Genomic DNA, 57671 nt, shown 5'->3' on the forward strand with positions numbered 1-57671 from the left:
GCGGTAATCGGAGCAGGATTTACAGGTGCTACCGCTGCTTTGATGCTGGCGCAAAAAGAATTGGGTGATGTTGTATTAGTAGATATCCCTTCACAAAGCAATCCAACAAAAGGAAAAGCCCTTGATATGCTTGAAGCAGGTCCGGTTCAAGGTTTTAATTCAAGAATAACGGGAACTTCCGACTATGAAGATATTCAAGACGCTGATCTCGTATTAATTACGGCAGGTCTTCCAAGAAAACCAGGGATGAGCCGTGATGATTTAGTCACAACGAATGAAAAGATCATCAAAGATGTTTCAGAGAATGTAAAAAAATATGCACCAAATAGCTATATTATCGTATTAAGTAATCCAGTGGATGCCATGACCTACGTTTGTTATAAAACGACGGGGTTCCCTAAAAATCGTGTAATGGGTCAATCAGGTGTTTTAGACACAGCCCGATTTAACACGTTTGTGGCAGAGGAATTGAATGTTTCGGTTGAAGATATTTCTGGATTTGTCCTTGGCGGCCATGGAGACGATATGGTGCCATTGGTACGTTATTCCTATGCGGGCGGAATTCCGCTTGAAAAAATCCTTCCGCCAGAAAGAATTGAAGCGATTGTGGAAAGAACACGAAAAGGTGGAGGTGAAATCGTTAATTTACTCGGACAGGGAAGCGCCTATTATGCTCCAGCAGCTTCCATGGTTCAAATGGCAGAGGCGATTTTAAAGGATAAAAAACGGATTCTGCCATCCATCGCCTATCTAGAAGGTGAATATGGGTACCGTGATTTATACCTAGGCGTTCCGACCATCTTAGGCGGGAATGGAATTGAGAGTATCATTGAAATTCCATTGACCGCTGAAGAAAAAGCAGCACTAGATCAATCCGCAAGCTCCGTCAAGAATGTCATGAATATTTTGGAAACTGCAAAAGTGGAAATGTAAAAATAAAGGAATAAAAGTGATGTAAAAAGAAGTAGGGGATTTTTAACGGGTTCCGTTTCCTATCACAAACATTAATAATGTTAAATAAAATAAGTGTCAAATTGTATATGAATTTGACACTTATTTTTTATTGGTGTATAGCGATTTGTATGGAATTCCATCTTCCCCATCTTGTTTTTTTATTCCCCTGATATATTATATTTTCCTCCTAACAACCCCAAACCTTTGAAGTAAAGCCCCTATAGTTAAGAACAATATTTCACAAATTTTTAACAATTAGCTAGTACCTTTACTAAACAGCCCGTTGAAGAAGGGTCCCATATTCCCTAATTGACAGAAGGTTTGTACTTCTTTTTTCAATTGTACAATACTTACGCTTCCACTGAATTCCTTCTTTTTTGCAGAAATCATGTACATGTTTTGAGTATTTTTTTACGATAATTAGAAAATATGAAATTTTTTTTGTCAAATTGTTAAAAATCTTTACCGATAAATAATCACTTATACTATATGATTAATTGTCAATCTATCACTTATAAAATACATATGATGAAGGGAGTTCTATTGCTAGATTTAGACCATTTTAAAGTTATTAATGATAGCCTGGGACATGCAGGGGACCAGTTATTACAAGCCGTTGCTAACAGATTAGCAGGGGTTATTCAAGCTGATAATGTTTTAGCGAGATTTGGCTGGGATGAATTTATAATCTTTATGCCGAAAATTCTATCAGCAGAAGAGGCATTTGAAGTAAGTAAAGAAATATTAAAAGTAATGAAAGAACCATTTTATATTTACGGACAAAAGTTTACGATTTCACCAAGTATCGGCATTAGTTTGCATCCCATTCATGGTGAGAATATGGAAGATCTAATTAAAAACACGGACCTTGCCATGTATCATTCTAAAGAGCAGGGTAAAAACTGCTTTTCTTTGTTTACTCCATTAATGAAGGAAAAAGCAATTCTCCGCATGAATATGCTGACAAAATAAGAAAGAATCGGTACCACTTTATGTGGAATCGATTCTTTCTTTATTACTAAAAAACAAACAAAATAACAAAATAAACGGCCATCGTAATAAGACCAACCGGGACCCCGAAACTTGCCCATTCTTTACTTGTAATGTTGAGTTTTCCTGCTGCAATAATATTAGGGATATTTCCAGGGATTAGCATACCTCCACTGATGATAAGCCCCATCAATACGGCACGAATCGTTTCTTGGTCCATCGCTGGACTAATTTCGGCTGCTGCTAGAGTAGCGTTGTCCAAAATGGCAGAAATCATATTGATCCAATAGAGGAGCATTGGATGAAGCCCAAGAATATACTCATTAATTAAAGGTTCAAATCCATGTCCAAGGAAGGTTAATCCCATAACAAATAAGTAGATTTTGGCCGAACGAATCAAAATCTCTTTATAGCTTTCAACTTTTTGCTCTGCGGTTAGACTATCTTCACTATCTTGTGGTTTAACTAATATAAATGTCAATATACCAAAAATCACCACAGCAGGAATCACTTCAGGACCGATTAATTTCAATAAGTAGAAGAAGTCTTCATTTAACTTACTAATTGTAATCGTTGCTAATGGCTCACCAATTGGTGTTAAGGCTGCACCAAGTCCAATCGAAAAACATGCTAACACAGTAAAGCGAATTTCAGATTTACGGTCTAGTGGAAGCACGTTAATGATAATAACTAGCACAATGGCTGCTATGATCGCAGTAATAATGCTTGAGGCCAGTCCTAAAATAATGACGGTTAATCCAAAGAAAATCCTAGGAGATAGAATTTTGTTCATCCACAGTATAGATTTCTCCAGCTGAACCTGTCCCCATTTACAAACTAATCCTGCAATTAAGACTGCTAGAGTAATCGTAATAGGATCAATCAGAGCTTTTTCAACTAAATGCAGATTCATCATGCCGCTAATCGATGCGGCCGCAAAACCCATCACAAATAAGAAAATTTCCAAATTGTGTTCGACCTTTTTTACTGAAAAAGGCAAAAATAAAACCAAAATTAAAATCACTACTAATCCAATCATTCATACCAAATCCTTTATCTTTTTTTGTCTTATGTATATATCTATTATAAACTTTTTCGTTAAATACTAGGATATTAATAATTTGTATTATCTCTAATTATATTATCTTAAATATTTGCACAAAAGTTTAAAGATTCTTTATTAAGATAGAAACCGTTTTCATATTTAAGGAAATCTATGAGAATGCTAGGGATGATAAGCGGGAACCAGTGCCTTTATCTGAACTAAAGGTTGGTTTAAAATGCGGTGGTTCCGATGGACTCTCGGGTATTACGGCTAATCCGTTATTAGGAAGATTCTCAGATTTCTTAGTATCTCAAGGCGGAACGACGGTGTTGACAGAAGTACCTGAAATGTTTGGCGCGGAAACGATTTTGATGGAACGGGCAGCAGATGGTGAAGTCTTTGAAAAAACCGTTGAATTAATTAATGAATTCAAGGAATACTTCATTCAAAATAAAACAGCCTGTTTATGAAAATCCATCACCAGGGAATAAAGCCGGCGGTATTACTACCCTGGAGGATAAATCACTTGGCTGTACTCAAAAAGCAGGTACATCTGTTGTAACCGATGTCCTTAAATACGGAGAAATGATTAAAGAAAAGGGTCTAAACTTATTAAGTGCCCTAGGAAATGACCTAGTTGCCTCTTCGGCTTTAGCAGCTGCAGGCTGTCAATTGGTTCTGTTTACGACGGGTCGCGGAACACCGTTTGGAGCCTTTGTTCCAACCATGAAGATATCAACCAATACTCCAATTTACGAGGCAAAGCCTCATTGGATTGACTTTAATGCAGGAGTACTCTTGGAAAAAGAATCAGATGTAGTGTTACGAGAATTCATTCATTACATCATCAAGGTTGCAAGCGGTGAACTGGTGAATAACGAAAAAAATGATTTTAGAGAGATTGCTATTTTTAAAACAGGTGTTACTTTATAGCAGGCAGGAGAAACGATAGGGTCACCTATCGTTTTTTGCTGTATGCTAATGAAGAGATAGGCAGTGCCGAAGTGAATTAATTTGTCCGGCGGCTCTGAATTCGTTAAACTAGAGAAAGAGTATAAGAATCATCCAAAAATATATTTGGGAGTGAGCATTGAATGAATAAAAGAGTAGTGATTACAGGTATTGGAGCAGTCACTCCTTTGGGAAATGATGCTCATACATCATGGGAACAGATTAAGAGTGGTGTTTCCGGTATTGGCCCTGCTACCCTTTTTGATGTAGAAATGGTTGACGTCAAGATTGCAGCGGAAGTTAAGGGCTTTGCACCAGAAGAGTTTATGGATAAAAGAGAAGCTAGAAGGATGGGGCGTTATAGCCAATTTGCTATTGCTGCAAGTCAAATGGCTGTTAAGGACGCAGGGATCGAAATTGGAGAGGGAATTCAACCAGAACGGGTCGGCGTTTGGATTGGGTCAGGAATTGGCGGCTTAGCTGAATTCGAGGAACAACATCGGAAGTTTATTGAAAAAGGCCAACGAAGGGTCAATCCGTTTACGATACCGATGTTTATTCCCGATATGGCAGCAGGACAAGTATCGATTTCACTTGGTGCTAAAGGAATCAACAATTGTTCGGTTACAGCCTGTGCGTCCGGTGCCAATTCCATTGGTGATGCATTCCGCGTGATTCAAAAGGGCGATGTGGATGTGATGATTGCCGGCGGAACCGAAGCAACTATTACGGCTATGGCGGTCGCGGGATTTTCGAATATGACTGCACTTTCAAAAAATCCCGACCCGTCCACTGCAAGCAGGCCATTTGATAAGGATCGTGATGGATTTGTCATTGGGGAAGGCGCTGGTATTCTCGTATTAGAAGAATTAGAACACGCATTGGCTCGCGGTGCTGCCATTTACGGAGAATTAATTGGATATGGAGCTACAGGTGATGCCCATCATATTACGACTCCTGCACCAGAGGGTGAAGGGGCAGGAAGAGCAATGAAATTAGCATTAGCAGATGCAGGAATTACTCCTAATCAAGTTGACTATATCAATACTCATGGCACGTCCACCTATTATAATGATTTGTATGAAACATTAGCCATCAAAGAAGTTTTTAAAGAACATGCCTATAGATTATCTGTTAGTTCCACGAAATCAATGACTGGCCACATGTTGGGAGCAACTGGGGCAGTAGAGGCAATTTTTTCTCTTCTAGCAATTAAGGATGGTATCATACCGCCAACCATTAATTATCAAACACCTGATGACCAACTGGATTTAGATTATGTCCCTAACGTGGCAAAGAAGAAGGATGTTCAAGTGGTTTTGTCCAACTCATTAGGGTTTGGCGGCCATAATGCCACTTTGATTTTCAAAAAATTTAACGAATAGCAGCTATTGTTACTATAAGAGCTTTATAGTGACCGAAATCCAGACAAAGTACGGTCACTATAAAGTCTCTGCATCCATTTAAATGGCTATAAACCAAGCTTCTTTAAGAAATCGACCGTTTCCTGATGCTCAGGTTTAATCAGTTTGAATAATTTTTTATCTGTCTTCACAAGGGGGTTTCCGGTTTCATCTGCAATCGCTCTTGTAAATGATGTACTATTTACAACTTTCCACTTCCCGTCTTTAACCTCAAGCTCTAGATCAATAATTCCAAGACGGCTGCCAAAGGCACCTGCCATTACAACAGGTTTTCCTTTGATTTTTCCTTCGTCAATGTTTGCCATAGGTAAATCTTTAAAGGCGGGTCCTGGAAATACGCTATGAGAATGTCCAGCTAAAATTACATCAATTTCTGGAATATCACTAAGGTAATAGACTGCGTTTTCCGTTTCTGGGTGATAAGGTTCACTATCTATTCCTGTATGAGCGAGTGCGATAATCATATCAGCGCCTTCTTCCTTCATGCGAGGCACGAATTCCTTTGCACTTTCAACGATTGGCCGGGCTATCACTTTTCCCTCTAAATTTGCCTTGTCCCATCTCATTATTTGCGGCGGCATAAATCCAATTACCCCAATATTCAATTCATGTTCCATGCCTTGCTTATCAATAACATTTCTCTTTAAAATAACATAAGGTTTGAAATAGGGTTTATTCTTTTTAACCGAATAAACATTTGCATTAACAACAGGCATTTTCAATCCCTTAAGAACTGCGTTTAAAAACTTTAGACCATAATTAAATTCATGATTTCCAATTGTAATCGCATCATATTTTAAATAATTAAAAGCTCGGTATACAGGATGTACTTTTCCTTTTTGAATCCCTCGTATTCTTACTAAGTATTCACCCAGCGGATTACCTTTTAAATGATCACCGTCATCAAACAATAAGGAATTGACTGCTTCACTTCTTGCTTGATGAATAAGGCTTGCCGTTTTTACAAGCCCAATATTATTATCCATTTTAGTCTGATAATAATCATAATTCACTATAGCTGCATGGAGGTCAGTCGTCTCAATTATTCGTAGATCGACTATTCCATGGTTATTCACTGTACTGCTTTCTTCTGCAAACATACTAGATGGAAATTGAGACCAAATAATCGTGCTAATGAAGAGTAAAAGGAATAACTTTTTATTGTTCATATGTCAGCCTCCTCTAAACTTCTTTGTGTTATTATTTGGCAATCCGTTTATATTGATACATAAGAAAAAAACCTTAAAAGTGACAGAAATTTGTCAAAAACATATGAATAAAAAGTGAATTAAAGGGGTTTCAAAAAAATTCTTTAGGGAGATTACTTATAATAAAAGAGACAAAAGGTGGAGGTTTTGGTATATGAATATTACAACAATCATTGAACTGGAAAATATGGAAGTAGAGAAGATTGCCGGGGCAAAATTAGTGTTTTCAGAGGAACAAATTTCCGAGAATATTATTGAAACCTGTGTGGAGTGTTTTCAGGTAGAAGGGTTGAATAAAACCCTTTCGACAGAAGATGGAATGCAGCTCGTATTTTCACAATTAAAGCAAAAGGGTATTATCCCTGCAAAGGTCGAGGATTTCTCATTTGAAATGCCTTCATGTGGACGATTGAAAACAAAAAATGAAGATGAGATAGAAGTTCCTCAAAAAGTTATCATTTCCTTTATGTCATAAAGAAGTTCATTGAACTTCTTTTTTTGTCTAGCTGCAGCGCCTAGGGGTCGCCACCCCTAGGAAAACTGGATGTAACTCTGTAGGGAGGTGCTTGTTCCCGTGGAAACAAGCACTTAATAAAGGGACATTAATGGTTACTGCAAGAGTTAAGTGAATTGGATAACGCTTAGAGTTTAGTTTACTAAATATAGTGAACATGTAGATAGCTTACGCAAGCAATGGATGCGGCCTTCAATTACGGATGTCCGCATTTCTTATTTAAGTAATGAGGAATAAGACAATCTGAAGTAATCATATCATTAGGAAAAATAAAATGGGTGTGATATGTGAATATGAAAAAACAAAATAAAGTTGTTTTCTACACAATTAAAGGGTCAACCATAAAAAAATTTTTAATACTCGATTGTATTACTGGAACAGGTATTTTTTATGCCTTAAAAATCATGTCATCAAGCATCTTAGTTGGATTTTTAGGAAGTCTTATTTGTACCGAGGGCATTAAAAGATTTCCTAGCAGCAAGAAGCGGTAACGATAAATGAAGAGTTTTACAAGAATTTTTCCTGGTACCATATGAAAAAACAATAAACAGTGATGTGCTTCACTTAATTGAAAATCATTTTCAGTTAGAATATACATATAAGATCACTAGGAGGAAATTTAGGATGGAGAAAAATTCAGTAAAAGCCTATATGGAATATAGCGAAGAAAGATTTACAAAACGGATTATTTACAAAAAAGGAGAAACGACAGCATTTGTATTGAATTTCTTACCTAGACAGCAGCTTCCCGTTCATAAGCACCCGGGAACAGAGGTATATCTTTATGTAGTAACCGGAAGCGGTACATTTATTATTGATGGTCAAGAAACTGAGGTATCGGAAGCAGATTTAGTACATGTAGGCGGTGAAGAGGAGCTGGCCTTTAATAATACAGGTAATGAACCTGTAAGCTTATATGTTACATTAAGTAAAGTACCAAACGAGCAATACGCTAAAAATATCTAAGATTGGAAAAGCCAGCCGAGAAATTAGGCCGGCTTCTTTTTGTGTTTTGTTAAACCTTTATTCTTAAATCCAAAGAACCACCAGTTCCAATCTCCAAATAATTTCATTAAAGCGGGAACAAGAACCATCCTGACAATGGTGGCGTCAATAAAAATGGCAATGGCAATTCCGACCCCTAACTGCTTGATCGGCATGACGCCTGTGAAGGCAAAAGCCCCTGTAACAACAATCATAATGGCAGCTGCGGATGTAATAATTTTACTAGTATACGTTAAGCCGGATATTGTTGCCTCTGTATTATCACCTGTTTTCAAATAAAACTCCTGAATTCTCGAAATCAAAAACACTTCGTAATCCATTGAAAGTCCAAAGACGAGGGTAAATACAAAAACCGGTAAAATGAGGGCAATATCTGCAGGCTCTGCTCCTAAATGCCCCTGCTGGAAAATCCAGACGACAATTCCGAACGTACAGCTTAGGCTTAATATATTCATTAAAATTGCCTTTAGTGGTATTAGGATTGAGCGGAAAGCCGCCATCAGAATAAAGAAGGTAGAGATGACAATTAATAACAATCCATAAGGCGCTTTTTCAAAAATCTCATCAAAGATTTCCTGCTCAAACTTAATCGCCCCTCCAAAATGGGCAGTCAAGCCCAAGTCCCTGCTGGACCAATCACGAATCCATTCCCTAGCCTCAGCGGAATGATCATTTGTATTTAAATATATTTCAATCAGCATATTATTGTCTCGAACAAAATAGTCCAGTATAGGCGCAGTCTGATCTTTTTGTCCAAACAGCAGCAGTTGAGATAACATTTCTTCATCTTGAATGCCTGTCGCAGAAAAAGGGGAATCAACGGCGTTAACCAGTTTATCCTTCGAAAGTTGATCAAGAAATCTGCTCACCTTCTTAAGATTACCTGTGTCTAAAATATTTCCTTTTGTTTCAAGCACAACTGATACTTTCTTTTCATTTCGCTTATCCTTAGGAATAAAATTCTCCTCGAAGGCTTCAAATGCTGCTCTTGATGGATATTTTGCCGGAAGTGATTCTGTCCCAGGGATTGACAGTGTCATCTGAGCAACAGGTACAAGACCAGCAAGGAGTATGGCTAGTGCTGCTGCAGCCATAATAACTGGGCGCCTCATTACAAACTTTGCAAATCTATGCCAAATGCTCGTTTTATTATCGGTTACCCGAAGGACGCTGAATTTGTTAATATTAGCTCCAAGAACAGCTAGTAAGGCAGGGAGAAAGGTTAAGGCACAGAAGGCAGAAATAAAAACAACTGCCATACCGCCGAGAGCAACATTCTGAAAAATATCAATCTGAATAAACCATAATGCCGATAAGCCAATAAAAACACAAAGTCCTGAAAAGATAATGGAACGTCCAGCGGTTGCGACGCTAATTTTAACTGCCTCCTCAATAGAGTTGGTTTGTAATTCCTCTTTGTAACGGTTTATTAATAATAAGGCAAAATCAATACTTAGAGCGAGTCCAATCATCGGGACAATATTTAAAATAAAGATGGTCAAATCAGTACCATAACTAAAAAAGAAAACAGTACCCATTGTCGTTAAAATCGATACAACCCCTATGACAATTGGAATGGAGGCAGCAATTAACCCTCCAAAGGCAAGGACCAAGACAATCAATGCAATCGGCAGCCCAATCATTTCAGCTTTCGCTAAATCCTCTTGGCTTGCGATATTAAGGTCTTGAACAATGATAGGTTCACCTGTCATCGTAACTTTTAATCCCTTTTTATTTTTTAGAATCTTGTTCAATTGGTCAATTTCATCACTTAAGTCTTCTGCACTTTTATCAAAGGATAAAAGCCCATATGCATAATCCTCTTTTATCATTCCATCTCGTTCATGAGGCGTGGTGATACTTTTAGCACCATCGAATTCTTTCAGATCCTCGAAGGTGGTTTGAATGAATTGATTCCAATCATCGTCACTCACGCTGCTTTCCCTTTGGAAAACAAGAATAATCGAAGATTTCGCCTGCCCAAAATCTTTTTCAAGCAGTTTTCTTGTTTCATTGTATTCGCCTTTATATTCAAAGCCGTTTCCGCTTAATACAGAAGGTAATTTTAAGGCGAAAACTACTGATATTCCGATTATCAGTATCCAAAGGGCGAGAACCCATTTTCGATAACGGTATATTATGCCTCCGAGTTTCTCCATTTTAAGACCCCCTTTAGGAAATTATTCCCTTACCTAGTATAGCAGAACTCATCAAGAGTATTGGATGACTATTTAGTGGCAAATGAAAAGGATAGATTAAATATGATAAGAATCATTCCCTCAATTAATAACGAAAATACAAACAATAAAGGAAGAGAGTAAGTGTAAACTAATGTTCACCTCGCATTTTACTTATGTAAAAAAGATATGGATTTAGCATCATAACTTGCTATAATAATAAAAAAGTCAGGATAGAAGGTGATGAACCGTGGACCAAGAAAAACTAGGTAAAGTAATCGAAGCGGCAAAATTATATTATTTATTGGATCATAATCAAAACGAAATTGCGAAGATAATGGGCATTTCACGCCCCACAGTGTCCCGTTTATTGCAGCAGGCAAAAGAAAAGGGAATCGTCCAAATAAATATCATGGACCCAACTCAAGACGTTGAAAATCTAGCCGGTCAGCTTGAAAAAAAGTTCAATTTAAAAAGAGCCATCGTTACGCATATCCCACAATTCGAAAATCACATTATCAAAAATTATCTTGGAGAAAAAGCAGCATTGTATCTTAATGAAATTGTAAAGGATCAGGACATTATAGGTGTCACATGGGGAACAACACTTTACCACATTGCAGTCGAGTTAAAACAGAAATTTGTCAAAGATGTCAAGGTTGTTCAGCTAAAAGGCGGTGTCAGTCACGCGGAAACCAATAATTACGCTTCAGAAATCCTGTATCTTTTTGGCAAGGCATACAACACAACACCTCTCAATCTTCCGTTGCCTGCCATTGTAGATCATGTTGTTGTAAAACAGGCAATGGAGGCAGACCGACATATTAAAAAAATTCTTGAATTAGGTAAAAAGGCTAATATCGCACTGTTTACCATCGGATCCATCAAGACGGATTCGTTGTTATTCCAAATGGGATATTTTACCGAAAGTGACCAAAAAGCTTTAAATGAAAAAGCAGTCGGGGATATTTGTTCACGTTTCTTTGATAAAAATGGTGAAGTATGTGATGAGAGCTTAAATGAACGAACATTGGGTGTTAAACTTGAGGACCTGCGAAAAAAGGAATATTCGATACTAGTTGCAGGTGGTCCTAATAAAATTGAGGGGATTTATGGCGCCTTAAAGGGTCGTTATGCCAATGTATTAATAACCGATCAATTCACCGCAAAATTTTTACTGGATAAAAACTCATAGGTTTTTATTAGATAAAACTTATGTGTTTACATTTGTTCAATTATGTATTTACAAATGTTCAATCTATTTGATATAGTTTTATTGGCAATAAAAATGAATTTAATTAATAGCTTTGTAAAACAGGGAGGATATAAACGATGACTCAGAATGTTACTAGAATGATTGATCATACATTATTAAAAGCAAATGCGACCAAGGCTGAAATCGTGAAGTTAGTTGAAGAGGCAAAGAAATATTCTTTCGCTTCTGTATGTGTCAATCCAACTTGGGTAAAAATATCAGCAGATATGCTTAAAGATACCCCAGAAGTAAAAGTATGTACCGTAATTGGTTTTCCTTTAGGAGCATCTACACCAGAAACGAAAGCATTCGAAACAAGAAATGCGATTGAAAATGGTGCAAATGAAATCGATATGGTGATCAACATCGGCGCACTTAAGGATAAACAAGATGATTTAGTCGAAAGAGATATTAAAGCCGTTGTTGAGGCAGCGAAAGGTAAAGCATTAACAAAGGTTATTATTGAGACATGTCTTTTAACAAATGAAGAAAAAGTAAGAGCATGTGAACTTTCCGTTAAGGCCGGAGCAGATTTTGTAAAAACCTCCACAGGGTTCTCAACAGGCGGGGCTACAGTTGAAGATATCCGTTTAATGCGAGAAACTGTTGGACCTGATATTGGTGTAAAAGCTTCTGGAGGCGTTCGCAGCCGTGAAGATGCACTTGCCATGATCGAAGCAGGTGCCACTCGAATCGGTGCCAGTTCAGGAGTGTCTATTAGTAAAGGTGAAATTTCTCAAAGCAATTATTAACTGACGATTTGAGGGACATGAAATGAAAGAAGTAGTATTAGCGTTGGTTGCAGGATTAATTGTAGGAATCATATTTAAATTTATGAGGCTGCCATTACCCGCACCTCCTGTATTTTCCGCAGTAGTAGGCGTCTTTGGTGTTTATTTTGGAGGCGTTATTGCCAGTTGGATGGTTAAATTTTTCCAATAAATAAAGTTGTCTGCGGAGTGTGAATAAGATGGACGAAAAAGGACTTCTAGAAGAAGCTAAAAAAGCGCGTGAGTATGCCTATGTACCGTATTCTAAATTTCAGGTTGGTGCTGCTCTTTTAGCAAAAGATGGGAAAGTATTTCATGGATGTAATATTGAAAATGCCTCATATGGAATGACGAACTGTGCAGAAAGAACTGCGTTATTTAAGGCATACTCTGATGGTGTTACTCAGTTTGATTCACTTGTAGTGGTGGCTGATACCGATGGGCCAATTTCTCCATGTGGTGCCTGCCGGCAGGTAATTTCTGAGCTTTGTGACGCTGAGATGGAGGTTATCCTTACCAATTTAAAGGGGGATATTCTTAGAATTACAGTAAAAGACCTTCTTCCAGGTGCATTTTCACCAGATGATTTAAAATAACAATTAGAGGCAGGATGAGAATCCTGCTTCTTTTTTTTACCTGCCACAACGCATTAATCGACAAAAAACTTCAATTTTCATCATTTTCAGAGTTAATTTTATTGTACCCCGTTATATTTAAGATTAGAATCTATATATCTTTTCATGCTTTTTATTGAAAAGGGCATAATTTAAAAGAATAACAAGCATGAAATTAAAATTTTGGAATGAAGACGAAAGAGGAAAATGAGAGTGGAAACTATTAGGCAGCAAAACAAACAGACACTGTTTATTTCAATTGTTGATAATGATGAAATGATTCAAACCATGCTGGTGAGAATCCTCAATCTTATGAATATTGAACAGTTTGAAATAGATATAAAAACTTATGAAGATGGTATTCAATTTTTTGAATCTAAGCGCTTAGAAGAGTCAGGTGAACATTTACTGATACTGGACGGTATTATGCCAGTTATGGATGGTATCGAGATTTTGCAAAAAGTAAAAAGTAACGACTTCAGCAAACAGGTTTATGTAATAATGCTTTCAGGCCGAAAAAGTCCAACCGAAATAGATAGAGCACTTAGGTTGGGTGCAGATGATTATGTGACGAAACCATTTAGTATCAAGGAGCTTCAGACAAGAGTACAACAAATTATTCAAAGGATGAAGCAATGACCAATCAAGAGATTATGTTTCTTTCTATCATTTCTCTAGCACTTATGTGTTTACTATTTTTATTATTGCTGTATTTGATGATTCGGAAGGTAAAAGATATCAAAAAAAGAAGAGAAATTGACCGCTTTAAAAATAAAATTAACACACAAATTTTTTCGATAATCGCTGATGGCCAATATTTTAGAGGAATAGGCTGCGAAACAGTAATCAAACAAAAGGCAATGGAAGAGCTGCTGAGCAGATATGTGAAAATCCTAGAAGGTGAGGAAGAGAAAAAAAGATTATCGGATTTGGCAGCTCATTGTTTACAGGGATACTATCGGAAACGTCTAAAAAGTATTAGATGGAGCCATCGTATGAATGCTCTTTATCATATCGAAGACTTTCATATGACCAATCTTTTAAACGAAGTCGTTCTTTTGAGTAAAAAGAAGAATATCTCACATCAAGAAACTATCCATGTACTGAGAATCCTAGCATCTTTTCAATTTAACGGTTTACTGGATTTGCTCCCAAATCACTATCACTATTTATCAGAGTATGAATATCGAGGTATATTAATGCGATTAAATCAAGATTTATTCGATCAGTTCGTATTAAGCTTTCACAAAAGTACTCCCCCGCTGCAATACGCCATTCTAGATGTTATTTCATTGAAAAAAGCAATAAAATATCGGGTGTTTACCGAAAATGTATTTTTAACCTATAAAGGTGAAGTGAAGTTGAGGGCTTTAAAGGCTCTAGCTGAAATAGGCTATGTAAGTAAAATAGACCCATGCCTACAATTGCTGTACTCTTCTAGCTGGCAAGAGAGGATGGTGGCGGCAAAACTGATAGGTTCTGTTAAGGAAGAAAAAGGAATTCCAAGATTAATTGAGCTGCTGCATGATCAGATTTGGTGGGTCCGTTCACAGGCTGGCCAATCTATTAGTCAGTTCCCAAATGGGAAGGAAATTTTGCAATCCGTTTTAGAAACATCTAAGGACGCTTTTGCAAGAGACATGGCTTGGGATTGGCTGCATAAAGGAGTTTAGAACATGCTAAATGTGAATTGGCTGGATATTGTATCAGTTTTTGGATGGTTTATTGCTGTATATATGGTAATTGTTATTGTTTTCTATTCTGTTATTTTAATGATTTCAATGTTTCAGCTTCGAAAAGAATATCAATTAGACAGAATACAGGCTTATGAGGATTATATGGATGAATTTTACACAAGACCTGTCTCGATCATTGTTCCTGCATATAACGAGGAAGCGGGGATTATTCAGAGTGTACGATCCCTTTTGAGTGTGAAATATCCCACCTTTGAAATTATAGTAATAAATGATGGTTCAACAGACAGTACATTGAAAAAAATGATTGACCAGTACGACATGAAAGAAATAAGCAGAGTTGTACGTAAACAAATTAATTCCAAACCGATTAAAGCTATATATCAATCCTCTATCCTTTCTAATCTTTTCTTAGTTGATAAGGAAAATGGAGGGAAGGCTGATGCATTGAATGTTGGCCTTAATTTTTCACATTATCCCTACTTTTGCTCCCTGGATGGTGATTCTGTATTAGAGCCAGATGCCTTTCTTAAGGTAATGAAGCCCATAATTGATTCAAATGAAGAGGTGATTGCCTCTGGCGGCAGTGTACGTATTGCAAATGGCTGTGAAATAAAGAATGGACATATTTTAAAAATAGGTCTTAGTGATAATCCATTAGTTATCATGCAGATTATTGAATATCTTCGCGCCTTTCTCATGGGGCGAATAGGTTTAAGCAGACATAATCTGCTGTTAATTATTTCAGGTGCTTTCGGGGTTTTTTCCAAGCATTGGACCATCGAGGCGGGAGGCTATAAAACAGATACCGTAGGGGAGGACATGGAGTTAGTTGTAAGGATTCACCGCTTATTAAAAGAAAAAAAGGTAAACAAAAAGATTGTCTATGTTCCCGATCCAGTGTGTTGGACTGAAGTCCCTGAAGATATGACCATCTTAAGAAGACAAAGACGGCGTTGGCATCGAGGACTGTTTGAAAGTTTATGGACGCATCGCGGGCTAACCTTTAACCCAAAATACGGTTCAATTGGGATTATTTCCTTCCCCTATTTTTGGGTTGTCGAATTATTGGGACCCATTATCGAGTTCCTCGGATATATATTTATGGTTCTCTGTCTGTTTTTAGGCGGTGTTTATATTGAATTTGCGATATTATTATTTCTCCTATCTTGCCTTTATGGGTCACTTTTTTCAATGGCAGCAGTGTTATTAGAAGAGTGGAGTTTAACAAAATACCCAAAAGTTACGGATATTGTAAAGCTTTTTCTGTACTCATTAACTGAAACCATCTGGTATCGGCCCATGACGGTCTTTTGGCGTTGTGAAGGGGTATGGCAAATGCTTGTTGGGGATAAAAGCTGGGGAGAAATGAAAAGAAAAGGTGTTTCAAAATGACAAAACAAATCTCCTTAATTGTTTATGCGATACTATTTATTATCATCCTATTAAGTCCTTTTTGGTTCTGGCTGTTACAGCCTTCTAAAGAATTAAATGTGCTGATCTATGATAAGACTGTTCCAGATCAAACATACAGGGAACACAAAGGACTCGTTTGGATATTGAATAATGCTAAATATGTAAAGGAAAATCAACAGCCTTATCAAATAAATGAGGATTATAAAGGATTTGTTCCAAAAGATGGACAACAATACTCCATCACATCTTTACCTGAGGATTTAAAAAACTATGATGTTTATTATTTAACGGATCAATATGGAGTGTACGAAGAAAATTTCATAGGTGAAAACGAAACTGGTGAGCGGTCTTCCATCATTTACGGAGGCTTAGAATCATCGGATGTAGATCGAATAGAACAAGCATTACTCGCCTCTAAAGGAAAAACATTGATTGCAGAATTTAATACATTTGCCAGTCCGACTCCAGTTATTGTCCGGGATAAAATAGCAAATCTCCTAAATCTTGAGTGGACGGGCTGGATTGGCAGGTATTTTCCGGACCTCAACAATAAAGAGGTACCTGAATGGGTAAGACAGCAATATGAAGAAAATGGCTTTAAATGGGATTTTAAGGGGAAAGGTTTTGTTTTTGTTAATAAAAATAATGAAATTGTGGTAGTAGATCAAAAGGATGTAACAGAAAGCGGCGCCCTATTTAATCTAACCAAACAGGGAGAGAACTTCTTTAATCGAGAACTGCAGGGGGAATACCAATATTGGTTTGATATTAATCGTGCAGGAAAGAAAGAAGAAATTCTAGCAGAATACACTCTGCCGATATCAGCTAAGAAGAAGGAAGAGTTACAAGGACTAGGAATCCCCGCTAACTTCCCTGCCATTATCCACCATCAAAATGCAAGATATAATTCTTATTATTTTGCAGGGGATTATGCCGATGAAGCAGAGGTTCCTGCCATTTATCAAACAAAAGGAATTGACTTTTGGAAGGAGCAGTTTGGGACACAAGATTCCTTCTACTGGGAAGTATATGTTCCTATGATGAAAGCTTTATTAGATAATGGTTTAAATAATACAGTCAAACAAGAGCATGTGGAAATAGTAGAGGTTAACAAGATCAAGACCAATAGTACTACTGGAGCTTCCTATATACAAGTTCAAAAGAATGGTGAGTGGAACGATTTCTTGATAAAAGGAGTCAATATGGGGATCGGGAAACCAGGCTATTTTCCAGGAGAGACAGCCATTTCGAAGGAAGAATATTTACGCTGGTTTAAAAAAATTGGTGAAATGAACGCGAATACGATTAGAATATATACGCTGCACCCTCCTCAGTTTTACGAAGCTTTCTATGAATATAATCTGACTGCAGAAAAACCGTTATTTCTATTTCATGGTTCCTGGGTGAATGAAGAAAAGCTGCTTCATAATCAAGATGCCTTCGCTGCTGAAAATGTCGAGGATGCTCAAACGGAAATCAAATATTTAATTGATATCATTCATGGGAAGGCAGAGCTGCCTGAACGGCCTGGACACGCCTCGGGTGTTTATAAATATGATATCTCAAAATATGTGCTTGGAATTATCGTGGGGACAGAGTGGGATCCATATATGGTTAATAACACAAACCTTAAACATAAAGATATTCAAGCATTTAATGGTGAATATTTCAAAACAACAGATGCTAGTGCATTTGAAATATGGTTAGCTCAATTGATGGAATATGCTGCTGCTTATGAAACAACACAATATAATTGGCAGCATACGATTAGTTTTACAAACTGGGTAACGACTGACCTGTTAGAGCATCCATCAGAGCCATTGGAAAATGAAGATTTAGTTTCGATAAATCCAAACCATATCTTATCCACTGACCAATTTTATGCCGGATTATTTGCTTCCTATCACATTTATCCATACTATCCTGATTTTCTAAATTACGAGGAAAAATATCTAGAATATGTGGATGCAGCAGGTGAAAAGAATAATTACGCGGGATATTTAAATGAATTGATCGATTCACATGAAATGCCTGTTCTAGTAGCCGAATTCGGTGTGCCATCTTCTAGGGGATTAACACACAAAAATGCCTTCGGAATGGACCAGGGGTTTCATTCTGAAGAAGAACAAGGAGAAATTAATAGCAAATTATTTCAATCCATCGTTTCTGAAGGGTACGCAGGCGGTTTAATTTTCACATGGCAGGATGAGTGGTTTAAACGGACGTGGAATACAATGGATTTCGATAATCCAGACCGGAGACCATACTGGAACAATCAGCAAACAAACGAACAGCATTTCGGACTGCTGTCTTTTGAACCAGGGGATAAGGATTCAGCGATTTTAGTAGATGGTAACAGACTTGATTGGAAAGAAACAAATAGTAAAACTATTTTTCAGTCGAAAGAAGAGAAGAAAGTAATCAATGAGGTTAAAATCTCATCTGATAGTGGATATCTTTACTTTCTTCTATCCTTAGCAGACTCCGTCAACTTTGAAAGCCAATCACTTTATTTACTCCTTGATACCATTGGTGAACAGGGACAGAACACTATACCTTTATCAAAAGATACTTTGCTACAAACGGATTTAGGTGTAGACTTCTTAATCAATCTTTCGGGTGAAAAAGGTTCAAGTATTATGGTAGACAGTTATTATGATACCTACTACTATCTATACGCACATATGCTGAATATGGTAAAGCGAGAATCATATGCAAATCAAAAAAATAATGGAGTATTCCATCCAATTCGGTTAGCACTTAATAAAGAATTGACAATCCCATCAACAAACTCCCTAGTACCGTTTGAGGGATATGAAACAGGTGTATTAAAGTTTGGCAATGCTAATCCACAACATGAACAGTTTAACTCGCTGACGGATGTTAGTATAAGCAAAAATAGAAAGACAATAGAAATAAGGATCCCTTGGCAGCTTGTAAACGTTAAGGATCCTAGTCTAAAAGAAGTGATGGGGGACATCTGGAAGGCTGGTTTATCCAAAAGTGAAACAATTGAAGGGATTCGGGCTGCAGTGGCAGCAACGGAACAAGGTAAACTCGTCCAAACGATACCGAGACAATCAAATAACGTACTTCATCAAAAAGATGTATTTCTGTATTCATGGAATGAGTGGGAACAGCCTTTATTTTATGAAAGGCTAAAAAAATCGTATGATATCATTAAGGAAATATATAGAAAAACAAAGCTAGAAAATTAAAAAGAAGGTGCAGCTTGTTTGGATAAAAAAATCGGCTTTATCGGTGCAGGAAAAATGGCTCAAGCGATGATAGAAGGAATCCTTAAATCAAAGATGATCCCAAAAGAAAACATAATCGCCAGCGCTAAAACAGAAGGCACCATTGAAAAAATAAAACTGAACTATCAAATACGAACGACCCATGATAATCAAGAAGCAGCTAGGTTTGCTGATATTTTAATCCTAGCTGTAAAACCTGATCAGCATTCAAACGTAATTCGTGAGATCAAAAATGATATACATCCTGAATGTACCATTATTACTATAGCGGCTGGAATTACATTGGATGATATCGAAAAGGAATTTGGTTTTAATGTAAAGGCTGTTAGGACAATGCCAAACACTCCTTCCTTGGTTGGTGAAGGGATGAGTGCTATTTATTCAAATGAGATGCTTAGTGAGGAAGAGGTATTGGAGGTTGAACGTCTCTTTCATACGTTTGGAAAAACAGAGAGGCTTGATGAAAGATTAATGGACGCTGTACCTGCGATAAGCGGTTCTTCTCCAGCCTATGTTTACATGTTGATAGAAGCCATGGCTGACGGGGGAGTCAAGCAGGGAATTCCTAGAGATAAATCCTATCGTTTGGCCGCACAGGCCGTTCTTGGAGCAGCTAAAATGGTACTAGAAACTGGCATACACCCAGGGGAACTAAAAGATAATGTGTGCACACCAGGCGGGGCGACGATTGAAGCTGTAGCTGAACTAGAAAAGAGACAATTTCGCGGTTCCGTATTGGCAGCGATGGAAAGCTGTACAGATAAGGTGAAGTCATTACATTAAGATTTAAACAAAGAGCCTGCGACTTTTGCCGCAGGTTCCGTTTTTTTTGCATTAATAGGGTTCAGGTTTTCTAATCACTGTCAGCGAAGTCATTAAACCTACAAAAATAATCGTTACTAGAGAATAAAAGAATTTTTCTATTCCAACGACCTGGATCCCGCTAGTAATGACAAGACCGTCAATCAGAAATATAATGATCCCAATATTAACAGATGTAAATTTAGTAATAATCTGGGCTAGTAAATCAGTCCCACCCGTGCTTGTATCATAACGGAGCATTAAACCAATACCAACTCCTACCAGCATACCTCCAATAATGGTACTAGGAAAAATACCAATCTGGATTTTTCCATTAATAAATGAAAGTAAGTCAATGCAAAAAGAAGAGATAATGAGTCCGTGCAGACTGTAGTAAAAATATCGCCTTTCAAAAAACCATGCCAGGATATAGAGAGGAAGACTTAACACAATCATGGTAAGCCCGGTTGGCCATCCGTAAAAATAATGAAAGATTAATCCTAACCCGATCACCCCGCCATCGAGCAGATGATAGGGAACGAGAAACCCGTTTACCCCAAGGCTTAATAGTAAGCTGCCAATCAGCATCGCGAAAATTTTTTGTTTCAATGAAAATCACCCCAAACTTGTCCCTACATAAAAAGTATGAAAATGAATTCCAATTAGAAGTGTTGAAACTAAAAAAAGGATATTAAACAAAGCGGTTCTGTTTTAAAGATGTTGTATGCTGACAGAGAATAAGGAGAATACTTAAATTATGATATAATAGGAATAGTTGGTTTTTTATTATAAGCTTTTTTGTGAAATACAGGAGGTATATGATGCTTCAAGAAGAATATGAATTATTGCTAGAAAGAACGGTTGAGGTTGCTCCGGATTGGCTCAAAAGTGACATACAAGATATTTTGAATAAAGAAGGAAAACATGCTGGAGTAAGCTATGTCATCTCCCAGCTTCACGACCGATATAGCTTTAGTTTCAGACACATTTTGTCGGCCATTAATTTTTCAGATGAATGGACAATGGTTTCAAGAGAACGGCTAAGTTTTATTGACAATAACATTGAAGTGATCGTCGCTTTGTTCAATGAAAATAAAGGCAAAACAGGTAAAGATTTATAAAAAATAAAAGAGCAATCCAATTTGTACGTGAATTGAATTGCTCTTTTAATTATTTTAATCTAAAAGAAAAGATTTAAGATAAAATACGAAATAGCTGCTATACCTGCTGAAATCGGAAGCGTAATAACCCAGGTGATCAACATTCTTTGAGCCGTATCCCATTTTACTCCTTTTAAGCGGTGTGAGGCGCCAACCCCAAGAATACCGGAAGAAATAACGTGTGTTGTACTAACGGGTACATGTAAGAAAGTAGCTCCGAAAATAACAGCTGCACCAGTCATATCCGCAGCTACCCCGTTAATCGGTCTGATTTTCATAATCTTACCGCCAACGGTTTTAATAATTTTCCAGCCTCCGACCGATGTACCTAATCCCATTGCCAGCGCACAGGAGAATTGTACCCAAAATGGAACCTCTGCATTCGCACCTAGGTAACCGTTGGCAATGAGAGCCATCGTGATAATCCCCATTGCTTTTTGGGCGTCATTCGTTCCATGTGAATAAGATTGTAATGCTGCAGTGGCTATTTGCATATAACGAAAATTTCGGTTCGTCTTCGCTAAATTTGCATTCTTAAACACCACTTTAAAAATACTGTACACAATGTAACCCACCGCAAAAGCTAAGATAGGTGAAAGAATAAGTGCTTGAAGGATCTTCAAAAAACCAGTGTAGTTGAGTGCACCAAAACCCGCAGAAGCTAAAGCTGCTCCGGCAATGGATCCAATGATTGCATGGGATGAACTGCTTGGGATTCCGTAATACCAAGTTAATAAGTTCCAAAAAATAGCAGCAATAAGAGCTGCAAGAATAACCACTGACCCATTTTCAAGCGTAAAAGGGTCAACTATATCCTTAGAAATGGATTTAGCAACACCCGTAAATGTCATCGCCCCTACAAAGTTCATAATCGCTGCTAAGAGTATAGCCTGCCTCGGTCTTAGTGCTTTTGTAGAAACTGAGGTTGCGATCGAGTTCGCCGTATCATGGAACCCATTAATAAAGTCAAATGCAAGGGCACCAATGACAACTAAAATAATTAAGATTTCCATTTGTTTGCTCCTTATGCATTCTTCATGATGATGGTTTCAAGTGTATTTGCAACCGACTGGCAGCTATCTGCAATATCCTCGAGATTTTCATAAATTTCCTTGTACTGAATAATTCTGATAGGATCTTTTTCTACTGTAAATAAATGCTTAATAGACTGACGAAGAATATTATCACATTTTGATTCATAATCCTTTGTTTTGATTGCATGTTCTCTCATTTGAGGAAGTTTCTTATTCGCTAACAATTCAATTGCTTTATCGATTTCGTGAACACTAGCTTTTATCGCGTCAACGAATTGAAGCATAAAATCATCTGCCTGGGTAATGGAATACATTTCAAACAATGCAGCTGTGGCTTCTAGGCCGTCTAAGACATCATCCATGCTGTTTGCTAGATGAAGAATATCTTCACGTTCAATAGGAGTGATAAATGCATCATTTAATTGTTTGATTACTTCATGAACAAAGGAATCTCCCTTGGTTTCAATTTCCTTCATCTTTTCTGAAAAGATTTTCAAATCACTTATATTTTTTAATTTATAATCAGCAAAGTAATTTGCGCCTTCCTTTAAGTTAGAAGAAATATTACTTAGTAGTGCGGAAAATTTATCAACCTTTTTTGCCATTTTTGAATCCTCCTAAATAGTATGTAAAAAGTTTTTACACTAACGGACAACATTTTACCGAAAATAGACAAAAAAATCATAAAAAGTTAACCTAATTTACAAAAACTTAACAAAAGAATTTTCAGAAAACTATTGTGGGAGCAGCTTTATTTATTTTTTAATGTCTCCCGATCAAAATAGTAATATGTATTGTATAGAGCCTGGTATCTTCCTTTGCATGAAAATCAATTAATTGGGTACTTTAATCGTACACGGAAGCAATATTAATTCGTAAACAAACCGTGTTATAAATTGAGAGATCATAAAAAGGAGTGTTCAGTATGAGTTTCATATGGGCATTAATTGTCGGTGGCGTTATTGGTTGGCTAGCTGGTCTCATTGTTGGTAGAGATGTTCCAGGTGGTATTATTGGTAATATAATTGCTGGGTTTGTTGGTGCATGGCTTGGTACTTTACTATTAGGTGATTGGGGACCAAATGTAGCAGATTTTGCGATTATTCCTGCGATAATTGGATCTGTTGCCTTGGTTTTCCTATTATCCCTAGTAATGAGGGCATTTAGAAGAGCAAAATAATAAAAAGCATGAGAGGCCTCCTATATAGGGGGCCTCTTGAATTGACTTAGATACTATAAATATCAATACCTTTGAAGATAGGAGGCTGATCAATAAACGGGGCAAAACAAATAACGTTTTCACCTGTAATAGGGTGTGTGAACTCTAATTTTGCTGCGTGTAATGCCTGCCTCTTGAAAAGCGGTTTCCCGCCATATAATGTATCGCCCAATAAAGGATGTCCTATATGGCTAAAATGAACACGTATTTGGTGCGTTCTCCCGGTTTCAAGCCAGCATTTGACATAAGAATGACCTTTTTCCTCTTTAATAAATTGAAAATGTGTAATAGCGGCTTGTCCAGAGGGAGAAACACGTCTTCTTGTTGCGTGGTGCCGGTCGCGTCCGATTGGCTCCCTTATTGTACCTTTCTTCTTTTTTATATGTCCGTCGATGATTGCAAGATAGGTTCTTTTTATTTCATGTTTTTCAAGCATTCTGTCTAAGATGGCACCAGATAATGCGTGTTTTGCAAACAGGATCGCACCTGTCGTATCCTTGTCTAGACGGTGTACATGACGCACCGACACTTTTTCACCGTTTGATTGTACATGAAATTGTGCCGCATGTAACAGTGTACTTTTATCACTTTCATTATTCGGATGTGTACTCATAAAAGGTGGTTTATTAAAAACAATCACATGGTCGTCTTCGTATAGGACCTGTATATCATAGAAACAGTTAAGTAAGATGGGAGGTTCCGCTTCCTCAAATAGTTTAATTAGGACCTTATCCCCGTTTTTTAGAGGATTATTCCAATTTGCTTTATCACCATTAACTAAAACGTTATGTTCCATCCGGATTTGATGGGTTAGCTTCTTAGGAACCTCCCATTCCTTACGAAAGATATCCTCAATGGTTTTTCCTTCCCAATATTTTGGTGTAATCATTTCCATCCAATTGCCTTTACGCGTCGTTTTTAGCATTTTTTCTCCTTTTATCTTGAGATTTCTCCAGTATATACCGTGGTTATAATTACCACCGAACATTCATCCACAAATATGCTATTCTTATGTATATATATTACGATAGATTATGGCTATCACAAAGGTGGGTTACAAGTGAAAATTGTTTTTGCCTCGACACCGGGTCAGGAAGAAGAAATTTGTGAACTTGTGAGGTATATCTATTCAACTGTTTTTCCACTCTTTTTTACGGATAAGGAAATAAGTGAGTTTGAACAATTAAAAGTATTGCATACTCCAGATGACTTTAATACATTAAAGGATGCCTTTCAAGTTATGGCAAGTATGCAAACAGTGATTTCAATACTTGAGTCTCCAACTCTCGATGATCAATATGCAGCATTATTTAATAAAAATGTTACTAACCTACAAGAATTTGGTCTTTTCTTTCCGTTTGAGTTTGAACAATTTGTTGAAGCAAAAAATATGAAAAACAGTGTATTTAGTATTTATACCAAAGCAGCAAATGAACTCCTGGTTTAATATCTAGGGAAATGCCTCGTTAGCAGAGGCATTTTTTTTTATACAAAATTACTAATTACCCTAGGAAATAACAGAGATACAATATAAAATAAAAAGCAGGTGTAAGTTTATTGGGAAATTCAAACAATATGAAAATGAAACAACTGGGAGGATTTAGTCATGGATTGGAAAGAAAATGCAAGTAGATGGGTAGAATATTCTAATTTGAATGAAGAGTTGAGGCAGCAGCTTGAAGTAATTAAGAACGATGAAAAACAACTTGAGGAAGTTTTTTATAAAAATCTTGAGTTTGGTACTGGCGGAATGCGTGGAGAGATTGGCGTTGGAACTAATCGAATGAACCTATATACGGTACGCAAGGCTTCTGCTGGATTAGCAGCATACATAGAAGAACAAGGGCTTGAAGCAAAACAAAAAGGTGTAGTAATTGCATATGATTCACGACATAAGTCTCCAGAGTTTTGTATGGAGGCAGCAAGAACACTTGCAACGAAAGGAATTAAAACATACGTATTTGATGAACTAAGACCAACGCCAGAGTTATCATTTGCCTTAAGGTATTTGAACGCCTTTTCTGGAATTGTGATTACAGCTAGCCATAACCCGCCAGAATACAATGGCTACAAAGTCTATGGTTCGGATGGCGGTCAGCTGCCTCCAGATGCAGCGGACGAGGTAATTGCAAGGGTAAACGAAATTGAAAATGAATTGTTAATAGAGGTAGATACTGAAGAAAATCTCAGAGCCCTTGGGTTAATTAACACCATTGGTGCAGAAATTGACCAAGCTTATATAGAAAAATTAAAAACGATTTCTGAAAATCCATCGATTTCAAATGAAACAGATGTAAAAATTGTGTTTACACCTTTACATGGCACAGCGAATAAACCAGTTAGACAAGCATTGGCTGCGTTGGGCTATACAAACGTAACGGTTGTGAAGGAACAAGAATTACCAGATCCGGAATTTTCAACTGTAAAAAGTCCAAATCCAGAGGAACATGCTGCATTTGAACTAGCCATTAGGGATGGTAAAAAAGTGGGTGCTGATCTGTTAATCGCAACAGATCCGGATGCTGACCGATTAGGAATTGCTGTTCTTAACCCTGAAGGTGAGTATGTTGTATTAACTGGGAACCAAACGGGAGCACTTTTGTTAGATTACATTCTTTCACAAAAGCAAAGTAAAGGAACGCTTCCTTCAAATGGAGTAGTGCTAAAAACGATTGTTACATCAGAAATTGGCAGAAAAATCGCCCAAGACTACAAATTAGAAACAATTGATGTTCTTACTGGCTTTAAATTTATTGCTGAAAAGATTAATGAGTATGAGTTCACTGGAGAGCATACTTTCTTATTTGGGTATGAAGAAAGCTATGGCTATTTAATTGGGGATTTTGCCCGTGATAAGGATGCGGTTCAAGCGGCACTTTTAGCCGTAGAAGTGTGCGCCTATTATAAAAAACAGGGTATGTCACTTTATGAAGGTTTAATGCAAGTATTTGAAAAGTATGGTTATTATCAGGAAGGTCTTAGATCGCTAACCTTAAAGGGTAAAGAAGGTGCGGAACAAATTCAGCGCATTTTAGCTTCTTTCCGGTCCGAACCAATTAAGCAGCTAGGTGACTTAACCCTTTCCATGTCGGAAGATTACCTGACAGGTATTCGACAAACTTCAAATGGTGATGAAAAAATCGATTTACCAAAATCGAATGTATTAAAATATACCTTCACAGACGGCTCATGGGTTTGCTTAAGACCGTCTGGCACTGAACCAAAAGTAAAATTCTATTTTGGTGTAAATAGTACAAGCTTAGAGGAAAGCAGAAGTAAGTTACTTGAGATTGAAAAGAATTTTATGGGACTAGTGGATGAAAAAGTCAAAATGGTAACGGAGAACTAAAATTTCATCATGACATCTAGAGTTAACATGAAGGGAAGTTAAAAGTATGCTAAAGGACCAAATTGCTATTGTAACCGGTGCTTCAAGAGGAATCGGCAAAGAAATTGCGCTTAAACTTGCTGAACAGGGAATGAAATTGGCAATAATCGGCAGTTCTGCGCAAATATCTGAAACGGCAGATGAGCTAAAGCGAAAAGGATTTTCACATATCCTTCCAATTCAAGCTGATGTTTCAAAAGAAGAAGACTTACAGCAAGTGGTTAAAAAAACCATTGAAGAATATGGTCACGTAGACATGTTGGTCAATAATGCAGGCATAGGATTCTTTAAATTAACAGAGGAAGTTACACTTGAAGAATGGAAAAAGGTTTTTGAAGTGAATGTACAAGGTGTGTTCCTGGCTACAAAAGCAGTTCTTCCACATATGAAAGAGCGGAGATCAGGTACGATTATTACTATTGCTTCTGATGTTGCCAGGTATAGTATTCCTAACGGTTCAGCCTACACAGCTACAAAATATGCTGTACAAGGTTTTTCTGGGTCTGTAGCACAAGAAGTACGTGAATATGGTATCCGGGTGGGCACGATTAATCCAGGAATGGTCGACACGTATTTTGCTGAGTCGAAGCAAGGACTGCCAGAAAAACAGGATTGGCTTAAAGTTGAAGATATAGCAAATGCGGTCGTGTATATGGCTTCAGCACCTAAGTATATGATTATTGATGAGATCGTCCTTCATCCCCTTGTACAACAATATCCAATTGCATAATAGATGAACGATTAAAACGGCTTCCCCGAAGGAAGCCGTTTTTTTGGTGGAATTCTTTGGTCCGGTTTGGTAAATATTTCTCAACAGTATCCACTTGTTATTTCAGGAAAGACTATACATCGGTAACGCATTATCAGGTTCAACGGTTTCGTTAGCATGGTCGATATAACGAAGCAGTGAATATAACTTGTTTTCAATAACTGAATAGTCACGTTCAAAGTGATAGGCATGCAGGAATTGCTCTATCCGCTTTGATAAAAATTGGTCTTTCGTTCGTACCATGAGTATCAGCAAATTATCCCATTCAGATCGATGTGTATAATACAAAGCTCGATCATAATCCATTTTATTCATTTGTATTGTCTCCTCCTTACTAGGAGTTGAGTTTATTTTATGACATTTTGCAGATAACTTTCACAGAAAATGTTGGACAAACCGATATAACGGTGTTTTCAACTTTTACCTGTATAACAAGTAAGGTATTGGATTTGTTTTTGATAAGGAGGTCGTATGAAGAAATTATTGCTAATTTTGATATTTTTATTTTTACAATTTGAAACGGCTCCAATGGCAAAGGTTGTCGAGACGGCCTGTCCTTATTCGTACGATATGCTGAAACAGGATATTTCAAAAATCAATCATACCTATAAGAAAGTGGAAGTAAAAGGTATTGGAAAGACCCATTTTGGAAGAACGATCTATGGGATTAAACTTGGAGAAGGAAAGCGAAGTATCGTTCTTATAGGGGCACATCATGGGCGTGAATGGATGACCAGCATGCTTTTAATGAAGAAGCTGGAAGGGTACACTAAAGCATATCAAAATCAAACTGATTTTGGAACCTTTTCAACCAAGATTTTAAACGATGTTTCCATTTGGTTTATCCCAATGCTCAATCCAGACGGGGTTACGATTCAGCAAAATACTCTGGACAAATTCCCGTATGTTCACCGAAAACATCTGTTATCCATGAATGAAGGGGTAGACAATTTTGAAAGGTGGAAAGCAAACGGGCTGGGGGTGGATTTGAACAGGCAATATCCTGCTGGATGGAAGGAGTTAAATCATCAGCCTGATTCCCCTTCTTATCAATTTTATAAAGGCAGGAGACCCCTAGAAGCTAAAGAAGTAAAGGTATTAACACAATTCATTCGCGAAATTAATCCTGTGATTGCTGTTGCCTACCATTCCTCCGGCGAAGAGGTTTTTTGGAATTATCATAATGGTAAACATCTTCATCGTGATAAACAGATAGCTAAAAAAGTGTCAAAATTGACCGGATATAAGCTTGCTAAGCCGCCAAAACAGGCAACGGGAGGAGGGTTTACTGATTGGTTTATCACCCACTATCGCCGCCCTGCTATGACAATTGAAATCAGCCCGCTTGTTGGAGAAACATCCCCGCCGCTGTCGGTCTTTGAGACGGAATGGGAAAGAAATAAATATGTGGGACTGACTCTGGCAGAAGAAGCAAAGCAATTGAACAAGCGAAAATAAGAGATAGACTTGTTGTTTTTTACATCTTGTTTCATCATTCCCAGATTTTCTTCATACATTGTGGTAAGAGGAAAAGGGGGAATGGCGATGAATGGGGACGATCGCAAAGCTCTTGAATATGCAATTAGTGAAATTACCGAAATTGCACGAGGCTTTGGTTTAGATTTTTATCCAATGCGATATGAAATTTGCCCAGCAGAAATCATTTACACATTTGGTGCCTATGGAATGCCTACCAGATTTTCACACTGGAGTTTTGGGAAGCAGTTTCATAAGATGAAGCTTCATTATGATTTAGGTCTAAGTAAAATATATGAACTTGTTATCAATTCAAATCCTTGTTATGCCTTCTTATTGGATTCCAATTCGCTCATCCAAAACAAATTAATCGTCGCTCACGTACTTGCTCATTGTGATTTCTTTAAGAATAATGTCCGTTTCCAAAATACCAAGCGGGATATGGTTGAAAGCATGGCCGCAACAGCAGAGAGAATTCGCCGTTACGAAATTCAATTTGGTAAAAAGGAAGTTGAGACTTTTCTGGATGCCGTCCTGGCAATAGATGAACATATTGACCCTTCACTAATGAGACCTAAACTTGCCTGGTCACTTGAAGATGATATCGAAGAAGAAATCCAACAAACAGCCACTCCATACGATGATTTATGGAAGTTAGACGATAAAGACAAAAAGCAGCCGGTTCAGCCTAGAAAAAAACAATTTCCGCCTAGACCTGAAAAGGATTTATTATTGTTTATTGAAACATATAGCAGAGAGCTGACAGATTGGCAGCGGGATATATTAACGATGATGCGTGAAGAAATGCTTTATTTCTGGCCTCAGCTTGAAACGAAGATCATGAATGAAGGCTGGGCTTCCTATTGGCACCAACGAATTATTAGAGAGATGGATTTAACTAGTGGTGAAGCCATTGAGTTTGCAAAATTAAATGCCGGTGTCGTGCAGCCATCAAAAACAGGTATCAATCCATACTACCTAGGAATTAAAATATTTGAGGATATTGAGGAGCGATATAATAATCCAACAGAAGATATGATTCGAAGAGGGGTTACACCTGGTTCTGGGCGGGAAAAGATGTTTGAAGTCCGCGAAGTTGAATCAGACATTTCGTTTTTACGTAATTATTTAAATAAAGACCTTGTTATGAGAGAAGATATGTATCTTTTTCAGAAACAGGGAAGGGATTACAAAATAGTTGATAAACAATGGGAACATGTACGTGACCAGTTGGTTAATATGCGTGTTAATGGGGGATTCCCATACATTACTGTCAATGATGGGGACTATTTGAAGAACGGTGAACTGTATTTAAAGCATTGGTATGAAGGTGTAGAACTAGATGTGAAATATCTTGAAAAAGTATTACCATATATCCAACAATTATGGGGAAGACCTGTTCACATTGAAACGATGATTGAAGATCGAAGAATGTTGTTTTCTTTTGATGGAAAAGGCGTTCATCGAAAATATTTGTAAATTCAAGTTAAGTATAGCTAAAGGGAAAAAGGTTAAATTCTAACCTATTTCCCTTTTCTTATTTTATCATGTAGGTATTTTTACCTAATCCTATTTTTCCCGCCCTTTCTGTTTTTTAAGCGCTTAATTTGGGACTCTATATGACAAATTCAGGAGGGAAATTATAGAAGTCATTGGATATAATAACCAAAAAAAATTCAGAACAGTTAGTTATTTTATACAAAAATTTGTTAAAACTTTAAGAATAAACGAGCCTATGGTATGTATGGCAGCTTCTCTATTAATAATTAATTTTTAGATACTTCAAACTGTATTGATGCATCTCATTCACAAACTATAGTACGGAATGTCTAGGAAGAAAAATATTTTTTTTGATTCAAAAATATCATGTAAATATTGGTAAATATACCTAGAATGAATTTCTGTAAGGGTTGTCAATTGCTTTTTATCATAAATGATTTCATGAGGAGGAATTTTAGTTGGTAAAGGGAAATGAAGGATTTTCACGCAGAAAGTTTCTTAGTAATGCAGGAAAAATCGGAGGCGCCTCAGCAGTTCTTGGCGTCACAGGCACGATGGATTTATTTTTACCAGAAGAGACCGTCGCGAATGCGGAGGCTAGAGTAAATACCAAAAAACCACGGGAAAATAGCCACTATATGCTACTGAATGTATGTTTAGAAAGTGGTTATAAGTACGTAAATGGTCTGATTGTTGCGACGGAAACTGTATTACGAAACCTCCAAATTACCAATGGCAAGATTAACAGGATACTAGATACTAAAGCTACATACAATAAAAATTTAGATTGTTATGATGCCAAAGGTATGCTATTACTTCCTTCCTTTAGAGATATGCATATTCATTTGGATAAGACTTATTATGGCGGTCCTTGGAGGGCTGCCCATATGAGAAAAAATGGTATTTTTGATATGATTGCCCTAGAGGAGAAACTGTTGCCGGAGCTGCTGCCAACCGCTCAGGAGCGTGCAGAGAAATTAATTGAGCTAATACTAAGTTACGGTTCAACGTACGTTCGAAGCCATTGTAACATCGATCAGGTCGTGGGGTTAAAAAATCTTGAGAACCTGAAAAAAGCATTAGCGAATTACTCAGATAAAATTTCACATGAAATCGTTGCATTTCCTCAACATGGATTGCTTCGTTCAAATGTAGAAGGACTCATCCGGGAAGCGATGCAGCTTGGTGTTACCCATGTTGGCGGGCTAGATCCAACCTTGGTTGACGGGAATATGGAAAAATCGTTGAATGCGATGGTCCAAATTGCGTTCGACCATAAAGCTGGAATCGATATTCATCTCCATGAAGGCGGAGAAACTGGAATCAAAGCAATTAAACTATTGGCAGATTTAACCGAACAAGCTGGTCTGCAGGGAAAAGTGACAGTCAGCCATGCATTCTCCCTAGCATCGTTATCGACTGGAGCTGATGAGGAAATGGCTAACCGCCTCGCCTCTCTAGGAATATCGATTGCGTCATCTGTTCCAATTGGAACGGGTGTTATGCCGATTCCACTGCTTCAGAAGAAAGGGGTTAACGTTCTGCTGGGTAATGACAGCATTACAGATCATTGGGATCCATTCGGAATTGGAGATACATTGCAGAAAGCTCATCTTGCTGCACAGCTTTATGGTTGGAAACACGAACACACCCTGTCCCGTGCCCTTTCACTGGCTACTGGAGGTATTACACCTTTAGATAAGTCCGGTAAGCAAATATGGCCGAAGGTAGGAGACGCAGCAAATGTAGTCCTAGTTCCAGCAAGCTGTTCTGCAGAAACAGTTGCCCGTCTGCCTAAGCGTGCTGCCGTTCTGCATAAAGGCGTTCTAGCTTCAGGCTCTCTCGATGCTGTCAATTAAACCAAATGTCGTAAAATCATATATAATTTCAACCTATAAGCAAAAGTAACCAAATAATTTAAGAGGAGATGTAGGAGAATTCTTACATCTTCTTTTTTATGGAAGTGAAGCTATGAAATCAAAACATGGCTTATTAGCACCTGGTGCCATCCTTTAGACATAATTTAAACACAATCCATTGTACGATTTGCACAATTGAATGCATGGCTTTTTGGATTCGTTAAACGATGACGGTGTTATGCATTATATCTAAAATAAACATGTAAGCATTTTAGTTTGTTATCTAAAATTGTACAGCGCTGCCGTAGACTAAGATGTGTTTTGTAAGGGTAGTGCATACTAATTTAAATCCAAACCTGTACTAATTTTATGATAATGCTTACAAACTTTCTTTTTCAAAAGGAGGTTCGATCTGCTCAAAAGTTAATTTGACTGCAGGATTCTAGATTTATGGGGTGTTATTCGTGATAAATGCAATCTCTGGTGATATAGATTTTATAAAGGAATTTAATAACTCGAAATTCACTGGTTTTGTGCATAGTACATTCAATCGGACATTAAATATTAAATGTTTTGAAAATGGCGACTTATATACCATTGCATGCAGCAAACTTGATAACGGCCCCAATACTTTAATCATTGATGTTGATAATATGAAGTCCATGAAAATTGTTGTAGATGACCGGGTGCGTGTTGAGAATAATCTCTTGTATATTGCGAATAAGCACACTATTTCAATTGATAAGGTCAATATATGGGAAAGTGTTTTACCATCCTACACACATAATGTAGAAATCCTGAAACAAAATGTAATGAAAATGAAGGAATATATTAACTTCCACGGTGTAGGCGGCGGAATGAAAAAAAACGTAATAACCCAAAATGCTTTTGAAGCAGAAGTCTCAAATATGCTTGAGAATAGAACTCTTTTACTTTTCAATGAATTATTAAATCATCGAATTTCATCTGCCTTGCCACATGCGATTTCGCTTGTAGGTCTTGGACCAGGGTTAACTCCTTCTGGGGATGATTTTTTAACTGGATTATTTGCCGTTTTTAATATGAAAAACAGCCCTTTTTATCCTTACCGATCATTTTGTGAAGAGGTTTTAAAGAAAGCAAAAAACTTAACAAATGATATAAGTTATATGACTTTGAAAAAAGCAGCTATTGGTAAAGTGAGAGAGTCTATTATTTCATTACTTAACAACTTATTTGTTGAGGATGAAGAAGACTTATTTCTCTCTTTAAATAAATTATTAAGCATAGGTTCTTCATCCGGAACAGATATAGCTTTAGGCATTGTTTTCGGAATAGAGTCCAATATTAGAGCAGGAGGAAAAGTATGTTAGTACAAGCTTTGATTAAGCCAAACACATATTTCGATTCAGTATCTTTAATGTCGCTTTCCACTAAAGCGAATCAAATTGAAGAAGTTGAACAATCCATTATTGCAATGGGTACGGAAATGAATAAAGAGGTAATGAAAAATGTCGGATTAATGACACCTGAAGTAGAGTTAGCAGGAGCAAGTGATTTAATTATTGTTGTAAAAGCGTCAACTGACGAATTTTGCGAAATCGCTTTCGAGAAAATTAATGATTTATTTACTAAAAAGGATTCAGGCAAAAAAGGGAAAAGTGATATTAAATATTCTACTCTTTCTGCTGCAGCAGGAAATAACGCGGAAGCAAATTTAGCTATTATTGCAGTGAATGGTGCTTATGCAGCTAGAGAAGCGAGAAAGGCACTTGAAAATGATTTGCATGTCATGATGTTTAGTGACAATGTTGACATCGAGGATGAAATTGAATTAAAGAAATTAGCTCATGAAAAGGGCTTATTAATGATGGGGCCGGACTGTGGAACGGCAATTATAGGCAATACAGCCCTTTGCTTCGCAAATGCGGTAAGAAAAGGGAATATCGGTATTGTTGGTGCATCAGGAACGGGGAGCCAAGAAGTAAGCGTCCGAATTCACGAATTTGGTTTCGGTATCTCTCAATTGATTGGAACAGGCGGTAGAGATTTAAAAGAAGAAGTTGGCGGAATCATGATGCTTGATGGCATTCAGGCACTTGAAGACGATGAAGAGACAAAAGTCATTGTCGTTATTTCCAAGCCACCTGCACCTAGTGTGGAAGAAAAAGTATTAGCGAAAATTAAAACCTGTAAAAAACCAGTTGTCGTTTGGTTTGTTGGCGGGAATGAAGAAAAAATAACTGCAGCTGGCGCACATTTTGCGAAAATGTCTAAAGAAGCAGCTCTTAAAGCGGTACTATTAGCTGGGGCAGACGAAAGCAAGTTAAACAAACGTGCATTAAACATTCCACTTATTGAAGAAGTTCGGACAAAGTTAACTCCTGAACAGAAATATGTTCGTGGACTTTTCAGCGGCGGAACACTGGCAGATGAAGCTATGCATGCAGCAATGGAGAAATTTGATAATGTCTACAGCAATATTCAACCAAATCCAGAGTATCGTTTAAAAGACCGATATACAAGCCAAGAGCACACATTTATCGATTTTGGTGATGACGAATACACACAAGGAAAGCCACACCCAATGATTGATCCATCTACACGTCTTGAAAGATTTATTCAGGAGGCAAAAGATCCATCTGTAGGTGCTATCGTAATGGACTTTGTTATAGGTTATGGAGCACATGAAGATCCAGTTGGAGCTTTCCTTCCAGCAATCATTGAAGCGAAACAACAAGCGGAACAAGAAGGTAGACATTTAGAGATAATTGGATATGTTCTTGGAACAGAATTAGATCCGCAAAATTATGAAGAGCAAATTAATAAATTATTAGCTGCAGAAGTAACACATGCGAGCAGCATGCAAAATGCTGGGTTACTGGCTAGAGAATTTGTTGTGAAGGGAGAATAGGCATGAGTCGAATTAGCGATTTATTTAAAAGTAAACCACATGTTATTAACGTAGGAATTGAGTCCTTTAAAGATGATTTATTACAACAAGGTGCTGAAGTCATTCATTTAGATTGGACACCGCCTGGTAGAGGAAACCCAGCATTAATTGCTGCACTTGACAAGTTTGAGAGTCCAGAAATCTTGGGAAAAATCGAAGCAGCTAATAGATTAGCAGTCGAAAGAATTATTAATTCTCAACCAGTTTTAATTGGATATGATCAAGCGATTAATTGCGTACCTGGTATGACAAAAACGACGATTCTCCATGCAGGACCTCCAATTAGTTGGGATAAAATGAATGGTCCAATGAAAGGCGCAGTTACAGGTGCAATTGTATTTGAAGGATTAGCTAAGGATGTAGAAGAAGCAGCTGAACTGGCGGCATCAGGTGAAATCACTTTTTCACCATGTCATGAACACAACTGTGTAGGTTCAATGGCAGGTGTTACATCGGCATCAATGTTTATGCATATTGTTGAAAACAAAACATATGGCAATATTGCTTATACAAACTTAAGTGAACAATTAGCAAAAATTCTTAGAATGGGAGCTAATGATCAAAGTGTTATTGATCGTTTAATTTGGATGCGCGATGTTTTCGGCCCTATTTTACGTGATGCAATGAAACTAAACCCTAATGGAATTGACTTACGTTTAATGCTTGCGCAAGCGCTTCATATGGGAGACGAGTGTCATAACCGAAATGTTGCGGGTACAACATTATTAATTCAAGCTTTAACTCCGTATATTTTACAAACTGATTATACAATCGCACAGAAGAAAGAAGTATTTGATTTCGTTGCGAGCAGTGATTACTTCTCTGGTCCTACGTGGATGGCAATGGCGAAATGTGCACTAGATGCTGCACATGGCATTGAAAACAGTACAGTCGTTACAACTATGGCACGAAATGGTGTTGAATTCGGTATCCGTGTTAGCGGAATGCCTGGAAACACATGGTTTACTGGTCCTGCACAAAAAGTTATTGGTCCAATGTTTGCAGGTTACAAGCCAGAGGATTCTGGACTTGACATCGGGGACAGCGCAATTACAGAAACATATGGTTTCGGTGGATTTGCAATGGCAACAGCTCCAGCAATCGTTGCATTAGTTGGTGGAACACCAGAGGAAGCTATTGGTTATACCACTAAAATGAAGGAAATTACCACAACTGAGAATCCTAACGTGACTATTCCACTACTTGATTTTATGGGCATTCCAACAGGAATTGATGTTCGTAAGGTTGTTCAAACAGGTATTATGCCGGTTATTAATACTGCAATAGCTCATAAAGAGGCAGGAATCGGAATGATAGGTGCAGGAATTACCTATCCACCAGTCGAAGCCTTTGAAAAAGCGTTGCAGGCTTTAAGTGAAAACATTCAATAATATAAATAAAAAAAGTCCAGCATGGAGGAAAAAATGCTGGGCTTTTTACTTAACTCAGGTGGTTTTTTAAAAAATCAATGACTTGTTTTAGTGCATTTTGAACAATTGGATCTTGGAAGTTTTTATCAAATACATGCTCTCCATTGGGAATTGTAATAAGTCTTGCTTCAACCGATTGTTTAATAATGGCAGCTCTCATAAATACTGACTGTTCGTATGGAACATCCGTATCTTTAGTACCGTGTAATAATAAAGTTGGTGGAAATTCCTTTGTAACTTTACGATTCGGACAAAATTGATAGATAGCTTCTTTATTGTATAAAGGATTTACACCTGTAATTTCTTCGATCCAAACTCCATTTTGTCTCGCATAAACATAAAATAGAAACCGTTCATCTACTGATGCCTCGGTAATAATTCGATCTGTGATAAGTTTGTATGCGACTTCTTTAGAAACGGTATCCTTTTGACAATAATACTTACTTGGACTTGCAGCCCAGTTTCCAACAAGATCTCCGTATCCATAAAATGAAACAATTGCACGAGGCTTATGAGTAAAAGTTCCAGCAGCTAGGGCTAAAAAACCACCAGCAGAACTTCCTACTACTGCAATTTTCTTTGAGTCTATTAAAAATAGTTTTGGTCCTTCTAATTGAAGCCAAAGAATTGCATCCTCAATATCCTTAAGAATTTCCGGCAGTTTTGTCGCAGGAGCAAGCCTATAGTCAATTGAAAATAGTGCGAATCCATTGTCGGTGTAAAGTTTGATCATTTCTTCACTTATTTCTTCTCTTGTTCCCCAAACTAACCCGCCACCATGAATGTAGATGATGACAGGAGCATGTTCTTGTGCAGTCCCATAAAAATCTGCTTTAATTGAGAAATTTATATCCTCTTTATAAATAACTGTTTTCTTCACTTTTATTTACACGACCTGTCTAAGAATGATATCTCCTATTTTAAAGTTTTTCTACTCTAATATCTAGGACATATTTTGTACAAAGATTATTGTATAACCTGCCTAAATGAATGCCTTTCTTTTTGGTTTTGGTAGCCAATGACCTAGGAAGGTTAACCGACTAAAATGAAAGATGTAAGGGGTTACCAAATGTTATGATTGCTCTTTTAGATTTATAAAAATCTCCAGAGAAAAACAAAATTCTCTGCTACAAAACAAAAGGAGGCAAATTTAGTAGAAGAGTATGAAATAATGCTGTAAATTTTTTCACATCCAACAAACTATTCATATTTAGAGGTGAAACGGAATGGATCAAACAATTAAATTTTGGAAAAAAGGGGACTTGGCTGCTTATTTCGGCTTACTCGCCAATAACTTAACCAATCTTTTAACCATGATGTCATTATTAATTTTCGTCGTGGGTATTCCATCAGCAGTCGTTTATGGGAAAATTGCTCCAGCTTTTGGTATGGGGATATTTATCGCAAGTTGTGCTTATGGCTATTTTGCCTACCGATTAGCTAAAAAAACGGGTAGATCTGATGTAACAGCATTGCCTTCGGGACCAAGTGCACCGTCCATATTCACGGTAACTTTTTTAGTTATATTGCCAGTCTATACTCAAACAAAAGATTATGAATTTGCCATTGGGATTGCACTAGTATGGTGTTTCGTAGAAGCAATGATCCTAGTAGTGGGATCACTATTGGGTGATACGATCAGAAGAGTCATTCCTAGAACAGTATTATTATCTTGTTTATCTGGTCTTGGGCTTTTGTTATTAGCCATGAATCCGATGTTACAAGCCTTTGAAGCACCGATGATCGCTTTTGCAGTATTAATCATCATTTTTATTAACTGGTTTGGTAAATCGCCGATCTTTGCGAAAATTCCAACAGGTTTTTTATTGCTTGCAGTAGGTACAGGCATTGCCTGGGCTTTAGGTTTAATGGAGCCTGGTGCAATTTCACAATCCCTATCATCCTTTGGATTCAATCCTCCATCATTAAATATTGATGGTTTTATGCAAGGATTGCCACATGCCCTTCCATATTTGGCGTCAGCTATACCACTAGGTCTTTCTAACTATGTGTTTGACTTGGAGAATATTGAAAGTGCCCATACTGCAGGGGATGAATATCAAACAAGACAAGTTATGTTAACAAATGGTCTTGCTTCATGTGTTGGTGCAGCATTTGGGAATCCATATCCGGTAACTGTATATGTTGGACACCCAGGATGGAAATCAATGGGCGCTGGTATTGGCTATACAGTAGCAACGGGTATATCGATGTTAATTCTTTCACTTTTCGGTATTGGTGCATTTTTGTTAGCGGTCATCCCGGTCTATGCCATCGCTCCTATCCTTGTTTATATAGGAGTTGTAACGGCCAACCAAGTTGTTCGTGAGACTCCTAAAATTGAAGTACCGGTTATCTTCATTGCATTATTCCCATGGATTGCAAACTGGGCTCTAACTCTTGCTAATAATGTACTCGGTGCTGCTGGAACTGCCGCGGGCACTGTTGGAATTGATAAGCTTGCAAGTAAAGGGGTTTATTATGAAGGATTGTCTCATTTAGGAAATGGTGCTCCGATTGCCAGTTTGTTATGGGGATGTATAGCGATTTTTGCTATCAACGATAAACCGTTGCGTGGTGCTGCCGCAGCAGCAATAGCAGCCGTATTGTCCATCATTGGATTTATCCACTCTCCAACAGTCGCATTTGCTAAAGGTGCTTCTGTAGAATTTTTCTTTGCCTATTTAATGATCGCAGCCATATTTGTTATCAAATATGTGATGGATCGTAGTAAAGCGCAACTAAAACCTGACACCGGAAAAAATGTAGCATAATTAAATTTTTTTCAGAATTCACCTTCGATAGTTAAAGCTCGTCAGGCTTTCAAAGGTGAAATTTATTTATTACGAATCGATCGTTAAAGGGGAGAATGTTTATGATGAATCAAAACACAGAGCTAATCCTAGCAAGTGAACGTGGAGATATAGATACTGTAAATCAATTAATAGAAAACGGAGCTGACGTAGCTTTTAAAGACGCAGAAGGCCGAACAGCTTTGATGGCTGCTACACAGAAAAATCAACTTTCAGTTGTTAAACTCCTATTAGAAGCTGGAAGTGATGTAAACACAAGGGATATTACACAATTAACACCATTTATTTGTTCTGGTGCAAATGGTTTTCATGAAATTTTAAGCGCGATGCTCCAATATGGAGCAGATTTAAAAAGTGTAAATCGATTTGGCGGTACTGCATTATTACCTTCGAGTGAAAAAGGCTATCTTAAAACCGTACAAAGATGTTTAGAAGCTGGTATCCCTGTCAATCATGCCAATAATTTAGGCTGGTCGGCTCTTTTAGAGTCAGTAATTTTGGGTAACGGAGGCCGCTTATACTCCATGATCATTGAATTACTAGTAAAAGCTGGTGCAGATGTGAATTTACCAGATAGGGATGGAAAGTCTTCACTTCAGCATGCCAAAGAATTGAAGCATGAAAAAGTAGTAAAGATCCTTACCAATGAGTATGTTGAACAAAATCAAAATATAAAAAGAGCAAAAGCTTTATATTTAGATGATAAGTATGAAGAAGCAATTTCAGAAATGAATCAAGCCATCGAGACAGATCCAAATAATCTAGATTTTTATTTCTACAAAGGCTATTCTTTGCAAGAACTAAAGCGTTATGATGAAGCACTCGAAGAATTTAAAAAGGCGTTAGTGATTAATCCGAATGATCTTGATTTTTATTTCTATACCGCTAATTGCTTAAGGTTAATGAAAAAACCTGAGGAAGCACTTGTTGAATATGACAAAGTATGTGAATTAGACCATAATGAAACCTTTTACCGTTACCATAAATCAAATTATCTAAGAGAACTTGGCCGACATGAGGAAGCTGTAGGCGAAATGGTTAAGCTTTTAGCACTTCAGCCACACAGATATGATTTTTCCTTCCATAAGGCAAACAGTTTGAGATCACTTGGTAGGCATGAAGAAGCGATTGAGGCAATTGAAAATGCAATTGCCAACGACCCAGCCAATCCATTATATCAATTGCATAAGAACCTATCACTGGAACTATTAAAACAACAATTAGAATCACAGGAGGTAAACCGATGAGGAAATTGGTTATTGTTGCTATTGGTGGGAACTCTCTAGTCCGGGACAATGGCCGCGACTCTGTTCAAGATCAATATGAAGCCGTTCAAGAAACCGCCGTTAATATCGCAGATATGGTTCAAGAAGGGTACAATGTAGTTGTGACACATGGGAATGGCCCACAGGTTGGTTTTGGACTTAGAAGGTCCGAAATTGCAAACGAAATTGCCAATATGCCTGATGTACCCCTTGTCAATTGTGTGGCTGATACACAGGGTGGTATTGGTTACCAAATTCAACAAGCCTTAACAAATGAATTTACTAAAAGAGGTATAAATAAAAAAGTTGCAACCATCATTACCCAAGTTGAAGTTGACATTAATGATTCGAATTTCAAAAATCCAACAAAACCGGTTGGTTCATTCTTTACTTTAGAACAAGCGGAAGAGATGAAAATGGAACATCCTGAATGGATTTTTGTAGAAGATTCCGGACGTGGTTATCGTAGAGTGGTTCCATCACCCAAACCAATTGATATTGTTGAAAAAGAAGCGATTAATTCATTGGTAGATGCTGGATACGTTGTGATTGCAGTTGGCGGCGGGGGCATTCCTGTTGTAAAGACAGGAGATAATTCATATTTAGGTGTTGATGCGGTAATTGACAAGGATTTTGCTACCAGTCTTTTAGCGGAACAAGTCAATGCAGAGACTTTAATCATTACAACTGGTGTTCCAAGAGTATATATTAATTTTGGAAAACCAAATCAACTAGCTCTAGAAAAAATTACGGTAGAAGAGACAAAACAATATGTTCTTGAAAACCACTTTCCACCAGGCAGTATGCTGCCAAAAATCGAGGCAAGCCTAAATTTTCTGGAAAATGGTGGGAAGAGAGTAATTATTACAAACCCAGAAAGTTTAAAAGATGCGATTAACGAAAAACAAGGTACTCACATTGTCAAACAGCTAAATGAAGCTTGTTGTATGTAATTATATGTAATAAAAGCAAAGTCTGGCACTAAGTAAAAAAGTGCTGGACTTTGCTTTTATTATTGTTATTTACTTTTTTTCATTCTCCCGAAATTCTGTTGGCGAAAGTCCCTCTATTTTTCGAAATAAAGTACTAAAATAGTTTTGGCTGCTAAATCCTGAGTTTTCTGCTATATCCGCTATGGTCCAATTTGGATTAGTTATTAAAGACCTTTTCGCCATATGGATACGATACTGAATTAAATACGCCGAAAAAGATAGACCTACTTCTTCGTGAAATTTCCGACTTAAGTAGGTAGGGTTAGCATGAACCTCATTTGCGATATCTGAAAGTGAGACCTTTTCAGCAAACTTTTCGTGAATGGCCTTGAGCGAGCATTGAATTAAGCTGGAATAATTTTGGGATAATTGATGTTCTTTATACTTTGATAGAATCTTTAGCAATTCACTCTCGATAACAGGCTTAGTTAAATAGTCAGCAACCCCAATTCTAATTGATTGCTGAGCATAGCTGAAATCCTGGCAGGCAGTAACCATGATGATTTCTACATCTTTATTGCTTTGTCGCAGTTCCTCCCCAAATTCAAGGCCTGATTTTCCTGGAAGATTAATATCTAAAAAAGCCAAATCAATTTCATGATTTAGATTAATGATATGTGCTTGACTCGCATCGGAAGCCTTAAAAAATTTCCATGAAGGAAATTCAGATTGCAACAAGTATTCTAGTTGTTCTATTTCTAATGGTTCATCATCAAGTAATAAGACATTCATTTTCATGCAGCCCCTCTGTAAAGATTCCCACTCAGTTCTTTCATTTAATTTAAACAAAAGGATATTTGAAGTAAATATGATGTAGAAAAGAAGTAGAAAAAGTTTAAAAAAGAGTAATAATTCCGAAAATAATTCCGGGATTCTTTTTCTATAATTAATCTAACAATCAAAAATTGTAGAAACTACACCTGAATTGGTGGATTGGGAGGAAAAAAATGATTGATTTGCTGCTAATTCACGGTACTGTTATCACAATGGACGCCAGCAGGCGAATTCTTCAAGATGGTGCTGTTGCTATTAACGATGGCAGAATTATTGATATCGGTTTAACAGAAAATATAGCGTCAAAATTTGAGGCGAAGAAAGTGATTGACTGCAGTCACCATTGTATTCTGCCAGGATTAATCGATGTGCATGGTCATGGCGGGCATTCGATGTTTAAGACCATTGCGATGGATAATACTGATTTCTGGATGCCCATTATGACGAATACGTATAAGCATTTTGTTACCGATGATTTTTGGTACTACGAAGGAAAGCTTTCTGCAATTGAGCGATTAAAAGCTGGTATTACGACGGGGGTATCTGTTTTAGGGTCTATGCCGCGATCTGATGATCCGATCTTCGCAATCAATCATGCGAAAGCATACGCAGAAGTTGGTGTAAGAGAAGTTGTTTGTACTGGTCCATGCAATCCGCCATGGCCACATTTATTCAGCCGTTGGGTGGATGGTAAAAGGGTTACGAAAGAAGTAACATACGAAGAAGTGCTGCAAGGAGCCGAAGCTGTCATTGAAGCACTGAATCATGCCAATGAAGACCGGACCCGTGCCTTTATAACCCCATTTGTCATCGTAACATCTGTCGAACCATCTGGTCCAACGTCACCAGCGAGGCTTTATGGGTTAACGGATCATGATCTTTTTCAAGCAAAAAGAATCCGTGAGATTGCAAGGAAGTATAAAACACGGATCCATTCTGATGCCTTTGGCGGGATGATTCATCTTGCTGTCCATGATTGGGAAAATGCTTTGTTAGGTCCAGATGTGCACCTTCAGCATTGCCGTGGAATTTCATTCGATGAGGCAAGGATATTGGCGGATACAGGTACGAATGTGAGTGCCTCTCCAGGTATAACCCAGGTTAGTGCGCGAACTCCGGTGCCTGAGTTAATTGAACTGGGAGTAACGGTGGCTATCTCAACAGATGGGACATCACCATGTACTAGCTTTGATATGTTTCAGGCAATGAGAAAAACACAATTTGTTCACCAATCAGCTCTAAGAGATGAATATTATTTACCGCCTGGAAAACTATTAGAAATGGTTACGATTGATGCCGCGAAGTGCATCGGTTGGGACGATGAACTCGGTTCAATAGAAATCGGCAAAAAGGCCGATGTGATTACCGTTAACCTTAACCAGCCACATTTAACTCCTGAATTTATGCATATCCATCGCTTGGTATATCAAGCAGTTGCTAATGATGTCGACCATGTGATTGTTGATGGAAGGGTTATTATGGAAGGTCGTAAGGTCCATACCGTTGATGAAACCACAGTGTTACATGAGGCTAATGAAGAGGCCAATTCAACCATCAAGCGTGCCGGACTCGAAAAATATATGCAGCTAGCCAAGTATTTTTGGGGTCATGCTCGCGGCTATATCGATGAAAAGCGATATAACGAAGAAGATTACAGTATTACTAGATTGAAAGGAGAATGAAAATGGTAACAAAGCTTAAGGGAAAATATGTGATTGGTTTTGATGGAGATGATCATGTAATTTTAGAAGATTCAGAGGTTGTTTATGAAAACGATACAATTATTTATATTGGAAAAAGCTATCCTAGAGAAGTGGATGAGGTCATTGATGCTGGAAATGCGGTCATTAGTCCAGGATTTATCGATTTAAATGCACTAGGGGATATTGATCACGATATCCTTCATTTAGAAGCAAGCAGCGACAAACAGAAAAATCTGCTCTGGTCAAAGAGTTATGTTGAAAACGGACATCATGAAGTCATGACAGCGGAAGAAGAAGCATTTAAATCACTCTATGCCTATTCTCAGTTGATTCTTCATGGGGTTACTACTGCGATGCCGATTACATCAGTTTTTTATAAAAAATGGGCAGAAACATATGAGGAACTAGCCGCAGCAGCCAATCATGCCGGAAGATTAGGATTAAGAATCTATTTAGGACCAAGTTATCAATCTGGGATTAGAGTTGTGGAGCCAGATGGAACGATTAAGCTTTACTGGGATGAAGAAGCTGGGAGAGCAGGACTCAAGCGGGCGGTAAAGTTTGTGGAAGAATTTGATGATGCCTATAATGGATTGGTTAAAGGAATGCTGGCACCTGAACGAATTGAGTGTCAAACGGAAGAAAGCCTGAAACAGACTAAATATTATAGTGAAAAATTAGGTGTTCCAATCAAACTTCATGCGGCACAGGGGAGCTTTGAATATCACACAATACTTGAGAAACACGGTGTAACACCTATACGATATTTGTATAATCTTGGTTTTTTAGGACCAAAAACCGGAATTCCTCATGCTCATTTTATTGCCGGTTATAGTGAAGCACTCGCGGGTGAGGGTGATGATATAGCTTTGCTAACAGAAACTAATACAACAGTAATCCATTGTCCATTAATTATCGGAAGACATGCTTCAATGTTAGAATCATTTGCCAAATATAAAAGGTCAGGAATTAATTTAGCAATGGGGACTGATACTTTTCCTCCAGATATGTTTCAGAACATTCGCACTGGAAGCATGCTATCACGATTAATCGAAAAAGATGTGGAGGACTCCACCTATGCTGATTTATATCGTGCGGCAACTCTCGGCGGGGCTAACTTCCTAGGAAGGGATGACCTTGGAAGGATTGCTATAGGAGCGAAAGCAGATATTATTGCGATTGACTTAGACGGCTTCCATATGGGTGTGATTGATGATCCGATTCGTACAATAATCGTAAGTGGATCAGGAAGGGATGTTAAATTATCGATTATTAACGGCAGAGTGGTTATGCAAGACCGGAAAATCCCTGATCTGGATTTAGAAGAAATCAAATCCAAAGGTCAAAGATATTTTAACAAAATGAGAAAAGGATATTTGGAAAGAGATTATCAGCAGCTTCCCGAAAATGAACTGCTTTCTTCATCGTTTAAAATCGTGGATTTCATCTAATTTTGAAAAGAAGTAAAGATATTGAAAAATAAAGTAAATATTTTCGAAACAAAATAGTCTGAATATTTTTTATAATTAGACAAGCGCATATGCTTAATAAAAATATTCAGGGGGTTAGAGGCCATGAAAGAGAAATGGAGATTAGGAAGATTCTTACTAGTCATGCTTATAGCAATCGTTATTACCGGCTGTTCTACTAAAAAGGACGTCAGTACAAAGGAAAATAACGGCGATTCTGGATCAAATGACGGGGGTACATTAGTTATAGCTCGTTTGTCTGATGCCGAGAACTTAGATCATCATTTCATGTCGACGATCAACGCCGCAAGTGTTACACATGGCAAAATTTATGAGGGGCTTGTAGGACGTGATAAAAATGCCGAAATTAAGCCTTTGCTTGCAGAAAACTGGAAACAGCTTGATGATTTAACATGGGAATTTAATCTTAAAAAAGATGTGAAGTTCCATGATGGAACTGCCTTTAATGCAGATGCTGTAAAAGCGACATTTAACCGACTGCTAGATCCAAATGTTGGTTCACCAAGAGCAGTTGTATTTAAAATGGTAAAAGAAGTAAAGGTAGTGGATGAATTTACAGTTCAATTTATCTTATCCGAGCCATTTTCACCATTACTTTCTATTCTAGCCAGCCATGAAGGCGGTATTATTAGTCCAAAAGCGATTGAGAAGTTCAGTAAAGAAATTATCAATGAACCGAATGGAACAGGTCCATTTGTTTTTGAATCTTGGACTCCTGGTCAAGAAATTGTCTTTGAGAAAAACAAGGAGTACTGGGGAACAAAGGCTAAAGTTGATAAAGTTGTATTTAAGGTAGTTCCAGAAGAAACAACAAGAATCTCTATGCTTGAAACTGGAGAAGCCCATATTGCTGAGCCACTCTCCGTACCCATGACGTCTACTGTAGAAGCTTCGTCAGCAGTTGACGTTTACCGCAGTGAAGGATTTGGTACAGAGTATATTGGCTTTAACGTTCAAAAAGAACCATTTAATGACGTCCGTGTTCGTAAAGCAATCTCTCATGCGGTTGAAATGGATTCGATTATAAAGGGTGTATACAATAATGTTGGTAAAAAGGCGAATTCATTATTAGGCTCAAAGGTCTTTGGCTACCATGCTGCTATGAAAGCCTATGAATATAACCTTAATGAAGCAAAGAAATTGCTAGCTGAAGCCGGCTATCCAGATGGATTCGATACGACACTAAAAACTATGGATAGCAAAGAAAGAATCAATATGGCGGAGGTCCTTCAATCACAGTTAAAAGGAATCGGTGTTAAAGTAAATATCCAAGTCTTAGAGTATGGTACGTTCGTTGAGCAGGCAAACAACGGGGATTCTGAGATATTTATCCTCAGTTGGAGAAACGCAACCGGTGATGCCGATTATAATCAATACAACCTTTTCCATACCAATTCTCACGGAGCATCTGGAAATACCTTCTTCTATAGTAATAAAGAGGTGGATAGTTTAATTGATGCTGCCCGTAAAGAAAAAGACCCAAATAAACGTATTGAACTATATGCGCAGTCACAAGAATTAGAAATGGAAGATGCCGTATATATTCCAGTAAGGGTCATTGAAAATCTAGCTGCTGTAGCCAAAAATATCCAAGGCTTTGCAATCAGCCCATCTGGTTATTTAGAAATCAATGAAGTTTCAATCAAATAGGAAAAATTATAAGAGGGATATCCAAGTGGATACGCCCTTTTATCTTGTAACAGTAATAGAAAGGATGTTTTAATATGAGCCGTACTTATTGGTTAACAAATGCCCGCTTAGAAACGGGATATATAAAAGAAAATGATAGAGTAGCAGGAACAAAAACAGAACTATTTCACTTATTAATAGAGGATGGTAAAATCGAAAAAGTAATCAAAGGTTCAGTGTCTATTGGAAGTGAACTGCCTGTAAAGAATGCAAAGGGTTTGCTCCTGCTTCCCTCATTTATTGAAAAGCATGTTCATCTAGATAAGACATACATGGGTGAGGATTGGCGGGCTTGTATCCCCGCTTCAGGTGTTATTGAACGATGTGAAATAGAAAAAAACATTCTAGCATCCATTCCTTCCAGCACACAGCAACGTGCAGAAGCTTTGCTGGAAGTATTACTGTCTTATGGATCAACCCATGTAAGAACCCACGTGGATATCTATCCGGAAGCTGGATTGCACAATTTGGAAGGTGTCGGGCATGCACTAGAAACATATTCTAATAGGCTAAGTGCAGAAATTGTTGCCTTTGCCCAGCATGGCTTGCTGCGTCCTGGTACTGTTCAACTAGTAAGAGAAGCAGTAAGAAACGGTGCAGGGATTGTAGGGGCTGTTGATCCGGCAACGGTGGATAATAATATAGAAGCCTCATTAGTACAATTGATTGATTTGGCTGTTGAAGGAAATGCTGATATCGACTTACATTTACATGACCCTGGTCACTTAGGAACTTTCACAATGAAACGACTTGCTTATTTAACCAAACAAGCAGGGTGGGAAGGAAGAGTAGCAGTCAGCCATGCGTTCGGATTAGGAGATGTCTCGAAAGAAGAAGCAATTGAAATGGCAGGAATTTTAAGAGAAGCAGGAATCTCTATTGTGACCAGCCTTCCAATTGGACGGAATATTCCACCGGTAAACCTATTAAATGAATGTGGAGTGGATGTGGCCGTAGGGAACGATAATATCTTTGATTCTTGGTGGCCTACAGGAAATGGTGATGTACTGGAGAGGGCTGGACGTCTGCTTGAACGATTTAGATGGACTGATGAGGTTTCACTTGGTCAAGCGTTAAAGTATATTACAGGTGGAAAAACTCTATTAGATAAGGAAGGGAACCAGTTATGGCCCAAAGCAGGTGATGCTGCGAATATCGTCCTTGTAGAAGCCAGCTGTGCGGCAGAGGCAATAGCTAGACGATCAAAACGTATAGCAGTTATCTATAAAGGTAACGTAGTTTGTGGTTCTTTGCATTAAATAATTATTCATTTAACGGTAATTCAATGATAAAGGGGATGGATTTTTTCATCCTCTTTTTTGATAGTGTTTTTAGTAGACTTTTAGGACGACAAGAAACTACTAAAAGTAGTAAAGATAACGAAAATTGAAGTAAAGATTTTCGATAAAAATAATCTGAATATTTTTTACAATTAGATTAGCTGAAAAATCAGATGAAACTAGGAGGAGAGTTCATGAAAGAAAAATTAAATATCGGAAAATTTTTTCTAGTACTACTAATCGTTATGGTGATTTCAGGTTGTTCCACAAATAAAAATGCCGGGACAACTGGAATTGAACAGGGAGATAAAGCGAAGAATGGCGGTACCTTGGTAATTGTTCGTTTATCAGACGCAGAGAATTTAGATCATCATTTTATGAATACGATCAATGCAGCAAGTATAACCCATGGAAAAGTTTATGAGGGCTTGGCAGCAAGGGATAAAGATTCTCAAATCCAGCCATTATTGGCGAAATCATGGAAACAGGTGGATGATATAACCTGGGAATTTAAACTAAGAGAAGATGTGAAATTCCATGATGGAACACTATTCAATGCAAGCGCTGTCAAAACTAATTTTAATAGACTTTTAGATCCTAATGTTAGTGCTCCTAGATCAGGTGTCTTTAAAATGGTAAATGAAGTAAAAATCATCGATGATTATACCGTTCAATTTATCTTAAATGAGCCGTTTTCACCTTTACTCTCCATCCTAGCTAGTCATGAGGGGGGAATTATTAGTCCTAAAACGATTGAGAAGTTTGGCAAGAACATCATTAATGAACCAAATGGAACCGGACCATTTTCATTTGAATCCTGGACTCCAGGCCAAGAAATTGTATTAGTTAAAAATGATCAATATTTTGGTGATAAAGCGAAGGTCAATAAAGTTATTTTTAAAATTGTGCCTGAAGAAACAACAAGAATCTCGATGATTGAAACAGGTGAAGCCCATATAGCTGAACCGCTTTCTGTAACGATGAAGGACACAGTAGAAGCTTCGCAAACAATGGGAGTCTATCGTAGCGAAGGATTTGGTACTGAATATATCGGCTTTAATTATGAGAATGAACCATTTAATGATGTTCGTGTCCGTAAAGCAATTTCACATGCTGTTGAAATGGATACGATTATTAAAGGGGTCTTTAACAACATCGGAAAGAAAGCCAATTCCCTTTTAGGATCTCAAGTATTTGGATATAATAAAGGTTTGAAGGCTTATGAATATAATCTAAATGAAGCAAAAAAATTGCTTACTGAAGCAGGTTATCCGAATGGTTTTGAAACGTCATTGCTGACGATGGATGCCAAGGAAAGAATTAATCTGGCAGAGGTACTTCAATCACAATTGAAAACAATTGGTATTGATGTAAAGATACAGGTAATGGAAAATGGGGCATTCGTTGAGCAAAGAAATAATGGAGATACACAAATGTTTATCAGCAGCTGGAGAAACGCTACCGGTGACGCTGATTATAACCAATATAATCTCTTCCATACTGCTTCAAAAGGAGCAGCTGGGAATACTTTCTTTTATAGTAATAAAGAGGTTGATGGTTTAATAGAAGCTGCTCGTAAAGAAGAGGATCAAGAAAAACGTAAGGAGCTTTATAGGAAAGCACAGGAATTAGAAATGGAAGATGCAGTTTTTATTCCTGTCCGTGTTATAGAAAATTTAGCAGCCATTTCAAAAAATGTAGAAGGATTTAGAATTAGTGCAGCTGGATATTTAGAACTTAATGATGTTTCAATTAAATAACCAATAAATAATAAGAGAGGCTGATTCTAATGGTTGGTAAGTGACAACCATTTAGATTAAGCCTCTTCTTTCTATTCCTTTATTGCGTTTAATTCAAATTGCTTATTAAAATAATTTAAAGCTAAATATAAAGGAATGGCTAGAAATATCCCAGTAAACCAAGAAATACTTGTTAACGGACCAAGTAAGGGGACAAAATTACCCATTAAGCTTATTATGCCTGCGAAGATGGTTGCAAGCATAGCGGGGAAATTAATCCCGTTTGAATATCGATTGTGGTTACTAGAATATAATTCTTGTAAATTAATTTCTTTTTTACAAATTAGGAAATAATTCGTCAGCGTCACACCAATGACGGGACTTAACAATCCTCCTACAATATTTAAAAAGGCGAATATGCTTGTCGGGTTCTCCATTAGCTTCCAAGGCATAATAAGTATACCGATAATGGTTGCAGCTAAAGCTCCTGTTTTAAAATTCAGTCTTTTTGGAAAAAGAGAAGCAAGTTGATAACCGGCGGGTATGATATTTCCAACAATATTAACTGATAAAGTTGATAAGCAAATCGTTAGAAGTGAAAGGGTAATGGCAAATCTACTATCGAATCGATCCACCACTTCAAGTACATTCCAAATCGGAACTCCAAAAGCAATCTCTGAACCAACAATGATTGAAATGCTTGCTACAGCAAATAATAAATACGTAATAAACAACCCAGAAATCTGTCCCATTGACTGATCTTTATTAGAACGAGAAAACCTAGTAATATCAGACACACTTAGAATTTGTGCAACCCAGGTTGCCATAATTGCCGAAACACAACTTATGAAAACGAAAATACTATTTCCTTGGACCCCTCTTGAACTATAGTTTATTATTGGTTCAATTCCACCCGCGAGTTTGATGGACCAGATAGCCATTCCGCCAAAAACCACAAAAATTAATGGGGATACAATTTTTGTTAACTTGCTTAATCGATCGATACCAGCAAAAATGAATAAAACATTAATAATCCAGAAGAGTAGAAAGGAAAGGAGGCCAGAAAGGTTAAGTCCGAAAAAGTTAAAACCACCACCTAAAGATAAATACTCTGGCCAAAATTCCCCTATTAAAATACTAATGGCTAGACTGCCTGCATAGGTTTGAAGACCAAACCACATAATTGCGGCAATAACGCCTCTTAGGACCCCCGGAAAGAGAGCACCCTTTTTTCCATAGCTTGCACGTAGCAGAATAGAGAATGGAATTCCATATTTGCTGCCAGCATGCCCATTCAATACCATCATGACTGATAGTAATATGGAAGAAAAGATAATGATAAAGAATACCTGCCAAATAGATAAGCCTAATGCAAAGAATCCGCCAATTGTTACATAGGAAGGCACGTTATGAACAGAGCCCATCCAGATTGAGAAAAATTGACCTATCTTCCATGTTCTAGCCTCAGATGGAGTTGGTAATAAATCTGGGCTATAATGGGCTTGATTTTCGATTAGTGCATGACTTTTTCCCAAACAAACCGCCCCCCTATAGTACCTTACTATTATTTCTTGTTATTGTTTTATAGATTAAGACAAGTAAACAAAGAACTGTTGAAATCGTAAAGCTAAGCCATATTCCTTTAAAGTCTTCTGTTCTCGTTACTAAAATATAGCCTCCAATAGCTCCAATAAAGGATGAAAAGGGGACTATGAATGGAAGAACACCTTTACTAAGGATGATATATAAAATTGGGCTAATCATCGCCGCATAAATATTCCCAGTGAAAAATAATAGCGTGAGCGGACTGGGAGTAAGAATACTGACGATTACAAGTAAACATATACATACTGCCCCTGAAAAAATATAGGTGTATTTCCATTTCTCTTCGTTTGTTAGAGTAAAAAACATTTCCATTATATTTTTTACAAAAAGGGTAGTTGTTGCATGCAATTCTGCGCTGAGGGCCGAAGCAATTGAACAAAAAATAAAGACAACAAATAGGACGATTAGTATTGATGATTGGATTCTGTTGACTAATTCAGAGAACAAGGAATAAATATTTTCAAAACTTCTGCCGAAAATTGTAATCATTAACAAGGAGGATAAAGCCAGTGGGATGGTTGCCCAAATTAATCCTGTTAAGGTAAAGGCTATTTGAACCTTTTCTTTTTGAATGATAAACATTCTTTGCCATGATGCACGGTCAATCAAAATTTGACCAAAAAAGACAAAGATTGCTGTAAAAATAAACCAATAGGCATCCGTGTTCTTTATATACAATAAATAAGGATGATATAGCTTAATTCCGTCATAAACAGGATAAACCCCTTCCTGAATATAAAAGTAGACGGGGATAATAATGACGGTTGCAAAAATAAGGGTGACATTAACACCAGCCACCTGGTGAAGGCGCTGCATGCCTCCGGCTCCTCCGATAAAAAAACAAAAAGCTAAAAAAAGCAATAACCCAATAAAATGAGGAATCGGAAAAATCATATGGATAAGAATTCCTGCGCCCCATGCTTGGACAAATAAGGAATGAAAGCATGTAAGGATAAGAACTGTTATCATGAACCAATATCCGCTTGGTGTTAATTTTTGTCTTAAAACATCTCCAATCGTGTGCTGACCAGGGTAATTGTCACGGATTTTTTTTGCTAAAAATCCAAATAAAATAGAGGATAGCGCCCCCACTAGTGAGTATCCAATTCCACCGATAAGACCATATTTAATCAAGGTTTCGGGAGAGGAAAGGATTGTATTTCCTGTTACCCATCGAGCTAATAAACTAACAACTCCAAAGCTTACCCCGAGTTTAATGGCACCACTGATATATAACTGATAATCATTATTTTTCAATGGAATGTCTCCCTTAAGCGAAAATCCCTTGGTGATTGTCCTGTCATTTTTCGGAAAATTTGGCTGAAATAATGCTGGCTGTTAAAACCGCACCTTTCAGAAACCGTACTAATACTTAAATCAGGGTACTCAACAAGCATTCTTTGAGCTTCCTTTAAGCGAAACTCGTTTAAATACTCGGAAAAGCCCATCCCAACTTCCTCATGAAATTTTCTGCTTAAATAAGCAGCATTAATATGAATTTTTGAAGCCAAATAATTTAACGTTAATTTTTCACTATATTCCGCATGAATAATGCTAATCGCATTTACAATTTGCTCTGAGTAACGCCCTAATCTTTCATACTTGCTTAATACACCCATTAATTCATCTTCAATAATTGGTTTGGTTATGTAATCAACGACCCCAAGTCTTATCGAAGTTTGAGCATATTCAAAATTTTGAAAAGCAGTAACCATTATAATATCAATCGTATACGTTTTTGTTAGTTCTTTAGCTAAATCCAATCCACTCTTCCCAGGAATCTGAATATCTAGAAATGCAAGAAAGATGTCATGCTGCTTAACGATTTGGAGTGCTATGGAAGCATCTTGAGCTTTGAAAATCTTCCAGTTGGGAAATTTTTTAAGGATTAAATACTCGAGCTGCTCTAATTCTAGCGGTTCATCATCAACTAGCAGGATATTCATTCGTAATGTTCACCTTCCTTAAATTTCAGATTTCAGTATAAATGGAAAAGTAGCTAAAACACTTGTCCCATTGTCTAAGTTGATTAATTGTACAGATGTTTTACCATCCGGGAATAACAACTCTAGCCTTTTTGTAATGTTTTCTAAACCAAGTCCTCTTTCCAGTGACAGTTCCTCAGGACCTTCAACCGCATTGTTCCATACTGTGATAAGGATGTCTTTTTCCCGTTTTTCAATGGTTGTTTTTAAAAAGGCTTCACCAACATATTTCTCAAAAGAATGTTTAAAAGCATTTTCGATAAAGGTTTGAATAATAAACGGGATGGTAATGGCTTGGTTTACATTTGGATCGATTGAAAATTCATAATGCAGCCTGTCCCGAAAACGTATTTTTTGTATTTCTAAATAATAATTGACATAGGTTATTTCCTCATCGATAGTAATAAAAGCGTTATTTGTTTGATATTTAAATTTAAGCAGCTTTGATAGAGTCTCAATCGATCGGATTAATTCTGTTTTTCGATCCAGCCTTGCTAAGCTTAATATCGAATTTAATGTGTTAAAAAAGAAATGAGGCTGAATCTCTTGATTCAATTGGTTGTAAAGGGCCGTTTGCAGCTCTCTTTCTAAAGCAATTTCCCGTGTTTTTTTTTCCAGCAGGTCAATTCGCTTTTCAAAAATAAATAAAAAAAGCAATGTAAATGCCCCTAATAAAGGTGCAAGAGCCGCAATCATAATATTTAGGGAGAAAGCTTCAACTGTTAACATAACCGAAATTCTCCTTTGGATGAAGAAAAAGGGAGGCTTTTGCTTCTCCCTTTTTTAATATAATATTTTACCTTATTTTCTTATTATTAGAAAATAACCTTACATAAATTTTTCTGCGTAATGACAGCTGACCATATGATTTGTATCCAATTCTCTTACAGCTGGTTCTTCTGTTTTACATTTCTCTGTTGCAAATGGACAGCGGGTATGGAATCGACAGCCGTTTGGCGGATTAATAGGGGAGGGGACGTCTCCTTTTAAGATGATCCGCTCCCGTTTTAATTCCGGATTTGGTACAGGAATCGATGATAGCAAAGCCCGTGTATATGGATGTAGTGGTGTATCAAATAAATCTTTTTTATCTGCAATCTCAACGACTTTCCCAAGGTACATAACCATGACCCTATCAGAAATATGTCTGACTACACTCAAATCGTGGGAGATAAATAAAAAGGTAAGTCCAAACTGCTTTTGCAGTTTCTTTAGTAGATTTAAGACTTGTGCTTGAACAGATACATCCAAGGCCGAAACAGCTTCATCGCATATTACTAGTTTAGGATTAACTGCAAGGGCTCTGGCGATCCCAATACGTTGGCGCTGACCGCCACTGAATTCGTGAGGGTATCGGTCAAGTGCCTCTGGGGGAAGCCCGACATAGTCAAGTAGTTCAAGCATTCGATCCATTCTTTTTGACTTTTCGACTACATCTTGGATGGCCATGGCTTCATTTAAAATTTGCTTAACGGTTTGTCTCGGGTTAAGAGAAGCAAAAGGATCCTGAAATATAACCTGTAAATCCCCTCTAAGCTTTCTCATTTCTTTCTTATTTAATCCTAAAATGTTTGTCCCTGAATAATAAACCTTTCCATCTGTAGGTTCATCAAGTCTTAAAATCGCACGGCCTGTTGTGGATTTTCCGCAGCCAGATTCACCTACAATACTTAAAGTCTCTCCTTCGTATAGCTTGAAGGAGATGTCGTCTACCGCTTGTACATAGGCTTTAGGCTTAAAAAGGGAGTCTGTTTTAACAGGAAAATATTGCTTTAAATGTTCTACCTCTAATAATACTTTCTTATCTGCTGCAGCCTGCATTATTTTACAGCCTCCTCTTTTACCATTTTTGCTGTCCATTGATCTGTATACATCCAGCAACGAACCTTTACACCATCATTTTGTTCAATAAGCTCTGGCTGCCGTTGATGACAAATCGGTTGCTGATGAGGGCATCTTGAAGCAAAGCGACAGCCAGCAGGCATATTGTAGGGACTAGGGACACTTCCTTCAATCGTTTGTAATTCTTCCTGATCTTCATGAATTTTAGGCAGTGAATCTAGTAAACCTTGTGTGTATGGATGTCTTGGATTAGCAAAAATTTTCTCGGTTGGTGCATGTTCAATAATATTCCCTGCATACATGACGGCTACCGTATCACAAGTTTCGGCAACGACACCTAAATCATGGGTAATCATAATGACACCCATGCCCAGCTTATTTTGCAAGTCTTTAATCAACTCTAGGATTTGAGCTTGAATCGTTACATCCAATGCTGTTGTTGGTTCGTCTGCAATTAATACCTCAGGAGTACATGCAAGTGCCATCGCAATCATGACACGCTGACGCATTCCGCCGCTTAATTGGAAAGGCTCTTGTTTTGCCCTTTTTTCCGGGGAAGGGATCCCAACAAGCTTTAACATTTCTACTGCCTTTTCCCACGCGGCTTTACGTCCCATTTTTTGGTGCATTCGTAAAGCTTCAGCAATTTGTTCTCCAACCGGTAAAACAGGATTCAATGATGTCATCGGTTCTTGAAAAATCATCGAAATCTCATTTCCACGGACCGTTCTCATTTCATCTTCAGACAATGTCACCAAATCTTTTCCTTTAAACAGAACTTGTCCGCCCGCTATTTTCCCAGGAGGGGAGGGGATTAAACGCAGAATGGACAGAGATGTTATACTTTTTCCACAGCCGGATTCACCGACAATTCCTAAAGTTTCCCCTTTATGCAAACTAAAATCGATGCCATCAACCGCTTTACTTACTCCACGTTTTGTAAAGAAATGTGTTTTTAATCCTTTTACCTCTAAAATCGGTTTGTTATTCTCCGTCATCATATTCACCACCTGTTAATTTAATTCAATCCGTTTATTAAAGAATCGATATAGTACATCGACAATCAAATTCACTACGACGAAAACAAGAGAGGCAACTAATACCCCGCCTTGAACCATTGGTAAATCCCGCATTCGAATCGAGTCGACAATCATTCTTCCTAGTCCATTAATAGCGAAGATTGATTCAACTAGAACAGTCCCTCCAAGTAAAGCTCCAAATTGTAATCCAACTACTGTAATAACTGGAATTAACGCATTACGTAATCCGTGCTTATAAATAATTACAGTTTCACGTACCCCTTTAGCACGAGCTGTTCGGATATAATCCTGACGAATAACTTCAAGCATACTTGATCTTGTCATTCGTGCTACAATGGCCGCACCCCCCGCACCTAATGTCAGAGCGGGCAGGATAACATGAAGAATGCTATCCCATCCAGCAACAGGGAGGATTTGCAGTTTTACTGAGAAGAAATACATTAACATTAAACCTAACCAAAAGCTTGGTAATGAAATACCTAATAAAGCTACAATCATAACCGTTGTATCTTTTAGGGAATAAGGCTTAATCGCAGAAATAATACCAGCAGCCATTCCTAAAACAATGGTTATAACAATACTAAAAAAGGCAAGCTCAATAGTAATAGGTAA

General features: G+C 37.5%; 50 protein-coding genes and 1 pseudogene (2 of these 51 cut by a window edge). 34 read left to right on the forward strand and 17 right to left on the reverse strand.

All coding sequences use genetic code 11. From position 1 onward, the window contains the following. On the forward strand, window positions 1–933 hold the 3' portion of the coding sequence (gene mdh, locus ACIQAA_RS12600; RefSeq protein ID WP_402619676.1) for a malate dehydrogenase. It extends 24 nt beyond the left edge of the window; the window shows 933 of its 957 coding nt (coding positions 25–957); the start codon falls outside the window, past its left edge; the stop codon is at window positions 931–933. Window positions 934–1482: 549 nt separating this feature from the next. Then, window positions 1483–1926, forward strand: a complete 444-nt coding sequence (locus ACIQAA_RS12605; protein ID WP_402619679.1) for a diguanylate cyclase domain-containing protein — start codon at window positions 1483–1485, stop codon at window positions 1924–1926. A gap of 46 nt (window positions 1927–1972) precedes the next feature. On the opposite strand, the gene ACIQAA_RS12610 is transcribed toward ACIQAA_RS12605, so the two are convergent. Further along, on the reverse strand, window positions 1973–2983 hold the full coding sequence (locus ACIQAA_RS12610) for a DUF1646 family protein (protein ID WP_402619681.1): 1011 nt from the start codon (window positions 2981–2983) through the stop codon (window positions 1973–1975). 155 nt (window positions 2984–3138) lie between these two features. On the opposite strand from ACIQAA_RS12610, the pseudogene ACIQAA_RS12615 reads away from it, so the two are divergent. Together ACIQAA_RS12615 and fabF are read left to right on the forward strand one after the other, a co-directional pair. Continuing rightward, window positions 3139–3922 (forward strand): annotated as a pseudogene (locus ACIQAA_RS12615) (UxaA family hydrolase); the annotation flags it as partial. 161 nt (window positions 3923–4083) lie between these two features. Further along, window positions 4084–5325: a beta-ketoacyl-ACP synthase II gene (gene fabF, locus ACIQAA_RS12620; RefSeq protein WP_402619684.1), complete on the forward strand. Its 1242-nt coding sequence runs from the start codon at window positions 4084–4086 to the stop codon at window positions 5323–5325. Between the two features lie 86 nt (window positions 5326–5411). Here fabF and ACIQAA_RS12625 read toward each other — a convergent pair whose 3' ends face one another. After that, the gene (locus ACIQAA_RS12625; protein ID WP_402619686.1) at window positions 5412–6533 is read right to left on the reverse strand and encodes a metallophosphoesterase; all 1122 of its coding nucleotides are present in this window, start codon (window positions 6531–6533) and stop codon (window positions 5412–5414) included. A 193-nt stretch (window positions 6534–6726) separates the two neighbouring features. On the opposite strand from ACIQAA_RS12625, the gene ACIQAA_RS12630 reads away from it, so the two are divergent. Further along, on the forward strand, window positions 6727–7047 hold the full coding sequence (locus ACIQAA_RS12630; protein ID WP_402619689.1) for a hypothetical protein: 321 nt from the start codon (window positions 6727–6729) through the stop codon (window positions 7045–7047). Between the two features lie 663 nt (window positions 7048–7710). After that, on the forward strand, window positions 7711–8052 hold the full coding sequence (locus ACIQAA_RS12635; protein ID WP_402619691.1) for a cupin domain-containing protein: 342 nt from the start codon (window positions 7711–7713) through the stop codon (window positions 8050–8052). Between the two features lie 23 nt (window positions 8053–8075). On the opposite strand, the gene ACIQAA_RS12640 is transcribed toward ACIQAA_RS12635, so the two are convergent. Continuing rightward, the gene (locus ACIQAA_RS12640) at window positions 8076–10250 is read right to left on the reverse strand and encodes an MMPL family transporter (RefSeq protein WP_402619694.1); all 2175 of its coding nucleotides are present in this window, start codon (window positions 10248–10250) and stop codon (window positions 8076–8078) included. A 268-nt stretch (window positions 10251–10518) separates the two neighbouring features. On the opposite strand from ACIQAA_RS12640, the gene ACIQAA_RS12645 reads away from it, so the two are divergent. The 9 genes from ACIQAA_RS12645 to proC all read left to right on the forward strand — a co-directional run bounded on the left by ACIQAA_RS12645 (window position 10519) and on the right by proC (window position 20057). Further along, complete coding sequence (locus ACIQAA_RS12645) at window positions 10519–11463, forward strand: DNA-binding transcriptional repressor DeoR (RefSeq protein WP_402619696.1); 945 nt, start codon at window positions 10519–10521, stop codon at window positions 11461–11463. 137 nt (window positions 11464–11600) lie between these two features. After that, complete coding sequence (deoC, locus tag ACIQAA_RS12650; RefSeq protein WP_402619699.1) at window positions 11601–12275, forward strand: deoxyribose-phosphate aldolase; 675 nt, start codon at window positions 11601–11603, stop codon at window positions 12273–12275. Window positions 12276–12297: 22 nt separating this feature from the next. Further along, window positions 12298–12465, forward strand: coding sequence for a XapX domain-containing protein (locus ACIQAA_RS12655; RefSeq protein WP_283864051.1), 168 nt, complete (start codon window positions 12298–12300; stop codon window positions 12463–12465). Between the two features lie 28 nt (window positions 12466–12493). Further along, window positions 12494–12889, forward strand: coding sequence for a cytidine deaminase (locus tag ACIQAA_RS12660; RefSeq protein WP_402619701.1), 396 nt, complete (start codon window positions 12494–12496; stop codon window positions 12887–12889). 231 nt (window positions 12890–13120) lie between these two features. Continuing rightward, window positions 13121–13546, forward strand: coding sequence for a response regulator (locus tag ACIQAA_RS12665; protein WP_402619704.1), 426 nt, complete (start codon window positions 13121–13123; stop codon window positions 13544–13546). Beyond that, window positions 13543–14580: a HEAT repeat domain-containing protein gene (locus ACIQAA_RS12670; RefSeq protein ID WP_402619707.1), complete on the forward strand. Its 1038-nt coding sequence runs from the start codon at window positions 13543–13545 to the stop codon at window positions 14578–14580. The genes ACIQAA_RS12665 and ACIQAA_RS12670 overlap by 4 nt, the downstream gene beginning before the upstream one ends. Window positions 14581–14583: 3 nt before the next feature. Then, window positions 14584–15996 (forward strand): glycosyltransferase family 2 protein, encoded by a 1413-nt coding sequence (locus tag ACIQAA_RS12675; protein ID WP_402619710.1) that lies wholly within the window; start codon window positions 14584–14586, stop codon window positions 15994–15996. Beyond that, window positions 15993–19235 carry a hypothetical protein gene (locus tag ACIQAA_RS12680; RefSeq protein WP_402619712.1) on the forward strand — a complete coding sequence of 1081 codons (3243 nt, stop codon included), beginning with the start codon at window positions 15993–15995 and terminating at the stop codon, window positions 19233–19235. Before ACIQAA_RS12675 ends, ACIQAA_RS12680 begins: the two co-directional genes overlap by 4 nt. Before the next feature lie 18 nt (window positions 19236–19253). Further along, complete coding sequence (gene proC, locus ACIQAA_RS12685) at window positions 19254–20057, forward strand: pyrroline-5-carboxylate reductase (RefSeq protein WP_402619715.1); 804 nt, start codon at window positions 19254–19256, stop codon at window positions 20055–20057. A gap of 51 nt (window positions 20058–20108) precedes the next feature. On the opposite strand, the gene ACIQAA_RS12690 is transcribed toward proC, so the two are convergent. Continuing rightward, window positions 20109–20684 (reverse strand): YitT family protein, encoded by a 576-nt coding sequence (locus tag ACIQAA_RS12690; protein WP_402619717.1) that lies wholly within the window; start codon window positions 20682–20684, stop codon window positions 20109–20111. 212 nt (window positions 20685–20896) lie between these two features. Between ACIQAA_RS12690 and ACIQAA_RS12695 the strand changes: the two genes are divergently transcribed. After that, entirely contained in the window at window positions 20897–21196 is a 300-nt protein-coding gene (locus tag ACIQAA_RS12695) for a hypothetical protein (protein WP_402619720.1), read from the forward strand. A 59-nt stretch (window positions 21197–21255) separates the two neighbouring features. On the opposite strand, the gene ACIQAA_RS12700 is transcribed toward ACIQAA_RS12695, so the two are convergent. Both ACIQAA_RS12700 and ACIQAA_RS12705 read right to left on the reverse strand, forming a co-directional pair. After that, entirely contained in the window at window positions 21256–22248 is a 993-nt protein-coding gene (locus tag ACIQAA_RS12700; RefSeq protein WP_402619723.1) for an inorganic phosphate transporter, read from the reverse strand. Window positions 22249–22259: 11 nt separating this feature from the next. After that, window positions 22260–22874 carry a DUF47 domain-containing protein gene (locus ACIQAA_RS12705; RefSeq protein ID WP_307196855.1) on the reverse strand — a complete coding sequence of 205 codons (615 nt, stop codon included), beginning with the start codon at window positions 22872–22874 and terminating at the stop codon, window positions 22260–22262. A 320-nt stretch (window positions 22875–23194) separates the two neighbouring features. On the opposite strand from ACIQAA_RS12705, the gene ACIQAA_RS12710 reads away from it, so the two are divergent. Beyond that, window positions 23195–23449: a GlsB/YeaQ/YmgE family stress response membrane protein gene (locus ACIQAA_RS12710; RefSeq protein ID WP_402619726.1), complete on the forward strand. Its 255-nt coding sequence runs from the start codon at window positions 23195–23197 to the stop codon at window positions 23447–23449. A 46-nt stretch (window positions 23450–23495) separates the two neighbouring features. Here ACIQAA_RS12710 and ACIQAA_RS12715 read toward each other — a convergent pair whose 3' ends face one another. After that, window positions 23496–24413, reverse strand: a complete 918-nt coding sequence (locus ACIQAA_RS12715) for an RluA family pseudouridine synthase (RefSeq protein ID WP_402619729.1) — start codon at window positions 24411–24413, stop codon at window positions 23496–23498. Between the two features lie 135 nt (window positions 24414–24548). Here ACIQAA_RS12715 and ACIQAA_RS12720 point away from each other — a divergent pair, with 135 nt between their 5' ends. The 3 genes from ACIQAA_RS12720 to ACIQAA_RS12730 all read left to right on the forward strand — a co-directional run bounded on the left by ACIQAA_RS12720 (window position 24549) and on the right by ACIQAA_RS12730 (window position 27606). After that, complete coding sequence (locus ACIQAA_RS12720; protein ID WP_402619732.1) at window positions 24549–24935, forward strand: YhcU family protein; 387 nt, start codon at window positions 24549–24551, stop codon at window positions 24933–24935. Between the two features lie 159 nt (window positions 24936–25094). Then, window positions 25095–26837 carry a phospho-sugar mutase gene (locus ACIQAA_RS12725; RefSeq protein WP_402619734.1) on the forward strand — a complete coding sequence of 581 codons (1743 nt, stop codon included), beginning with the start codon at window positions 25095–25097 and terminating at the stop codon, window positions 26835–26837. A 46-nt stretch (window positions 26838–26883) separates the two neighbouring features. Then, the gene (locus tag ACIQAA_RS12730) at window positions 26884–27606 is read left to right on the forward strand and encodes an SDR family oxidoreductase (protein WP_402619736.1); all 723 of its coding nucleotides are present in this window, start codon (window positions 26884–26886) and stop codon (window positions 27604–27606) included. Window positions 27607–27708: 102 nt separating this feature from the next. Here ACIQAA_RS12730 and ACIQAA_RS12735 read toward each other — a convergent pair whose 3' ends face one another. Then, window positions 27709–27960 carry a YhdB family protein gene (locus tag ACIQAA_RS12735; protein ID WP_402619739.1) on the reverse strand — a complete coding sequence of 84 codons (252 nt, stop codon included), beginning with the start codon at window positions 27958–27960 and terminating at the stop codon, window positions 27709–27711. A 156-nt stretch (window positions 27961–28116) separates the two neighbouring features. Between ACIQAA_RS12735 and ACIQAA_RS12740 the strand changes: the two genes are divergently transcribed. The 6 genes from ACIQAA_RS12740 (at window position 28117) to ACIQAA_RS12765 (ending at window position 36803) form a co-directional block, all read left to right on the forward strand. Further along, the gene (locus ACIQAA_RS12740; RefSeq protein ID WP_402619742.1) at window positions 28117–29103 is read left to right on the forward strand and encodes a M14 family zinc carboxypeptidase; all 987 of its coding nucleotides are present in this window, start codon (window positions 28117–28119) and stop codon (window positions 29101–29103) included. 87 nt (window positions 29104–29190) lie between these two features. After that, window positions 29191–30600, forward strand: a complete 1410-nt coding sequence (locus ACIQAA_RS12745; protein ID WP_402619745.1) for a SpoVR family protein — start codon at window positions 29191–29193, stop codon at window positions 30598–30600. 479 nt (window positions 30601–31079) lie between these two features. Then, the gene (locus ACIQAA_RS12750; RefSeq protein WP_402619747.1) at window positions 31080–32480 is read left to right on the forward strand and encodes an amidohydrolase; all 1401 of its coding nucleotides are present in this window, start codon (window positions 31080–31082) and stop codon (window positions 32478–32480) included. A gap of 464 nt (window positions 32481–32944) precedes the next feature. Beyond that, window positions 32945–33832 (forward strand): oxamate carbamoyltransferase subunit AllH family protein, encoded by an 888-nt coding sequence (locus ACIQAA_RS12755; protein ID WP_402619750.1) that lies wholly within the window; start codon window positions 32945–32947, stop codon window positions 33830–33832. Continuing rightward, window positions 33826–35373: an acyl-CoA synthetase FdrA gene (gene fdrA / locus ACIQAA_RS12760; protein WP_402619752.1), complete on the forward strand. Its 1548-nt coding sequence runs from the start codon at window positions 33826–33828 to the stop codon at window positions 35371–35373. Before ACIQAA_RS12755 ends, fdrA begins: the two co-directional genes overlap by 7 nt. Before the next feature lie 2 nt (window positions 35374–35375). Next, window positions 35376–36803, forward strand: a complete 1428-nt coding sequence (locus ACIQAA_RS12765) for a YlbE family protein (RefSeq protein WP_402619755.1) — start codon at window positions 35376–35378, stop codon at window positions 36801–36803. A 49-nt stretch (window positions 36804–36852) separates the two neighbouring features. Here ACIQAA_RS12765 and ACIQAA_RS12770 read toward each other — a convergent pair whose 3' ends face one another. Continuing rightward, window positions 36853–37722 carry an alpha/beta hydrolase gene (locus ACIQAA_RS12770; protein ID WP_402619758.1) on the reverse strand — a complete coding sequence of 290 codons (870 nt, stop codon included), beginning with the start codon at window positions 37720–37722 and terminating at the stop codon, window positions 36853–36855. A 346-nt stretch (window positions 37723–38068) separates the two neighbouring features. Here ACIQAA_RS12770 and ACIQAA_RS12775 point away from each other — a divergent pair, with 346 nt between their 5' ends. The 3 genes from ACIQAA_RS12775 to arcC all read left to right on the forward strand — a co-directional run bounded on the left by ACIQAA_RS12775 (window position 38069) and on the right by arcC (window position 41873). Next, window positions 38069–39616: a xanthine permease gene (locus ACIQAA_RS12775; RefSeq protein WP_402619761.1), complete on the forward strand. Its 1548-nt coding sequence runs from the start codon at window positions 38069–38071 to the stop codon at window positions 39614–39616. Between the two features lie 101 nt (window positions 39617–39717). Beyond that, window positions 39718–40902: a tetratricopeptide repeat protein gene (locus tag ACIQAA_RS12780; RefSeq protein ID WP_402619764.1), complete on the forward strand. Its 1185-nt coding sequence runs from the start codon at window positions 39718–39720 to the stop codon at window positions 40900–40902. Next, entirely contained in the window at window positions 40899–41873 is a 975-nt protein-coding gene (gene arcC / locus ACIQAA_RS12785; protein WP_402619767.1) for a carbamate kinase, read from the forward strand. Before ACIQAA_RS12780 ends, arcC begins: the two co-directional genes overlap by 4 nt. Window positions 41874–41942: 69 nt before the next feature. Here the strand turns inward: arcC and ACIQAA_RS12790 are convergent, their stop codons facing one another. Then, window positions 41943–42644, reverse strand: a complete 702-nt coding sequence (locus tag ACIQAA_RS12790; protein ID WP_402619770.1) for a response regulator transcription factor — start codon at window positions 42642–42644, stop codon at window positions 41943–41945. 215 nt (window positions 42645–42859) lie between these two features. On the opposite strand from ACIQAA_RS12790, the gene ACIQAA_RS12795 reads away from it, so the two are divergent. The 5 genes from ACIQAA_RS12795 (at window position 42860) to ACIQAA_RS12815 (ending at window position 50608) form a co-directional block, all read left to right on the forward strand. Beyond that, window positions 42860–44368: an amidohydrolase family protein gene (locus ACIQAA_RS12795; RefSeq protein ID WP_402619773.1), complete on the forward strand. Its 1509-nt coding sequence runs from the start codon at window positions 42860–42862 to the stop codon at window positions 44366–44368. A gap of 2 nt (window positions 44369–44370) precedes the next feature. Next, window positions 44371–45840 carry an amidohydrolase family protein gene (locus tag ACIQAA_RS12800; RefSeq protein ID WP_402619776.1) on the forward strand — a complete coding sequence of 490 codons (1470 nt, stop codon included), beginning with the start codon at window positions 44371–44373 and terminating at the stop codon, window positions 45838–45840. A gap of 123 nt (window positions 45841–45963) precedes the next feature. Then, on the forward strand, window positions 45964–47529 hold the full coding sequence (locus ACIQAA_RS12805; RefSeq protein ID WP_402619779.1) for a glutathione ABC transporter substrate-binding protein: 1566 nt from the start codon (window positions 45964–45966) through the stop codon (window positions 47527–47529). Between the two features lie 74 nt (window positions 47530–47603). Further along, the gene (locus ACIQAA_RS12810; RefSeq protein WP_402619781.1) at window positions 47604–48827 is read left to right on the forward strand and encodes an amidohydrolase; all 1224 of its coding nucleotides are present in this window, start codon (window positions 47604–47606) and stop codon (window positions 48825–48827) included. Between the two features lie 215 nt (window positions 48828–49042). Continuing rightward, window positions 49043–50608 carry a glutathione ABC transporter substrate-binding protein gene (locus ACIQAA_RS12815; RefSeq protein WP_402619784.1) on the forward strand — a complete coding sequence of 522 codons (1566 nt, stop codon included), beginning with the start codon at window positions 49043–49045 and terminating at the stop codon, window positions 50606–50608. A gap of 71 nt (window positions 50609–50679) precedes the next feature. On the opposite strand, the gene ncs1 is transcribed toward ACIQAA_RS12815, so the two are convergent. From ncs1 to nikB, 7 genes are all read right to left on the reverse strand, one after another. Continuing rightward, window positions 50680–52122 carry an NCS1 family nucleobase:cation symporter gene (ncs1, locus tag ACIQAA_RS12820; RefSeq protein ID WP_402619787.1) on the reverse strand — a complete coding sequence of 481 codons (1443 nt, stop codon included), beginning with the start codon at window positions 52120–52122 and terminating at the stop codon, window positions 50680–50682. 13 nt (window positions 52123–52135) lie between these two features. Beyond that, complete coding sequence (locus tag ACIQAA_RS12825) at window positions 52136–53449, reverse strand: sodium:solute symporter family transporter (protein ID WP_402619790.1); 1314 nt, start codon at window positions 53447–53449, stop codon at window positions 52136–52138. Then, window positions 53446–54138 (reverse strand): response regulator transcription factor, encoded by a 693-nt coding sequence (locus ACIQAA_RS12830; protein WP_402619793.1) that lies wholly within the window; start codon window positions 54136–54138, stop codon window positions 53446–53448. Before ACIQAA_RS12830 ends, ACIQAA_RS12825 begins: the two co-directional genes overlap by 4 nt. Before the next feature lie 18 nt (window positions 54139–54156). Continuing rightward, entirely contained in the window at window positions 54157–54906 is a 750-nt protein-coding gene (locus tag ACIQAA_RS12835; protein ID WP_402619796.1) for a sensor histidine kinase, read from the reverse strand. 99 nt (window positions 54907–55005) lie between these two features. Then, window positions 55006–55998, reverse strand: a complete 993-nt coding sequence (locus ACIQAA_RS12840) for an ABC transporter ATP-binding protein (RefSeq protein WP_402619799.1) — start codon at window positions 55996–55998, stop codon at window positions 55006–55008. After that, window positions 55998–57017 carry an ABC transporter ATP-binding protein gene (locus tag ACIQAA_RS12845; protein WP_402619801.1) on the reverse strand — a complete coding sequence of 340 codons (1020 nt, stop codon included), beginning with the start codon at window positions 57015–57017 and terminating at the stop codon, window positions 55998–56000. Before ACIQAA_RS12845 ends, ACIQAA_RS12840 begins: the two co-directional genes overlap by 1 nt. Window positions 57018–57032: 15 nt before the next feature. Next, window positions 57033–57671: the 3' portion of a nickel ABC transporter permease gene (nikB, locus tag ACIQAA_RS12850; RefSeq protein WP_402619803.1), read on the reverse strand. The gene runs 282 nt beyond the window's last position; the window shows 639 of its 921 coding nt (coding positions 283–921); its start codon lies beyond the right edge, outside the window; it ends in the stop codon at window positions 57033–57035.

The organism is Neobacillus sp. NPDC093182, from assembly GCF_044754045.1.

Bases quoted from the DNA above. Each gene is read 5' to 3' on its own strand.
- ACIQAA_RS12610 (WP_402619681.1), bottom strand. From the start codon at position 2,983: ATGATTGGATTAGTAGTGATTTTAATTTTGGTTTTATTTTTGCCTTTT.
- ACIQAA_RS12830 (WP_402619793.1), bottom strand. From the start codon at position 54,138: ATGAATATCCTGCTAGTTGATGATGAACCGCTAGAATTAGAGCAGCTC.
- ACIQAA_RS12780 (WP_402619764.1), top strand. From the start codon at position 39,718: ATGATGAATCAAAACACAGAGCTAATCCTAGCAAGTGAACGTGGAGAT.
- ACIQAA_RS12765 (WP_402619755.1), top strand. From the start codon at position 35,376: ATGAGTCGAATTAGCGATTTATTTAAAAGTAAACCACATGTTATTAAC.
- ACIQAA_RS12715 (WP_402619729.1), bottom strand. From the start codon at position 24,413: ATGCTAAAAACGACGCGTAAAGGCAATTGGATGGAAATGATTACACCA.
- ACIQAA_RS12670 (WP_402619707.1), top strand. From the start codon at position 13,543: ATGACCAATCAAGAGATTATGTTTCTTTCTATCATTTCTCTAGCACTT.
- ACIQAA_RS12805 (WP_402619779.1), top strand. From the start codon at position 45,964: ATGAAAGAGAAATGGAGATTAGGAAGATTCTTACTAGTCATGCTTATA.
- ACIQAA_RS12625 (WP_402619686.1), bottom strand. From the start codon at position 6,533: ATGAACAATAAAAAGTTATTCCTTTTACTCTTCATTAGCACGATTATT.
- ACIQAA_RS12655 (WP_283864051.1), top strand. From the start codon at position 12,298: ATGAAAGAAGTAGTATTAGCGTTGGTTGCAGGATTAATTGTAGGAATC.
- ACIQAA_RS12745 (WP_402619745.1), top strand. From the start codon at position 29,191: ATGAATGGGGACGATCGCAAAGCTCTTGAATATGCAATTAGTGAAATT.
- ACIQAA_RS12810 (WP_402619781.1), top strand. From the start codon at position 47,604: ATGAGCCGTACTTATTGGTTAACAAATGCCCGCTTAGAAACGGGATAT.
- ACIQAA_RS12730 (WP_402619736.1), top strand. From the start codon at position 26,884: ATGCTAAAGGACCAAATTGCTATTGTAACCGGTGCTTCAAGAGGAATC.
- ACIQAA_RS12835 (WP_402619796.1), bottom strand. From the start codon at position 54,906: ATGTTAACAGTTGAAGCTTTCTCCCTAAATATTATGATTGCGGCTCTT.
- ACIQAA_RS12795 (WP_402619773.1), top strand. From the start codon at position 42,860: ATGATTGATTTGCTGCTAATTCACGGTACTGTTATCACAATGGACGCC.
- ACIQAA_RS12845 (WP_402619801.1), bottom strand. From the start codon at position 57,017: ATGACGGAGAATAACAAACCGATTTTAGAGGTAAAAGGATTAAAAACA.
- ACIQAA_RS12630 (WP_402619689.1), top strand. From the start codon at position 6,727: ATGAATATTACAACAATCATTGAACTGGAAAATATGGAAGTAGAGAAG.
- ACIQAA_RS12710 (WP_402619726.1), top strand. From the start codon at position 23,195: ATGAGTTTCATATGGGCATTAATTGTCGGTGGCGTTATTGGTTGGCTA.
- ACIQAA_RS12740 (WP_402619742.1), top strand. From the start codon at position 28,117: ATGAAGAAATTATTGCTAATTTTGATATTTTTATTTTTACAATTTGAA.
- ACIQAA_RS12660 (WP_402619701.1), top strand. From the start codon at position 12,494: ATGGACGAAAAAGGACTTCTAGAAGAAGCTAAAAAAGCGCGTGAGTAT.
- ACIQAA_RS12815 (WP_402619784.1), top strand. From the start codon at position 49,043: ATGAAAGAAAAATTAAATATCGGAAAATTTTTTCTAGTACTACTAATC.
- ACIQAA_RS12605 (WP_402619679.1), top strand. From the start codon at position 1,483: ATGAAGGGAGTTCTATTGCTAGATTTAGACCATTTTAAAGTTATTAAT.
- ACIQAA_RS12635 (WP_402619691.1), top strand. From the start codon at position 7,711: ATGGAGAAAAATTCAGTAAAAGCCTATATGGAATATAGCGAAGAAAGA.
- ACIQAA_RS12675 (WP_402619710.1), top strand. From the start codon at position 14,584: ATGCTAAATGTGAATTGGCTGGATATTGTATCAGTTTTTGGATGGTTT.
- deoC (WP_402619699.1), top strand. From the start codon at position 11,601: ATGACTCAGAATGTTACTAGAATGATTGATCATACATTATTAAAAGCA.
- ACIQAA_RS12700 (WP_402619723.1), bottom strand. From the start codon at position 22,248: ATGGAAATCTTAATTATTTTAGTTGTCATTGGTGCCCTTGCATTTGAC.
- ACIQAA_RS12840 (WP_402619799.1), bottom strand. From the start codon at position 55,998: ATGCAGGCTGCAGCAGATAAGAAAGTATTATTAGAGGTAGAACATTTA.
- ACIQAA_RS12735 (WP_402619739.1), bottom strand. From the start codon at position 27,960: ATGAATAAAATGGATTATGATCGAGCTTTGTATTATACACATCGATCT.
- fabF (WP_402619684.1), top strand. From the start codon at position 4,084: ATGAATAAAAGAGTAGTGATTACAGGTATTGGAGCAGTCACTCCTTTG.
- ACIQAA_RS12705 (WP_307196855.1), bottom strand. From the start codon at position 22,874: ATGGCAAAAAAGGTTGATAAATTTTCCGCACTACTAAGTAATATTTCT.
- ACIQAA_RS12640 (WP_402619694.1), bottom strand. From the start codon at position 10,250: ATGGAGAAACTCGGAGGCATAATATACCGTTATCGAAAATGGGTTCTC.
- arcC (WP_402619767.1), top strand. From the start codon at position 40,899: ATGAGGAAATTGGTTATTGTTGCTATTGGTGGGAACTCTCTAGTCCGG.
- ACIQAA_RS12695 (WP_402619720.1), top strand. From the start codon at position 20,897: ATGCTTCAAGAAGAATATGAATTATTGCTAGAAAGAACGGTTGAGGTT.
- ACIQAA_RS12725 (WP_402619734.1), top strand. From the start codon at position 25,095: ATGGATTGGAAAGAAAATGCAAGTAGATGGGTAGAATATTCTAATTTG.
- fdrA (WP_402619752.1), top strand. From the start codon at position 33,826: ATGTTAGTACAAGCTTTGATTAAGCCAAACACATATTTCGATTCAGTA.
- ACIQAA_RS12680 (WP_402619712.1), top strand. From the start codon at position 15,993: ATGACAAAACAAATCTCCTTAATTGTTTATGCGATACTATTTATTATC.
- ACIQAA_RS12790 (WP_402619770.1), bottom strand. From the start codon at position 42,644: ATGAATGTCTTATTACTTGATGATGAACCATTAGAAATAGAACAACTA.
- ACIQAA_RS12775 (WP_402619761.1), top strand. From the start codon at position 38,069: ATGGATCAAACAATTAAATTTTGGAAAAAAGGGGACTTGGCTGCTTAT.
- ACIQAA_RS12800 (WP_402619776.1), top strand. From the start codon at position 44,371: ATGGTAACAAAGCTTAAGGGAAAATATGTGATTGGTTTTGATGGAGAT.